At 41.3% G+C, this 57,671-nt stretch carries 57 protein-coding genes, 1 tRNA gene and 1 riboswitch (2 of these 59 running past the window's edge); of the genes, 29 read left to right on the top strand and 29 right to left on the bottom strand.

Features of this window, described 5'->3' with window-relative positions:
- Together carB and BFP97_RS17055 are read left to right on the top strand one after the other, a co-directional pair.
- Nucleotides 1-1,265, top strand: the final stretch of a protein-coding gene (carB, locus tag BFP97_RS17060) for a carbamoyl-phosphate synthase large subunit (RefSeq protein ID WP_069843577.1). It extends 1,546 nt beyond the left edge of the window; 1,265 of the gene's 2,811 nt are visible here — the last part of the coding sequence; its start codon lies beyond the left edge, outside the window; the stop codon is at nt 1,263-1,265.
- Nucleotides 1,266-1,520, top strand: a complete 255-nt coding sequence (locus BFP97_RS17055) for a DUF4834 family protein (protein ID WP_083262636.1) — start codon at nt 1,266-1,268, stop codon at nt 1,518-1,520.
- A gap of 73 nt (nt 1,521-1,593) precedes the next feature.
- On the opposite strand, the gene BFP97_RS17050 is transcribed toward BFP97_RS17055, so the two are convergent.
- Nucleotides 1,594-2,673 (bottom strand): 3-oxoacyl-ACP synthase III family protein, encoded by a 1,080-nt coding sequence (locus BFP97_RS17050; RefSeq protein WP_069843576.1) that lies wholly within the window; start codon nt 2,671-2,673, stop codon nt 1,594-1,596.
- A gap of 2 nt (nt 2,674-2,675) precedes the next feature.
- Complete coding sequence (locus BFP97_RS17045; protein ID WP_069843575.1) at nt 2,676-3,254, bottom strand: TetR/AcrR family transcriptional regulator; 579 nt, start codon at nt 3,252-3,254, stop codon at nt 2,676-2,678.
- 174 nt (nt 3,255-3,428) lie between these two features.
- On the opposite strand from BFP97_RS17045, the gene accD reads away from it, so the two are divergent.
- The 5 genes from accD (at nt 3,429) to BFP97_RS17020 (ending at nt 9,624) form a co-directional block, all read left to right on the top strand.
- Nucleotides 3,429-4,268 (top strand): acetyl-CoA carboxylase, carboxyltransferase subunit beta, encoded by an 840-nt coding sequence (accD, locus tag BFP97_RS17040; protein WP_069843574.1) that lies wholly within the window; start codon nt 3,429-3,431, stop codon nt 4,266-4,268.
- A gap of 98 nt (nt 4,269-4,366) precedes the next feature.
- A riboswitch (SAM riboswitch) is annotated at nt 4,367-4,491 on the top strand.
- 142 nt (nt 4,492-4,633) lie between these two features.
- Nucleotides 4,634-5,704, top strand: a complete 1,071-nt coding sequence (gene metX / locus BFP97_RS17035) for a homoserine O-acetyltransferase family protein (RefSeq protein ID WP_083262634.1) — start codon at nt 4,634-4,636, stop codon at nt 5,702-5,704.
- Nucleotides 5,701-6,978: a homoserine dehydrogenase gene (locus tag BFP97_RS17030; protein ID WP_069843573.1), complete on the top strand. Its 1,278-nt coding sequence runs from the start codon at nt 5,701-5,703 to the stop codon at nt 6,976-6,978. The genes metX and BFP97_RS17030 overlap by 4 nt, the downstream gene beginning before the upstream one ends.
- Before the next feature lie 127 nt (nt 6,979-7,105).
- Nucleotides 7,106-8,410 (top strand): NADH:ubiquinone reductase (Na(+)-transporting) subunit F, encoded by a 1,305-nt coding sequence (nqrF, locus tag BFP97_RS17025; RefSeq protein WP_069843572.1) that lies wholly within the window; start codon nt 7,106-7,108, stop codon nt 8,408-8,410.
- Nucleotides 8,411-8,517: 107 nt separating this feature from the next.
- On the top strand, nt 8,518-9,624 hold the full coding sequence (locus tag BFP97_RS17020; protein WP_069843571.1) for a formimidoylglutamase: 1,107 nt from the start codon (nt 8,518-8,520) through the stop codon (nt 9,622-9,624).
- Between the two features lie 223 nt (nt 9,625-9,847).
- On the opposite strand, the gene BFP97_RS17015 is transcribed toward BFP97_RS17020, so the two are convergent.
- Genes BFP97_RS17015 through BFP97_RS16985 form a run of 7 tightly spaced genes read right to left on the bottom strand, consistent with a single transcriptional unit; the run spans nt 9,848 to nt 16,360 of the window.
- Nucleotides 9,848-10,249, bottom strand: coding sequence for a hypothetical protein (locus tag BFP97_RS17015; RefSeq protein WP_069843570.1), 402 nt, complete (start codon nt 10,247-10,249; stop codon nt 9,848-9,850).
- On the bottom strand, nt 10,246-11,577 hold the full coding sequence (locus BFP97_RS17010; protein ID WP_069843569.1) for a DUF58 domain-containing protein: 1,332 nt from the start codon (nt 11,575-11,577) through the stop codon (nt 10,246-10,248). The genes BFP97_RS17015 and BFP97_RS17010 overlap by 4 nt, the downstream gene beginning before the upstream one ends.
- Nucleotides 11,577-12,554, bottom strand: a complete 978-nt coding sequence (locus BFP97_RS17005) for an AAA family ATPase (protein WP_069843568.1) — start codon at nt 12,552-12,554, stop codon at nt 11,577-11,579. Before BFP97_RS17005 ends, BFP97_RS17010 begins: the two co-directional genes overlap by 1 nt.
- A 1-nt stretch (nt 12,555) precedes the next feature.
- Complete coding sequence (locus tag BFP97_RS17000) at nt 12,556-13,761, bottom strand: DUF4350 domain-containing protein (protein WP_069843567.1); 1,206 nt, start codon at nt 13,759-13,761, stop codon at nt 12,556-12,558.
- Entirely contained in the window at nt 13,758-14,456 is a 699-nt protein-coding gene (locus BFP97_RS16995) for a DUF4129 domain-containing protein (RefSeq protein WP_139135353.1), read from the bottom strand. The genes BFP97_RS17000 and BFP97_RS16995 overlap by 4 nt, the downstream gene beginning before the upstream one ends.
- A complete protein-coding gene (locus tag BFP97_RS16990; protein ID WP_069843565.1) occupies nt 14,443-15,414 on the bottom strand; it encodes a hypothetical protein in 972 nt (323 codons plus the stop codon). Before BFP97_RS16990 ends, BFP97_RS16995 begins: the two co-directional genes overlap by 14 nt.
- Nucleotides 15,398-16,360 (bottom strand): stage II sporulation protein M, encoded by a 963-nt coding sequence (locus BFP97_RS16985; RefSeq protein ID WP_069843564.1) that lies wholly within the window; start codon nt 16,358-16,360, stop codon nt 15,398-15,400. The genes BFP97_RS16990 and BFP97_RS16985 overlap by 17 nt, the downstream gene beginning before the upstream one ends.
- 41 nt (nt 16,361-16,401) lie before the next feature.
- On the opposite strand from BFP97_RS16985, the gene BFP97_RS16980 reads away from it, so the two are divergent.
- From BFP97_RS16980 to BFP97_RS16970, 3 genes are read left to right on the top strand one after another with little or no spacing between them, the layout of a single operon-like run.
- Nucleotides 16,402-17,112 carry an RDD family protein gene (locus BFP97_RS16980; protein WP_069843563.1) on the top strand — a complete coding sequence of 237 codons (711 nt, stop codon included), beginning with the start codon at nt 16,402-16,404 and terminating at the stop codon, nt 17,110-17,112.
- 17 nt (nt 17,113-17,129) lie between these two features.
- Nucleotides 17,130-17,756: a hypothetical protein gene (locus BFP97_RS16975; RefSeq protein ID WP_139135352.1), complete on the top strand. Its 627-nt coding sequence runs from the start codon at nt 17,130-17,132 to the stop codon at nt 17,754-17,756.
- Complete coding sequence (locus tag BFP97_RS16970; RefSeq protein ID WP_069843561.1) at nt 17,743-17,982, top strand: cytochrome b5 domain-containing protein; 240 nt, start codon at nt 17,743-17,745, stop codon at nt 17,980-17,982. Before BFP97_RS16975 ends, BFP97_RS16970 begins: the two co-directional genes overlap by 14 nt.
- 22 nt (nt 17,983-18,004) lie before the next feature.
- Here BFP97_RS16970 and BFP97_RS16965 read toward each other — a convergent pair whose 3' ends face one another.
- Together BFP97_RS16965 and BFP97_RS16960 are read right to left on the bottom strand one after the other, a co-directional pair.
- Complete coding sequence (locus BFP97_RS16965) at nt 18,005-18,319, bottom strand: DUF6984 family protein (RefSeq protein ID WP_083262633.1); 315 nt, start codon at nt 18,317-18,319, stop codon at nt 18,005-18,007.
- A gap of 7 nt (nt 18,320-18,326) precedes the next feature.
- The gene (locus BFP97_RS16960) at nt 18,327-19,568 is read right to left on the bottom strand and encodes a dipeptidase (protein WP_069843560.1); all 1,242 of its coding nucleotides are present in this window, start codon (nt 19,566-19,568) and stop codon (nt 18,327-18,329) included.
- A 174-nt stretch (nt 19,569-19,742) separates the two neighbouring features.
- Between BFP97_RS16960 and BFP97_RS16955 the strand changes: the two genes are divergently transcribed.
- From BFP97_RS16955 to BFP97_RS16925, 6 genes are all read left to right on the top strand, one after another.
- Nucleotides 19,743-20,201 carry a hypothetical protein gene (locus BFP97_RS16955; RefSeq protein ID WP_139135351.1) on the top strand — a complete coding sequence of 153 codons (459 nt, stop codon included), beginning with the start codon at nt 19,743-19,745 and terminating at the stop codon, nt 20,199-20,201.
- 142 nt (nt 20,202-20,343) lie between these two features.
- Complete coding sequence (locus BFP97_RS16950) at nt 20,344-21,177, top strand: N-acetylglucosamine kinase (RefSeq protein WP_069843558.1); 834 nt, start codon at nt 20,344-20,346, stop codon at nt 21,175-21,177.
- Between the two features lie 463 nt (nt 21,178-21,640).
- Nucleotides 21,641-22,453, top strand: coding sequence for an N-acetylmuramic acid 6-phosphate etherase (murQ, locus tag BFP97_RS16940; protein ID WP_069843556.1), 813 nt, complete (start codon nt 21,641-21,643; stop codon nt 22,451-22,453).
- The gene (locus BFP97_RS16935; RefSeq protein WP_069843555.1) at nt 22,450-22,806 is read left to right on the top strand and encodes a hypothetical protein; all 357 of its coding nucleotides are present in this window, start codon (nt 22,450-22,452) and stop codon (nt 22,804-22,806) included. The genes murQ and BFP97_RS16935 overlap by 4 nt, the downstream gene beginning before the upstream one ends.
- A gap of 3 nt (nt 22,807-22,809) precedes the next feature.
- Nucleotides 22,810-23,382 carry a hypothetical protein gene (locus tag BFP97_RS16930; protein WP_069843554.1) on the top strand — a complete coding sequence of 191 codons (573 nt, stop codon included), beginning with the start codon at nt 22,810-22,812 and terminating at the stop codon, nt 23,380-23,382.
- 184 nt (nt 23,383-23,566) lie between these two features.
- Nucleotides 23,567-23,935 carry an endonuclease domain-containing protein gene (locus BFP97_RS16925; RefSeq protein ID WP_069843553.1) on the top strand — a complete coding sequence of 123 codons (369 nt, stop codon included), beginning with the start codon at nt 23,567-23,569 and terminating at the stop codon, nt 23,933-23,935.
- 108 nt (nt 23,936-24,043) lie between these two features.
- Here the strand turns inward: BFP97_RS16925 and BFP97_RS20865 are convergent, their stop codons facing one another.
- The 3 genes from BFP97_RS20865 to era all read right to left on the bottom strand — a co-directional run bounded on the left by BFP97_RS20865 (nt 24,044) and on the right by era (nt 26,921).
- Nucleotides 24,044-24,286 (bottom strand): hypothetical protein, encoded by a 243-nt coding sequence (locus BFP97_RS20865; protein ID WP_255399488.1) that lies wholly within the window; start codon nt 24,284-24,286, stop codon nt 24,044-24,046.
- Between the two features lie 358 nt (nt 24,287-24,644).
- A complete protein-coding gene (der, locus tag BFP97_RS16915; protein WP_069843551.1) occupies nt 24,645-25,952 on the bottom strand; it encodes a ribosome biogenesis GTPase Der in 1,308 nt (435 codons plus the stop codon).
- An 81-nt stretch (nt 25,953-26,033) separates the two neighbouring features.
- Nucleotides 26,034-26,921, bottom strand: coding sequence for a GTPase Era (era, locus tag BFP97_RS16910; RefSeq protein WP_069843550.1), 888 nt, complete (start codon nt 26,919-26,921; stop codon nt 26,034-26,036).
- Between the two features lie 94 nt (nt 26,922-27,015).
- Between era and BFP97_RS16905 the strand changes: the two genes are divergently transcribed.
- Both BFP97_RS16905 and BFP97_RS16900 read left to right on the top strand, forming a co-directional pair.
- Nucleotides 27,016-27,088 (top strand) — tRNA-Met (locus BFP97_RS16905).
- Between the two features lie 244 nt (nt 27,089-27,332).
- A complete protein-coding gene (locus tag BFP97_RS16900) occupies nt 27,333-28,487 on the top strand; it encodes a cysteine desulfurase family protein (protein ID WP_069843549.1) in 1,155 nt (384 codons plus the stop codon).
- On the opposite strand, the gene BFP97_RS16895 is transcribed toward BFP97_RS16900, so the two are convergent.
- Together BFP97_RS16895 and BFP97_RS16890 are read right to left on the bottom strand one after the other, a co-directional pair.
- A complete protein-coding gene (locus BFP97_RS16895) occupies nt 28,484-29,071 on the bottom strand; it encodes a DUF4007 family protein (protein WP_083262632.1) in 588 nt (195 codons plus the stop codon). The two genes, BFP97_RS16900 and BFP97_RS16895, sit on opposite strands and share 4 nt — an antisense overlap.
- A 104-nt stretch (nt 29,072-29,175) precedes the next feature.
- Nucleotides 29,176-30,762 (bottom strand): ATP-binding protein, encoded by a 1,587-nt coding sequence (locus tag BFP97_RS16890; protein WP_069843548.1) that lies wholly within the window; start codon nt 30,760-30,762, stop codon nt 29,176-29,178.
- Between the two features lie 266 nt (nt 30,763-31,028).
- Here BFP97_RS16890 and BFP97_RS16885 point away from each other — a divergent pair, with 266 nt between their 5' ends.
- Complete coding sequence (locus BFP97_RS16885; protein ID WP_069843547.1) at nt 31,029-33,563, top strand: type I restriction enzyme HsdR N-terminal domain-containing protein; 2,535 nt, start codon at nt 31,029-31,031, stop codon at nt 33,561-33,563.
- 39 nt (nt 33,564-33,602) lie between these two features.
- On the opposite strand, the gene BFP97_RS16880 is transcribed toward BFP97_RS16885, so the two are convergent.
- The 7 genes from BFP97_RS16880 to dndC are packed head-to-tail and all read right to left on the bottom strand — an operon-like array spanning nt 33,603 to nt 42,206.
- Complete coding sequence (locus BFP97_RS16880; RefSeq protein WP_069843546.1) at nt 33,603-34,073, bottom strand: hypothetical protein; 471 nt, start codon at nt 34,071-34,073, stop codon at nt 33,603-33,605.
- Nucleotides 34,074-34,075: 2 nt separating this feature from the next.
- The gene (locus tag BFP97_RS16875; protein WP_069843545.1) at nt 34,076-36,046 is read right to left on the bottom strand and encodes a hypothetical protein; all 1,971 of its coding nucleotides are present in this window, start codon (nt 36,044-36,046) and stop codon (nt 34,076-34,078) included.
- The gene (locus BFP97_RS20950) at nt 36,046-36,246 is read right to left on the bottom strand and encodes a CxC ATPase DNA modification system associated small protein (RefSeq protein WP_069843544.1); all 201 of its coding nucleotides are present in this window, start codon (nt 36,244-36,246) and stop codon (nt 36,046-36,048) included. Before BFP97_RS20950 ends, BFP97_RS16875 begins: the two co-directional genes overlap by 1 nt.
- A gap of 4 nt (nt 36,247-36,250) precedes the next feature.
- On the bottom strand, nt 36,251-38,302 hold the full coding sequence (locus BFP97_RS16865; protein WP_069843543.1) for a DEAD/DEAH box helicase family protein: 2,052 nt from the start codon (nt 38,300-38,302) through the stop codon (nt 36,251-36,253).
- Between the two features lie 58 nt (nt 38,303-38,360).
- Nucleotides 38,361-38,753 carry a DndE family protein gene (locus BFP97_RS16860; protein ID WP_069843542.1) on the bottom strand — a complete coding sequence of 131 codons (393 nt, stop codon included), beginning with the start codon at nt 38,751-38,753 and terminating at the stop codon, nt 38,361-38,363.
- Nucleotides 38,743-40,893: an AAA family ATPase gene (locus BFP97_RS16855; protein WP_069843541.1), complete on the bottom strand. Its 2,151-nt coding sequence runs from the start codon at nt 40,891-40,893 to the stop codon at nt 38,743-38,745. Before BFP97_RS16855 ends, BFP97_RS16860 begins: the two co-directional genes overlap by 11 nt.
- Complete coding sequence (gene dndC, locus BFP97_RS16850) at nt 40,890-42,206, bottom strand: DNA phosphorothioation system sulfurtransferase DndC (protein WP_069843540.1); 1,317 nt, start codon at nt 42,204-42,206, stop codon at nt 40,890-40,892. Before dndC ends, BFP97_RS16855 begins: the two co-directional genes overlap by 4 nt.
- Nucleotides 42,207-42,376: 170 nt before the next feature.
- Here dndC and BFP97_RS16845 point away from each other — a divergent pair, with 170 nt between their 5' ends.
- The 4 genes from BFP97_RS16845 to BFP97_RS16830 all read left to right on the top strand — a co-directional run bounded on the left by BFP97_RS16845 (nt 42,377) and on the right by BFP97_RS16830 (nt 45,128).
- A complete protein-coding gene (locus BFP97_RS16845) occupies nt 42,377-43,378 on the top strand; it encodes a toprim domain-containing protein (protein ID WP_069843539.1) in 1,002 nt (333 codons plus the stop codon).
- A gap of 158 nt (nt 43,379-43,536) precedes the next feature.
- Nucleotides 43,537-43,878: a single-stranded DNA-binding protein gene (locus BFP97_RS16840; RefSeq protein ID WP_069843538.1), complete on the top strand. Its 342-nt coding sequence runs from the start codon at nt 43,537-43,539 to the stop codon at nt 43,876-43,878.
- Nucleotides 43,879-44,097: 219 nt separating this feature from the next.
- Entirely contained in the window at nt 44,098-44,307 is a 210-nt protein-coding gene (locus BFP97_RS16835) for a hypothetical protein (RefSeq protein WP_069843537.1), read from the top strand.
- Between the two features lie 134 nt (nt 44,308-44,441).
- A complete protein-coding gene (locus tag BFP97_RS16830; protein ID WP_069843536.1) occupies nt 44,442-45,128 on the top strand; it encodes an N-6 DNA methylase in 687 nt (228 codons plus the stop codon).
- Nucleotides 45,129-45,285: 157 nt separating this feature from the next.
- Here the strand turns inward: BFP97_RS16830 and BFP97_RS16825 are convergent, their stop codons facing one another.
- The gene (locus BFP97_RS16825) at nt 45,286-45,723 is read right to left on the bottom strand and encodes a hypothetical protein (protein ID WP_069843535.1); all 438 of its coding nucleotides are present in this window, start codon (nt 45,721-45,723) and stop codon (nt 45,286-45,288) included.
- Nucleotides 45,665-48,508 carry a MobF family relaxase gene (gene mobF, locus BFP97_RS16820; protein ID WP_069843534.1) on the bottom strand — a complete coding sequence of 948 codons (2,844 nt, stop codon included), beginning with the start codon at nt 48,506-48,508 and terminating at the stop codon, nt 45,665-45,667. Before mobF ends, BFP97_RS16825 begins: the two co-directional genes overlap by 59 nt.
- 188 nt (nt 48,509-48,696) lie before the next feature.
- On the opposite strand from mobF, the gene BFP97_RS16815 reads away from it, so the two are divergent.
- Nucleotides 48,697-50,238, top strand: coding sequence for a hypothetical protein (locus BFP97_RS16815; RefSeq protein ID WP_069843533.1), 1,542 nt, complete (start codon nt 48,697-48,699; stop codon nt 50,236-50,238).
- 48 nt (nt 50,239-50,286) lie between these two features.
- Here the strand turns inward: BFP97_RS16815 and BFP97_RS16810 are convergent, their stop codons facing one another.
- Together BFP97_RS16810 and BFP97_RS16805 are read right to left on the bottom strand one after the other, a co-directional pair.
- Nucleotides 50,287-50,658, bottom strand: a complete 372-nt coding sequence (locus tag BFP97_RS16810) for a hypothetical protein (protein WP_069843532.1) — start codon at nt 50,656-50,658, stop codon at nt 50,287-50,289.
- 79 nt (nt 50,659-50,737) lie between these two features.
- Nucleotides 50,738-52,132, bottom strand: a complete 1,395-nt coding sequence (locus BFP97_RS16805; RefSeq protein ID WP_069843531.1) for a hypothetical protein — start codon at nt 52,130-52,132, stop codon at nt 50,738-50,740.
- A 216-nt stretch (nt 52,133-52,348) separates the two neighbouring features.
- On the opposite strand from BFP97_RS16805, the gene BFP97_RS16800 reads away from it, so the two are divergent.
- The 5 genes from BFP97_RS16800 to BFP97_RS16780 are packed head-to-tail and all read left to right on the top strand — an operon-like array spanning nt 52,349 to nt 56,179.
- A complete protein-coding gene (locus BFP97_RS16800; RefSeq protein WP_069843530.1) occupies nt 52,349-54,202 on the top strand; it encodes a hypothetical protein in 1,854 nt (617 codons plus the stop codon).
- A 9-nt stretch (nt 54,203-54,211) separates the two neighbouring features.
- Entirely contained in the window at nt 54,212-54,934 is a 723-nt protein-coding gene (locus BFP97_RS16795; RefSeq protein ID WP_069843529.1) for a hypothetical protein, read from the top strand.
- 2 nt (nt 54,935-54,936) lie between these two features.
- Nucleotides 54,937-55,446 carry a hypothetical protein gene (locus tag BFP97_RS16790; protein ID WP_069843528.1) on the top strand — a complete coding sequence of 170 codons (510 nt, stop codon included), beginning with the start codon at nt 54,937-54,939 and terminating at the stop codon, nt 55,444-55,446.
- A 9-nt stretch (nt 55,447-55,455) separates the two neighbouring features.
- Nucleotides 55,456-55,764, top strand: coding sequence for a hypothetical protein (locus BFP97_RS20670; protein ID WP_139135350.1), 309 nt, complete (start codon nt 55,456-55,458; stop codon nt 55,762-55,764).
- The gene (locus BFP97_RS16780) at nt 55,754-56,179 is read left to right on the top strand and encodes a hypothetical protein (protein WP_139135349.1); all 426 of its coding nucleotides are present in this window, start codon (nt 55,754-55,756) and stop codon (nt 56,177-56,179) included. Before BFP97_RS20670 ends, BFP97_RS16780 begins: the two co-directional genes overlap by 11 nt.
- A 555-nt stretch (nt 56,180-56,734) precedes the next feature.
- Here BFP97_RS16780 and BFP97_RS16770 read toward each other — a convergent pair.
- Nucleotides 56,735-57,526, bottom strand: a complete 792-nt coding sequence (locus BFP97_RS16770) for a cation transporter (RefSeq protein WP_221406649.1) — start codon at nt 57,524-57,526, stop codon at nt 56,735-56,737.
- Nucleotides 57,526-57,671: the 3' portion of a methyltransferase family protein gene (locus BFP97_RS16765; RefSeq protein ID WP_069843523.1), read on the bottom strand. 454 nt of this gene lie beyond the right edge of the window; 146 of the gene's 600 nt are visible here — the last part of the coding sequence; its start codon lies off the right edge, out of view; it ends in the stop codon at nt 57,526-57,528. Before BFP97_RS16765 ends, BFP97_RS16770 begins: the two co-directional genes overlap by 1 nt.

Here is a 57,671-nt window from a genome sequence, read left to right as displayed (position 1 = left end):
TGGGCATTAAGCGGGTATATAAAATGGTAGATACCTGTGCGGCAGAATTTGAGGCACAGACACCGTACTACTATTCTAGTTTTGATTCAGAGAATGAATCCGTTGTCTCCGACAAGAAAAAGATCATTGTTCTAGGCTCTGGTCCAAATAGGATCGGTCAGGGGATCGAATTTGATTACTGTTGCGTGCACGGCTTATATGCTGCCAAAGAATGTGGGTATGAAACCATCATGATCAACTGTAACCCTGAAACGGTTTCCACAGACTTCGATACAGCCGACAAGCTCTATTTCGAGCCAGTTTTCTGGGAGCATATCTATGATATAATCCTACACGAAAAACCAGAAGGCGTCATCGTTCAGCTTGGTGGACAGACTGCCCTAAAATTAGCTGAGAAACTAGATCGCTACGGCATTAAGATAATCGGAACAAGCTACAAAGCACTGGACCTGGCTGAAGACAGAGGTCGTTTCTCAACATTACTTGCTGAAAATGATATTCCTTATCCTAAGTTCGGGGTAATCGAAGATGCTGATGAGGCACTTGAACTATCCAAGGAAATCGGCTTCCCTCTTTTGGTAAGACCTTCCTACGTACTTGGTGGTCAAGGCATGAAGATCGTGATCAATGAACAAGAGCTGGAAGAGCACTGTGTTAACATTCTAAGGGATATTCCTGGTAACAGAGTACTTCTGGATCATTTCCTAGAAGGAGCCAAAGAAGCTGAAGCAGATGCCATCTGCGATGGTGAAAATGTATACATCATTGGTATAATGGAGCATATAGAACCAGCGGGAATTCACTCTGGAGACTCTTATGCTTTATTACCACCATACAGTTTGGGAGACATTGTAATGCGTCAAATTGAAGAGCATACGAAGAAAATTGCCTTGGCTTTAGAAACTAAGGGACTGATTAATATCCAGTTTGCCATCAAAGATGATCAAGTTTATATCATTGAGGCGAACCCAAGGGCATCTAGAACCGTTCCATTCATAGGAAAAGCTTATCAGGAGCCTTATGTGAACTATGCCACAAAGGTGATGTTGGGTGAGAATAAGGTTACTGATTTTGATTTCAAACCCGTTAAGAACGGTTATGCAATCAAAGAACCGGTCTTCTCATTTCATAAATTCCCGAATGTGAATAAGGAGTTAGGCCCTGAAATGAAATCTACCGGTGAAGCCATCTACTTTATTGATGATTTACTGGACGATTATTTCCTTGAAATTTATTCGAAAAGAAATTTATACTTAAGTCGATAGATGGGTATTCTACTCAAGTTCATATTATTCATTGTAGTCATCGGATGGATCTTTAGAGGTGTATCCAGATTCTTATTAGGTAATCTTTACAAACAGGCGCAGCAACAACAGTTTTCTGGAAATCAACAAAGAAGACAAACAGCACAACCCAAGGATGGAAATGTGAGTGTTGAATATGCACCTAAGAAGACTACCAAAAAATCAGCCGATAACTTCAAAGGTGGTGACTATGTGGACTATGAAGAAGTAGATTAATCAGCAAATACGACTAATAAAAAAGCCGAAACCCTGATTAGAGTTTCGGCTTTTTCTTTGGGTCAAACCACAACTATGGCATTTGATAAACCATCGCGTTGATGTGCATACCCGCCCCGACAGAGGCAAAAATAATGTTATCTCCTGGGTTGAGTTCATGGCCTTCCAACTCTCCCTTAAGAATTAGGTCTAACATTGTCGGTATTGTAGCAACAGAACTATTTCCCAATGTCTGAATGGTCATAGGCATCAATTGCTTCGAGTCCCCCATCACCCCGTATAGTTTAAATAGCTTATGCAAAATTGCCTCATCCATCTTTTCATTCGCCTGATGAATCAGGATCTTACTGATATCATCTAAACCAAGTCCAGCTCGTTCGATGGCACACTTAATTGCGTCAGCTACATTAGTGAGTGCATACTCATAAATCTTACGCCCTTTCATTTTGATGTAGCTACCCCCATGATCATTGAGAGACGCATTATAAGAAGGCCCCATAGCTAAATAGCAGAGCTCCTCACTCGCATCAGTTCTGGAACATTGAGCAATATAACCGCCATTTGAATCTTCGGAAGCTGAGAAGATAGTGGCCCCGGCACCATCGGCAAAAATCATTGAATCTCTATCATGTGGATCGACTGTCTGGCTTAAGGTTTCGCCTCCAATCACCATCACATGCTTGGCATCACCACAACGGATCATTTGAGTTGCCTGAATGGCTCCCTGTACCCAACCTGGGCAACCGAAAATGATATCGTAGCATGAAGTAGCCGGATTATTGATCCCAAGGTGTCCCTTCACACGTGCCGCAAGACTTGGCATCATATCGATGCGGTTATTGTCTTTCTGCATATCACCGAAGTTGTGCGCGAAGATGATATAGTCAAGATCTTCGGCATCCACATTACTATTTGCTAATGCCTTTTTTGCGGCAATCGCACCTAAGTCGGAAGCCTTCTGGCCTGGTTCTGCATAACGTCTTTCGCGAATTCCCGTGATCTTCTCAAATTTTCGAATAATCACGTCATTCGGATCAGCAAAGCGTTCTCCATTTTCTTGATAGAACTCGGTTTCCAAGAAGTGCTCATTCTTAACCACCCTTGATGGAATGCAGCTTCCCACTCCACTAATTACTACACTTGGTTTACTCATTATTAATGATTTCTAACCGCATCCCAGCAAGCTTCTGCTGCCTGCTCGATACGCTCCTCTGTTAAAGATTGGTTATGATCGATATGAAGTTTAGAAAGTGATACAATTGGTCCATAGAGTAATGATACAATTGTATAAAGCGGCAAGTCCTTCATTTCACCAGCCCGCTTTGATTCGACAAAAAATGACATAATGGGAGCCAGTATGATAAAACTCTCTTCTCGAGTAACATTACTCATAAAAGGTGCATACCTATACTGCTCAACAAATTGAAATTCCTTTGGGTGATCGATACAATAATTGATCAGGTTCTTCCAAAGGTGTTTAAACCGTTCCTTGTACGATCCTTCCTCGCGGTAACCATTCAACATGGCCTTAATCACTCGCCTCTTTATTGAAGTGAAAAGCTCGTTAATGAGCTGCTCCTTATTTTCAAAATAACGGTAAATCGTACCCGCACCCACACCTGCATGCTGGGCAATCATGGAAATAGGTGTTCCGTGAAAACCATGCTCACAGAGCAGTTCTAAAGTGGATTCAAGAATCGTTGATTTCTTATCAACTGTCTTATTATCAATCATATTTAGTGCGGAATGAACGTTCATTCCGCCCCAAAGTAAGAGAGTAATTTTTTACCTCCCAAGCAATTTCAACTCTTTTTAAACGAGAGTAGAATCATGTAATCTTTGGCGGGCGAAGACTTTTCGCCTATTTTTGCCTACTCTTTGAAAAAAATTAGACGATAACGCTACTGTATGTCTTGGTTTCAGCGAAAAATTAAGGGTATTACCACTCCAACCGATCAGAAGAAAGATGCCCCTGACGGCTTATGGTTTAAAACACCAGGTGGTACTATCGTTCACACCCGTGAATTGAAAAACAATGCCTATGTAAGTCCAGAAGATGGATTTCATGTTCGTATTGGTTCAAAAGAGTACTTTGAAATTCTCTTTGATGAGAACAAATTCACGGAGTTAGATGCTGAGATGACCTCAGGAGACCCACTTAAGTTTGTAGACAGCAAACCTTACCCAAAAAGAATCAAGGCGACTCAGGCAAAAAGCAACCTGAAGGATGCCGCAAGAACTGCACATGGCAAAATGAATGGCCTGGACCTAGTGGTTTGCTGCATGGACTTTGCCTTCATTGGAGGTTCCATGGGTTCCGTTGTTGGAGAAAAAATCGCCAGAGGCATTGACTATTCCCTCAAACACAAAGTCCCATTTTTGATGATTTCAAAATCAGGTGGTGCTCGTATGATGGAAGCTGGTTATTCCTTAATGCAAATGGCCAAGACCTCAGCTAAACTCGCTTTGCTTTCAGAAGCTGGAATACCTTATGTTTCTTTATTGACGGACCCAACCACTGGAGGTGTTACTGCATCCTATGCCATGTTGGGTGATTTCAATATTGCCGAACCAGGCGCACTGATTGGCTTTGCTGGTCCTCGAGTGATTAGGGATACTGTAGGAAAAGACCTTCCAAAAGGCTTCCAAAGCTCAGAGTTTGTACTTGATCATGGATTCCTTGATTTTATTGTCGACAGACGCGATCTCAAGAAACAACTGACCACTGTATTGAGGATGCTTCAGTAAGGAGGCAATTAAATTTTTCAAATTCTTTTTTGAAACATCATTTTGTGCTGCTACGTTTGCAGCATCAAGTCATTCATTTCCGTTCACGGAAAAGGATCGATTTATAAAGAAGCGTGGAGAGACTGGCTCTTTGAAGCGCTAGCAACCATTCCGAAAACCATTGGAAAAGGTGCTAAGTCCAGATCCCAAAGGGTGTCGAGTGACATTCGGGAGAATATAAATTGGTAAGTATGAAAAATCCATTTATTCCAGACGTATTGCATTCATCGAGTTCAGTTAACCTGATCCGAATTCGTATTACTTTCATTATTCGGGAAATTCTTTCCTGATTACTCAACTCATTCTTTTCACATAAAAGCACAGCTATGTTGAAAAACACTAAAGCAACAACTTTAGGGTTGAGTTCTAATGAGTACTCCCAATCCGAGTATTTGTTTTACGACTCCCCTTTTACACTAGAAAATGGTTCCGAGCTTCCTGAACTTCGGATCGTTTACAACACATTCGGTCAACTCAACCAAGATCAAAGCAATGTGGTCTGGGTATTCCATGCCCTTACCGCCAATTCCAACCCTTTTGAATGGTGGCCAGGTCTCATAGGTGAGAATGATTTTATTAATCCGAAGGAGCATTTTATTGTTTGCGCCAATATTATTGGTTCCTGCTATGGAAGCACAGGGCCTAAGGATTTTGATATCCGCAATGGGGAAAGATATCTACGAGACTTTCCTAATCTCACCATCAGAGATATGGTGAAAGCCCACCAATTACTACAAAAGCACCTAGGGATTCAGCGTGTTTTCCTCGGTATAGGAGGTTCCATGGGTGGCCAGCAAGCTTTAGAATGGGCCATTGATGATCCACAACTTTTTGAAAACTTGGCTTTGATTGCGACCTCTGCCAAAAGCTCCCCATGGGGAATTGCCATTCGGGCAGCACAACGAATGGCGATTGAATCTGATCCTTCCTTCTACTCTTCATCTCCAAAAGGGGGCTGGAAGGGGTTGGAGGCAGCCCGAGCTATGGCAATGATCTCTTATCGTAACCACAAAACTTTCAATAGCACACAACAAGATGCAGAAGGGCAACTGGATGATTTTAGTGCTGAAAGTTATCAGCGCTATCAGGGTGAAAAACTTGGAAGGCGCTTTGATGCTAGAACCTATTACACTTTGAACAAGACCATGGATACCCATGACGTTGGTCGTGGCAGAGGTGGTATTGAAAAAGCCCTGGCCAAGATCAAAGCCAATGTTCAGGTGATCGGGATAGAAGGCGACCTCTTATTCACAACGGAAGAGCAACATCAATTGGAACAGCTTATTCCAAATGCCAAGCTCGATTTTGTGCCTTCGAAATACGGTCATGATGGCTTCTTAGTAGAAGCCCCAAGCATCAGTAAACTACTTCAAGACTTTTTAAGCACGCTTTCATGAAAAATATCAGAATAGGACTTTTTGGTTTTGGCTGCGTAGGCCAAGGCCTTTACGAAACACTCAACAACTCGAAAAACTTCTCAGGCGAGATCAAGAAAATCTGTATTAAGAATCCTGATAAACCGAGAAGCTTGGATAACAACTTGTTTACTACCCAAGCCGATCGAATCCTTAATGACTCAGCCATTGATGTCATAGTGGAATTGATAGATGATGCTGAAGCCGCATTGGACATTGTAACAAGGGCCCTAAAAAACGGTAAGTCAGTAGTAACTGCTAATAAGAAAATGGTTGCCGAAAACCTCTCTTATCTGGTGGATTTACAAGCAAGCACTGGGGCAGCCCTTCTCTATGAAGGAGCCGTGTGTGGCAGTATCCCAATCATCAGAACTTTGGAAGAGTACTTCGGTCATGAGCCGTTGAATGAGATCAAAGGTATTTTTAATGGATCTACAAACTACATACTCACAAAAGTATTTGAAGAAAATCTCGATTATAAAACTGCGCTTTCGCAAGCCCAGTCCCTAGGCTTTGCGGAGTCAGATCCTACACTTGATGTCAAAGGTTTCGATGCAAAATACAAATTGAGCATTCTATTGACTCATGCTTTCGGTATTCATGTTCCGCCAGCACAAATTGTCAATTTGGGTATTGATCACATTAAACCAGCCGATCTGGAATATGCTAGAGAAAAGGGTTTTGGAATTAAACTCATTGCACAAGCCAAGCGCATTCATGACAGAGTATACGCCTTCGTCACGCCCCAATTTATTAAATCAGATCATAGTCTTCATAACGTAAAAAATGAGTTCAATGCAGTCACTTTGAACGGTGAGTTCTGTGATGATCAGCTTTTTATTGGTAAGGGAGCCGGTAGTCTGCCCACTGGGGCAGCAGTTTTATCAGATGTCTCTGCCCTAAGCTATGACTATCGATATGAGTATAAAAAGCACTACAACTTAGGCAAACTACCCTTTAGCAATGATTCATTACTAGAAGTCTATGTGAGCTTTGATAATCCTCATGAAATCGATCTGGAAGATTTTGAGAGTATACATCACAAGTACTTTAGCTTCGATCACAGCTATGTGATTGGTAAAATGTGTATTAACCATCTTTTAGATGGGAAATGGCTAAACAATCCTAAAAACAATATTGTTCTCTGCGCAAACGGTACGGAAAGTTCCTTAGGAAGTCTCTGTGTCAAAGCACTAAATGCTGAAATTGAAGAGTTGAAAAAGGGGCAAGAATTGCTTGAAAAAATCACCGTATAGGCTTGATTTTAAGAGGGCATCTTTTTTCTAAATCACCTACTGATTTAAGCTTTTAGTGAATATATTTGTAGCCCCGACAAGTCGGGGTCTTTTAGATTCAAATTATTGATTTAAAATCGATTAATAGATGTCATCTATCATAATTACGTCAATCGTTGCGTTCTCCGCAGTCATCCTTCTGCTAGTATTGATCTTGCTTTATGCTCAATCAAAATTAGTTCAGTCTGGCGATGTCAAAATCATCATCAACGGTGATGAAGAGAATCCTGTCGTTGCAGCAGCCGGTTCTACTCTGCTGAACACGCTTTCTGGACAGAAAATATTTTTACCATCAGCTTGCGGTGGTGGTGGTACTTGTGCCATGTGTAAGTGTACCATTAACGAAGGTGGAGGAGACGTTCTTCCTACTGAAGTTGGTCACTTAAGCCGCGCAGAGCAAAAAGAAGGTGTGCGTTTGACATGCCAGGTAAAAGTGAAGAATGACATGCGCATTCATATTCCTGAGGAAATCTTCGGTATTAAGAAGTGGGAATGTGAAGTAGTTTCTAACTACAACGTGGCATCATTCATTAAAGAATTTGTGGTGAAACTACCTGAAGGCGAAACACTAGATTTCGAAGCGGGTGGATATATTCAGGTGGATGTTCCTCCTGTTGTTTGTGACTTTAAAGACATGAACATTGAACCACACCCAGACGATCCTGCTGGTCCGGATAAATTCAAAGAGGATTGGGACAAGTTCAACTTGTGGGATCTTCAAATGGTAAACAAGGAAGAAATCTTCCGTGCTTACTCAATGGCTAACCACCCGGCAGAAGGTAACATTGTAATGCTGAATATTCGTATTGCAACTCCACCATGGGACAGAGCCAACAACAAGTGGATGGATGTTAATCCTGGTATTTGCTCTTCTTATGTGTTTACAAGAAAGCCAGGTGATAAAGTAACTATCTCAGGTCCTTACGGTGAATTCTTCATCAAACCAACAGATGCTGAGATGCTCTACATTGGTGGTGGTGCTGGAATGGCACCAATGAGATCTCACCTGTTCCATTTATTCCATACCCTGAAAACGGGTAGAAAAGTAACTTATTGGTATGGTGGACGATCGAAAAGAGAGCTTTTCTATCTAGACGATTTCAAAAAGATTGAAGAAGAATTTCCAAACTTCAGTTTCCATTTAGTACTCTCTGAGCCTGTACCAGAGGATAACTGGGTCGAGAAAAAGAACATGGAAGATAAGGAAGGAGATGGTTTCTTAGGCTTCGTTCACCAAGCGGTGATCGATCAGTACCTGAGCAAACATGATGCTCCTGAAGAAATTGAGTTCTATTTCTGCGGACCTCCGATGATGAACGCAGCAGTAATTAAGATGTGCGAAGATTGGGGTGTACCTGATGAGAATGTCGCGTTTGACGACTTCGGTGGCTAATCCATAGCTTCATAAAAAATTAAAGCCTCGACATGTCGAGGCTTTTTTATTTGGTTCGAAAAATCATCGAGAATATTCTATCTTTATTTTAGCATTTATCGCACTATATGAACCTCAAGCTCTTTTTCACTCCCATCTCATCAGAATACGATTTACCAGCAAATGCCTTTGGCAAAAGTGTTAACCACTTACAAGACGAAGACTTCGATATTTCTAAAATGGATTTGGCCATCATAGGTATCAATTCAAGAGGTGAGGCAGATTTAATTCGTGCGAAGCTCTTTGCGCTTAAGCGTAGTACCGCAGCCTATCGTATTGCTGACCTGGGAAATATCCAACTCGGTGAAGACGAAGAACAAACACAAGCAAGGATAAGAGAGATTTGTGAGTTCTTACTGAGTCAACGCGTATTACCGATCATGATCGGGGGCAACCAAGATTTGGCACTGGGACAATTCAAAGCCTATGAAACCGCTAATAAACTCATCTCAGTCGCCAATGTAGATGCGTTTATAGATATGGAAGAAGAGGCTGAGTCATCAGCTAACTTTCTAAATGCTTTGCTCCTACACCAACCTAACTTCTTACTTAATTATAGCCACCTAGCACATCAGACTTACCTGATAGATGCTGCTATGCTCAAGGCCCTTGACAAACTTTATTTTGAGTCTTTGAGATTGGGAGAAATAAGGTATGATATCAAGCAGGCAGAACCACTCATTAGAATGGCTGATATGCTCACTTTCGATATTTCAGCAATTCGCTCCTCAGATGCACCGGGAAATCCTAAGGCCCAGCCTTTTGGTCTATCAGGAGAAGAGGCTTGTCAACTCAGTTGGTATGCAGGTATAAATGAGAAGATGACTTCCGTGGGCTTTCATGAGTACTACCCTTCCTTAGACGATGACGCTCTGAAAACTGCCTCGGTAATGGCCACCATGATCTGGTACTTTATCGAGGGGTATTACAACAGGCGTGACACCGGCCAGTTTAACTCGGACAACTACACCAAATACACTGTTAGCTTTGAGGGTACCGATGACACTATGACTTTCTACAAGAGCAACCTCTCCGATAAATGGTGGATGCTAGTCAATTACGGTACGAAGATGATGGATCGCGCTTATATCCCTTGTAGCTATGAGGATTACAAAGGCGCTACGCGGGGAGACTTTCCCGAGCGATGGATCAAGGCTCAGGGTAAACTTATTTAAGAAATAAGTAAAACGAAAAACCCTTATTCCATCTGAATAAGGGTTTCTACTGGGTCATTAAAATAAAAATGATCTTTTAAGCACTTTCTCTTTAAATGACTAACAATAAAATATCGACTATGAATGCGATAGTATCTATAGTACGCGCTATTCTATGTTAACCCTACTTGACTGGGTATGAAGTTGGGTAGTGCTTACAAGTCAGATTGCCAATAGAGAACGCCTATTTCTTAAAAGGGAACATGGCAAAAGAAGTAGCACCGAAACTGTTTTTCTGATAGCTCGCCAAGCAATACTGCTCATAGCTCGGATCAAAACTTACTCTTCCACTTTGGGCTTTTTGAGGGTAAGGCTTGTCTTTAAGAAAAAAGTAAACACTGGTTGTGCCCAACTTGCTATAGGGCATTAGACCTGCATAGCGCTCCATTTCATTCCAAATACTATCTGTAGTCGTCACAATGTAAACACGCTCCACAGGGCCTGTGTTATTTTCATTTCGATATAGGTCGACCTCCTCAAAATTGGAGATGAAATCATTGAGACCTGGCTGTGAAAAGGTGTGCCAAAGCATGGCAATGATGAAGATCACAGGAACTGCAACAAACCAACGCTTCTTGTTTTTCATATCAAACCTCTTGATTTGAGTTCAAGGTACTTATTGATTGTATTTACGCTCAATTCTTTAGGTGGTGTTAAAATGGTATGAATACCATGTGCCTGAAGCTCCTTGACAATCAGCTTCTTTTCAAAAGCCAGTTGCTCAGCAATTCCCTTCATATAGACCTCCTCTAAGTCTTCGGCCTTCTTATGAATGACTTTTTCCACCTCTGTATTCTGAAAGAAAATGCAAACCAACAGATGTTGTTGCCTTATTCTTCTCAAGAATGGCAACTGCCTTTTTAAAGCCGAAAGCGACTCAAAATTGGTATACAATAAAACGAGAGAACGTTGGGTAACTTTTCGCTTTAGCGCAATGTAGAGCTTAGAGTAATCGGTCTCTTTGTATCCAGTCTTTTGCTTATACAGGTGCTCGAGAATAAGGTTTAACTGCATATTCCGGGAAGATGCCGGCAATATGGAGTTGACCTTTTGCTGAAACGTGACGATCCCGGCCTTATCACCCTTTTTAAGTGCAATATTTGAAATCACTAGACTCGAATTGATCGCGTAGTCGAGAAGACTTAATCCTTCAAAAGGCATTTGCATCACCCGGCCCTTATCAATAACAGAGTACACTTGCTGTGATCGTTCATCCTGATATTGGTTGACCATCAAATGGCCTTTTCGGGCTGTTGCTTTCCAGTTTACTTTACGGTAGTCATCGCCCGAAACATAGTTTTTGATCTGCTCAAATTCCATGTTATTTCCGATACGCCTGATCTTCTTAACGCCAAACTCCTGAAGTTGATTTGAAATAGCCAGGAGCTCATATTTTCTCATTTGAATAAAGGACGGATACACCGCAACAGTTTGCTCTTCTCCCAACTGATAGCGCCTTCGTACAATACCCAAAAAGGTGGAAACAAAGACATTGGCAAAGCCAAACTGGTACTCTCCCCTTTTAACCGGCCTTACTTTGTAGTTAATCTCTTTGACTTCCCCCGAACCCAAGTCCAAATCGAACTGCTGATCCCTGATTTGAAGTTGTTCAGGCAATTCATCAATCACCCGCAAATGCAAGGAGATCGGATACCTATTCTCGATAATTAGTCTTACAGGGTTATCATCCCCATTGGAAAATTTCTCTGTACACAAACGCTCCAACTCGATACCATCATTAATACGAAACAGCAACAGCGTATCTATCAACAGACAGGCTAAGGAGAGGTAGAAAATAACCTCCGCTACTACAGCAATCCATGGCAAGGCAAAGCCAATGATGAACAGGAAAACCAAGGTACCTGCAGCATAGAAAAACCTATTGGTGATATAGAATGAACGAACCGAGTTCATTAACGCGGCACCTCTGTTTTAGCCACTAACTGCTGAATTACTTCTGTAGCAGACACACCTTCCATTTCCTTCTCCGGGGTCAGCAAAATTCTATGCTTTAACACAGGAGCAGCTAAAAATTGAATGTCTTCTGGTGTCACAAAGTCCCGACCCTGGATGGCTGCAAAAGCCCTTGAACCATTCAAGAGCGCTAACGAAGCTCTTGGAGATGCACCCAAGTAGATAGACTGATCACTTCTTGTTTGATTAACGATTTCAGCGATGTAGCCTAACAGCTTTTCGTCTACAATTATCTCGGACAAAGTCTCACGGTAAGCAGCAATGTCCTGAGCAGAAATCACTGGAGTTATCTCAGCTGTCTGTTCTCCCTTTCTGTTTGCCGCTCGAAGGAGTATCTCCGTTTCGTCCGCAAGACTTGGGTAGTCTATTTCAATTTTAAAAAGAAACCTGTCGAGTTGAGCTTCAGGAAGCCTATAAGTACCCTCCTGCTCCACCGGGTTCTGGGTCGCCAATACCAAATAAGGAGCCTCCATCTGATAGGTCTTACCATCCACAGTAACCTGACGTTCTTCCATTACCTCAAAGAGCGCAGCTTGGGTCTTGGCAGGTGCTCTATTGATCTCATCGATTAGTACAATATTGGAGAAAATCGGACCTTTCTTGAAGTCAAATTCAGAAGTCTTCATATTGAAAACACTGGTTCCAATGACGTCTGACGGCATTAAGTCTGGTGTAAATTGAACTCGAGAGAAGTCGACTGACATGCTCTTTGCCACAAGCTTAGAGGCCAGTGTCTTGGCGACTCCGGGAACACCCTCAAGCAAAATATGTCCATCGGCCAAAACAGCAGTAATGATCAAGTCGACCATTTGTTTTTGACCCACGATCACTTTACCGATCTGTTCCCTTATTTGCTCAACGCCTTCTTTAAGTTTCGACAGGTCTACCCTGCTCTCAAATGATTCCTGATTTTCCATATTATTCTATTCCGTAAAAACCATTAAGGCCCTTTTCCAATTTTATTAACTCATCCTCACTGATAACTGCACCTTCTTCAATGCGCTTCACTAACTCCATCAAAGCCTCGATCGACTTCAATGGCTGACCTGATTTACTCGATAAATCTGTGTTGAATCTATCGCCAAAATGATCGGTCTTTAGGTTAAAATGTACTCTAACGTAGTCTTTCCAATACTGAACGCGTTTTACCGCTAATTTCCGGTGATCCTTTTGCCTGTAGTACAATCTACCAAGTGTTTCCACAAACTCAACTGACATATTCTTAAGCGGTGTTATAAGCGGAATAATGCGTTGCCTACGCTTTGATTCAAAGAACATGAAGATGAATACTGTGAACAATAGAATGAAGAATGCCCATTTCAAAGAAGGGTTACTGAGGATAACACGCAGTGGAGATTGAACTTCCCTTCTTCCTAATTGATAATATTCGTTATGAACAACAAGCTCATCTTCCGGAAACAGACTGAGCATTGCAGCAGCGAATTGTGATGTTTCTTCTCCCAATATGAAATAATTCGTGAAAACCAGAGGAATTGTAGAAACATAGAGACTGCCCTTCATACCCTTGTAAGAGATCAGCACAGGAGAATTAGTAGCATTAACCGCTAACACATCAAAATTCTCTTTTTCAATTTGGGAGAAATAAGAGGTAGTCGCGATAGTAGAGTATGAGAACTCCTTTGTCTCATTATCAGTTAGGTTTAAGGTGATTGTTTCTTCCAATTCACCCGAGAGGGCCTCTTGTATTGCTCGAAAATCATAGGCTAACTCAGCATCTTCCATCCTGACGATAAAGCCAAGAGAATCAGCCAAAGGACCTTGGATATTTCTGGCACTAATTAGTGCGGTTCCTCCTAAGTCAATGTGACGCATTAATGCATTGAAGTCATTATTGTCCATTGCCACTCCATCGGCTATGATTAAAGGATTCCCCATGGTAGAATCCTCCACAGCTAGCTCGTAAAGGGTCTTGTATTCAGATTTGGGAGGCGCCTGATCGAACATGTCCGACATCAAGTCATGCATTGCAAAAGCACCAAAAGGGATTTTGTGCTCTTCGTGATAGGTAGAACTCCAATTGACCTGACCAGATTTCCTCATTTCAGAGACCACATAAAGGGCGATGAGTGCGACTAGGAATATGACGTACTTTTTGTCCTTCATCCTAAACGTTTTGCCTCCTGAATTTTATCGAAATGGTCCTTGGCCTGTCCCAGAATAACATCATTGGCTTCAAAATGACCATACCAGGTATAGTCAAAAATAAAGCTCAGTCGCTCAAAGTCATTTTCAATCCGTTTACCGGAAAGTTCGTAGAGGTAGTCCCTGTTAGTCTTCCCTTTCTTTACGGTTAACCATTCGGCATCGGCAAGTAATTTCAAGGCATGCAAATAAGTAAGTCGAATTGCGAAACGCCACTGCTTCTGCTGGATGGCCTGAGCAATTTCGGTTTCGAAGTCAATCCCCATAAGTTGCTCTTCACTGACCTGATAGGGTAATTTCTTAGCCTTGGATGGCTTAAACACCGTGGTTATTTCAACACCGAAAATCTTGATAATGAAGTATACAAAGGCAACAACAAGGGCTATTCTAAAAAGAATATCAACAATATTGGCTGTAGCGCCATTACCTATAAGGTTCGCATACCACTCTCGAATCCACCGCCAAGCCCGCTCTAAAAGCCCCTCCCTCTCCACTTGTGGAAGATCATATTGGAATTGGCTGTCCTGTTGATAATTGGACAGTTTTTCCTGATCGAATTGTCGGATTTCAATTTGTGTTCTGGAACTATCTTGCTCCTGCACAGAAGTTGAGAAGCATGTAAAAAGACTTATAAGGAGAATACTAATAGTCTTCATCTGATGCTTCCTCGCCCTCAGTATCCATTCCCTCAATTTTTGTCATCAACCCACGTGATTCTCTTCTCTCAACCAAATTGAAGAATTGAAATGCCAGTGCGATATATACCAATGTATACAACATTATAGTACCAAAAGACTCAAAAACGGAAAACAGAATACTCAAGGGATCATTTGTGATTAAGTCATTCAAACCCTGTATATCACCCTCTTCCTGAATCATAGTGAAGGCCTCAAAACCGGTGACTATACCTCTAGGGAGTGCAAAAACGAAATTAATAATGTAGCCTACCAGGCCAACCACCACAACTAGTCCAAAAGTGCTCATCCATTTTCCTTTTGCTAGGGTAAACACTCGTCCAAAAGCATCAATGGGATTGCTTTTCTCGAAGGCAATGATGGGTGTTCCCAGAAAAAGAACTACCATAAATATCAGCACCCCAACCATGGCTATAAAACCAAAAAGTAGTGATAAGGCACCTGCCGCAACCGCTATTAATGAAAAGATGAATCCAACGATAAAGCTGATGAATGTTATAGCCAAAAAGTAAAGAATATTGTAGCCTAAGAAGTTGAAGAATCGACTGGAGAAGCCCTTCATGATACCACTCATAGAGATATCTTTTGGCTCATGCGTCTGATACTGGATCATATACCCATAGGTGACAGCCGGAATAAGTGCCAGTGTAACCAAAATAGATATGATTGACAGCCCATAGGCACCAAGCATATCAATAATATCATTCGCACTGATTGATTCGGGATCCATGGCAAGTGCGATGAGGCCTCCCGACACTTCATTCATCAATATGCTAACAAGTATCAATACAGGCCCTGCAATTAAGAGCTGTGCTTTCAAATATGGCCCTGCATTTTCTCTAAGGAATGAGAATGTAGCATTCAGTTTATCACTGAATTGACGCTTTTTATAAAATTCGAGTTTACTGTTGAATCCCATTTTTGAATAACTTTCTAGGGTATAAGATAATGTAATAAATCATGAAGGCCAGCGAGCCAAGAATGATTGTTGCCTTGATCGCATTGGGCATATCAAACAGCCTAGTGATGTATGATTCTAAGAAGCCAGCCAAAATAAACACGGGGACTAAACCTAGAACCACTTTAGCCCCAGTAAGCGCTCCCCTTCTCAAAGACTCCATTCTGCTGTAGGTGCCTGGGAAAAGCATAGAATTTCCCATAATCAGGCCTGCCCCACCTGCCATGATAATGGATATAATTTCAATGGTTCCATGAATCCAAATGGTCAAAACTGAAGTCAATAATAACCCTTTGGAAAAAAAGAAATACTGAAAAGAACCCAGCATTACACCATTTTGAAAAAGAGCAAATGCCGTTCCCAGAGAAGCGATAATTCCCAGAGCAAATGCAAAAAAGGATACTTTGATATTATTAATGGTGATCAAGACGAACATGTCTGTCTGCGCCATCTTTCCATAAACACCTAGTGGCACTCCATTATCAATATTACTCAAAGTCATGTTGACATATCCATCGCCTAAAATGAGTCGAACAAAGTCATTGTCATATGCCGCAGAAAACGCACCCACTACGCAAGCTCCCAGGAAGACCAATAAAGAGATTCTGAACTCCTTTCGATGCTCCCAAAAAATTAAAGGAAGCTCGTATTTCCAGAATTCAACAAACCGATTTTTGCGTTCCTTCTTATTCCTGTAAATGTACTGATGCACCTTAGTAGAAAGGTTGTTCAGGTAAATCGTGATATCTGATTTTGGGTAGTGGGTCTTGGCGTAGGAGAGGTCATCTGTAAGCTGGATAAACAGGTCAGCTAGCTGATCAGGATCCTTTTTTGCATTGGCAGCAATGAGACTTTCGAACTCTTCCCATTTACTTATATTTGCCTTCACAAAAGCGGACTCCCTCATAGATTCGTATTTCAGCCAAAAATTATGCAATAATACTACATATGCAAGCTGTCAGCATTCAAACGACTCAAAACATTCAACTGGAATACCCACTGGCTGGAATAGGTGAACGACTCTTGGCTTTCTTTATTGATGCTGTCATCATATCCAGTGTTTATGCTTTAATCGCCTATATACTTGATTTGCTGAATATTGGACAAAGCTTAGCCATGGGCGGGCTGCTTGGCTTGATTGTCTATTTGTATCGCCTCTTATCCGAGGTATTCATCAATGGACAGACCGTAGGTAAAATGGCACTGAGTATTAAAGTCGTTAAACTGGACGGTAGTACACCCTCGTTTGCATCCTACTTTCTAAGGTGGCTGATGGAGCCAGTCGACTTCTTTATAGTCGGCTTAGGAGTACTATTCATTATTCTTACAAAAAATGGTCAGCGTGTGGGTGACTTGTTGGCCGGTACCACGGTGGTTAAAATCAAGAAAATCACTGCTACCAATGTCCAGAATAAGGTTCTCATGGATGTGGTGGATGAAGACTACGAGCCACAAATATTTGAAGCAGCAAATATTAGCGATGCTGAAGTTCAACTGATAAAAGATGCCCTTAGGGCATTCAAACATGATGCTGCCAAGAGACCCATAGAATTGGTTGAAAGAAAAATCAAGGAGAAATATAATATCCAAAGTGAGCTCCCTACCGTAAAGTTCCTTTATACTTTATTAAGAGATCACACTTATTACGTTACCAGATGAAACTAAAATCATCAGATTTGAGACTTATTTTCACCATTACCACCTCCCTCTTGCTCAGCTCTTTTTTTGGACATCTGGACGTATCGGCTCAGCAGAACCCTGCTTTTCCAGAATATTATGACGAAGCTACCTGGGCGCCCAAACTCGACTCGCTAAGAGAGGCAATCGGTGGAAAAGTGACTTACAAGAATGGAGACAACTTCGAACTAGCCACCCTACTTGCGCTTTCGCATTACCCTCTACTACGGGATCGAAAGGTGCAGATCATTGTCAAAAAAATGCCTGGGGCACCAGTAGAAGCCAGCTTTTCGATGTGGAACTTTGTGAAATCTCGAAAAGGTAAAATCTACAAGATCAAGATCGAAAATGGTTCGTTCATGGAACGCCTCAGCTTAAACCAGCAAGTCTCTGCACTGGCTCACGAAATGGCCCACTTTATCCAATACGATAATCTTGGCTACTTCAGAACACTTACCACCTTAGTAGGTTGGTCTTTATCGAAAAAGGCACGTTCCAAATTCGAGAAAGGTGCAGATAGAATTGCCATTGATCATCATTTGGGTCCACAATTATTAGACTTTGCCTTCTATACGAGTGACGAAGAAATCAGGCTTTTAATGAAGCAAAAGAGTGAATCCAACTAAATCCTATACTAAAGCACAACTGGCCTTGCGCAATGGCCAGGACAAGGATGATATTTGGGTGGCTTACCAGGGTAAAATCTACGATGTAACTCATTCTAAGCTCTGGAAAAATGGCAAGCACTACGAGCACTGGGCTGGCCAGGACTTGACTGATGAACTGCCCGATGCCCCTCATACTGAATCTGTGTTTGAGAGATTCAAGGTGATTGGAGTATTAGTCAATTAGTTATAAGAAACTCGTCATATACCTAACAAAAGGTAATCTCACTTGGCTCAGGTAATGAGATTAGCGGATTGTAATTTGTCTTAAAGAGATCTAATTCAAACAGCCTTCCATGTACGTCTACTGTCAATTCAAAATCGACAATCACACCATCCTTATCTTTAAAAACACCTGATACAATCTTTCCCTGCCTTCTTTCGGCCCCCTTTGTGTCAAATGACAATGAGCCCATCTCTCCATCTTTAAGTGAAATTACACAGTCAGGAATACTAATGTCTCTACCAGCCTTTTCAAGCAAACAGCATATGAATGCCTTCTCTGAAGCTTTTATCTGTCTCATTTCAATATTAGGAACGAGAAGCGATTTCCTCCACTTCTCTCCAAACCCTAAAGACATTCTTATAGCACATTTTAGCTATATCTTCATCTGAATAACCACGTTTCAACAGCTCGTAGATAAGGTTTGGATAGGTAGAGACATCCTTTAGCCCAGTGGGTAGTGAATCACCTACGCCATCAAAATCCGATCCGAAGCCCACATTATCCGTACCACCTGTGAGCTCCACCACGCGATCGATGTGGTCAGCCACTTTCTGGACATTGCTCCATGGATCGTTATTCTTAGTGTACTCCTCTATATAAGTCTTGGCCTTCGGATCATCTCTGGTCAATTCATTGTCTGCCAACCAATTGATCACATGCTCATCATATGCCGCTCTTCTTGCTCTATACTCCCCATCCAAAAAACTAGAACCGAAATTGATCATGATCACCCCATCGTTCTCTCCTAGTTTTTTGATCATTTCGTCATTCATGTTTCGCTCAAAACCTGGTGTGAAGTGACGGACGGAAGAGTGAGAAGCTATTGCCGGTGCCTTACTCAGTTCCATTACTTGCCAAAACGTATCGTCAGAGACATGGGAAATATCAACCATAATGCCGACACGATTCATTTCGGAAATAACTTGACGGCCATACTCACTCAGACCTCCATGAGTTCTTGTGGTATCATAAGATGAGTCACAAATCTTATTATCCCTTCCATGTGTCAGCGTCACATACCTTATCCCTGCCTTTTGAAAGTATTCTACTAAAGCAATATCTCCTTCAAGTGGCGCACCATTTTCCATACCCATTGGAAGGGAAATTTTCCCTGCTTTGAAATGCTGTTCGACATCGTCAGGTGAATAGGCGATAGCAAATTCATCTGGATAGGTATCCGCCAATTGCTTGGTCATATTAATCAGAGAATCTGCAAACTTTTTGGCGTACCCAGGCACTTGCTGGTATTGGGCAGGAATATAAATAGACATAAAAGGTGCATCAAGGCCACCTTCTTTTGCTCTTGGGAAATCGAAATTTCCATCAGAAGCACCGACAGATACATTCAGCACTTTCTGTTGTACCATAAATCCACCCTGCTCCATTCGATAAGGCAAATCCACATGACCATCCACGATAATATATTGCTGCACCAGCTCCTTCGCTTTTGACATTAACTCGTCATCAGATAACTCCTTGCGGGTAGTTTCACAGGCCATATTAATTAGGCTAAGGCCAAAAATCGCCAATAGTATTCTCGTTTTCATAATCTCTGGTTTGTCGGAAGATAAACAATGTCCTTAAGGATAAGAAGTAAGATTATTTGGATCGCCAATTCATTCATCGAAATGAGTTGCCGGTCATCGAAGAGTCCGGATCAATGATCGAAATTCAAATAATTGAATGGATAGACTGTAGACATTGAAGTCAAATTCAAGTCTATGAAAATATTAAAACTAACGCTGTTCATTCCGCTTTGCCTAATGCTCAACTGCTGCGCTTCCACACAGCCGGAACCATTATATTTCAGGGACGGTATTGCGAATCTAGCTGGGATGTGGGTGGACAATACTGAAAGCCGACAAACTTTAGACGTCTTGTTAGGAATCGATCTGAATGATAAGTCAACTGAAATCCAAGTAATGGGAGAAAGAGTAAAGCACTACAAAGTCAGAACGTATGAAAATCAGTTTCTTATTGTCTACGAAACTATAGAAGGTCGGAAATTCAGCGTGTTGGCTCAGATGAAAAACAAAAACGAGATGAGAATTACCCGGACAGAAGAAGCCGTGAATGGATTTGTACCCCTTGGCCAGTTAGGCGAGAGAGTATTTCATCTAAGACGAATAAGTTCAAAAAAAGAGCTCATTGCTTCTTCAAATACGCCAAGTGGAATCTGATTTGAGAATTTTGAATTCTTGATGGCCCAGAGTTGTGTCAATAGATTAACCAAGACAAACGAAAGTGTTCCTGAATTGGAAAGCTCCTATTACACTTATAAATTGGCTGGGGTAAACTATACCTTATAGACTTCCCTTTCCAATGAAGATACTGATTGCCGATAGTGGTTTTACTAAAACAGACTGGCGTGTTATAAGTGAAGAAGGAGATATTTCTCAGGCAAAGACCGCTGGTATCAACCCTTATTATCAGACGGAAGATGAAATGCTCAAGGAGATTCAGGATCTACATAGTCAAATACCTGAGAAGATTGATCATATCTATTACTACGGTACTGGCTGCTCCTCTGGACACAATCGCGAGAAAATAGCTAGTCTCTTAAAGCGCTATTATCCGCATGCCGAAATTGATGTCAATCACGATTTGCTCGCTGCGGCCCGATCACTCTGTGGAGATCAACCAGGCATTGCCTGTATCATTGGCACTGGCACCAACTCCTGCCTTTATGACGGTAAAAAGATAACTGACAATATCCCTTCCTTAGGCTGGGCCATAGCAGATGAAGGTGGAGGAACATATTTGGGTAAGATAATGGTGACAGACTATTACCGAAAAGATATGCCGAAACACCTGCGCATCCTTTTCAAAGAAGAGTTTGAGCTTACCAAAGATGGTTTTCTTAGCAAAATGTATCAAGAGCCCATGCCCGGAAGGTTTCTAGCCAGTTTCGCCAAGTTCATAGGTAAACACATTTCTGATCCATATATGTATCAACTAGTGGCAACAGGCTTCGAACTTTTTATCACGAAAAACGTGATGAAATACGAGGGACATAAAAAACTACCTATCCACTTCACAGGTTCCGTGGCATATTACTTTGGTAATATCCTCAGAGATGTTGCCATGAACAAAGGCCTTCAAATAAAACACATTACCCAACAGCCGATCGCTGGCCTGACACTATTTCACCAATAAGTACGATCTCTATTAAATTAATCTATTTTTAGGCCTAATCAACCGATACATTAGACCCAATAAGAGATATAGTATCAAGATTATTACCCCAAACCAGATAGTACTCGGGGTTGTCTTAACAATTAACAAATCATATGAATCTTTCAATTCGTAAAGGATGTACCTTAGATAGACAGCATAAAGTAGCATGCAAAGCCACCACCCAAGAAGGCTATTTCTCATAACCTGATGAATAAAAACCAAAGACGCAAATCCGAACAAAACGAAGTAGGTCACTCCAAATGAGCTCGTGAAATGCCACTTTTCATATGAAGAGATGAATAGAATGACAAAGAATAAAGCTGGAAAACCATAGAATAACCACCTACCGCGTTTTTCAATAAAATTTCGTTTGACTTTAAACATTACCTTTCTCTAATATCGTCAAATGACGTAAGTTTAATAAACTCAGAATAACTGAATCATGAACATTACGGAATCAGAATCCAATCACGACCACCTTGAGCAAATGTCTGTTAAGGACCTCCTAACCAACATCAATCAGGAGGACCAGACGGTTGCAAAGACCGTTCAGAAAGTCATTCCTCAAATTGAAGGTTTGGTGCTGGAGATAGTACCTCGTATGCAGAAAGGCGGTCGGATATTCTATATCGGTGCTGGTACCAGTGGAAGATTAGGAGTAGTCGATGCTTCTGAGTGCCCTCCAACTTATGGCGTTGAACATGGTGTTGTTGTCGGCCTTATTGCTGGTGGTGATGGTGCCATCCGTAAGGCAGTAGAATTTGCAGAAGATGATACCAAACAAGCCTGGAAAGACTTGCAAGAGCATATGATTAACCATAAGGATACTGTTATTGGAATTGCAGCTTCTGGCACGACTCCCTATGTCATCGGGGGTATAAAAAAAGCAAAAGAACATGGCATTCTAACAGGTTGTATCACGTGCAATCCCGATAGTCCATTAGCATGGGAGGCGGAATTTCCAATAGAACCAATCGTGGGGCCTGAATTCGTAACCGGTAGTACACGAATGAAAGCTGGTACGGCTCAAAAGCTGGTACTTAATATGATCTCTACTTCGGTTATGATCCAATTGGGCAGAGTCAAAGGAAACCGCATGGTTGACATGCAACTTTCTAACAACAAACTGGTCGATCGGGGAGCAAAAATGGTCATGGAAATGCTCCAAGTAAACTATAAGGTTGCAGAACAACTATTGAAAGAGCATGGATCGGTGAGAAAAGTCATCGACTTTATCAAGCGTGATGAATCATGAAAATAGTCCATCTTACCATTAACTACGAGGTAGCACGTAAAGAGAAGTTCCAGTCATTTCTATACAAGTTCCAGAAAGAAAATGGACTGGTCTTCGACATCCAGAGGCTCGCTAGGTATGAAAAATTCCCAGAACAATTTCAGGCAAATATTTCATTAGAGTTACCAGCAAGGACTAGTCCTGAACTTGTTTTTGAATGCCTTCAATTAGCCAATAAATTTAAGACTAGTCCTGGTGCAACGGTTTCAGTATTAGGCCCAAATGAAAATGATGATGAACTCAGTTTCGAAGTCATTTTGAATCAGGAGTCACCTAACAATCCAGTCAAATGGTTACACATTCAGACTGTTTAGCTGATGCATAACATTGAACCCTATTATAACTGGCTGAAGCATTACAATGTAGCCGAAGACCCCAACTCACCTTATAATGGCAAGGAATACAATTTCAACCTCTACTCAGAGAATATCTATGGCTATTATATAGACCCACACTGGGACTTCATGGGTTCTGAAACCCTCTACATTAAGATTCTCTTCACAGACTACGATCGTGGTTTTATCATCATAGAGTTTATCGGAGAGTGGAATGATGCCATCAACAATGACATTATGTACCTCAAGCGTAATATCATCGATCACTTTACCAGATATGGCATTCAAAAGTATATTCTCATTGGGGAAAACATCCTCAACTTCCACGGATCGGATGATAGCTACTACGAAGAGTGGTTCGAGGATATGGAAGACGGCTGGATTACTGGCGTCAATTTTCGTGACTTCGTGCAGGAAGAAATGAAAAACTATAACATCGATAGTTACCTGAATTTTGGTGGAGAACTGGACATCGTGAACTGGAGGACCTTAAAGCCTCTGCTATTCTTTGAGAAGATTGATGATATCATAAGTAAGAGAATTGACCTACTTTAACCACCACCCCTGGCCCCATATTGAATCTGTTCACTGCAAAATATCTAGAACCAATAACTGGGTTACCCTCTAGCAACATAGTAATTATGCCAGAACTGGCTTAAAAGACAAGTTCCGCTCCCCTCCTTTATAAGGAGGGGTTGGGGGTGGTTAATACATTCATTAAATTGAATCGAACGCACCAATGAAAACAATCCATAACAAACTCGCACTAAAAGAAAAGAGGAAACACCTAAGGAACAATGGTACTTCTGCAGAAGCTACCCTATGGACTTTACTTTCTAAAAGGCAGTTAGCCGGACGAAAATTTCGAAGGCAGCACAGTATTAACAACTACATAGTCGATTTCTATTGCCCCTCTGAAAAACTTATAGTGGAACTAGATGGAGACGTGCACTTCACAGCAGCAGGGCTTGATTATGATCAGAAAAGAGACACGGAGCTACGAGAACTGGGTTTTAAAATTGTTAGAATCGAAAATGAGGATGTCTTTCAAGCAACTATGGCAGTGCTCGACAAGATTAAAAGTGGTTTTACCACCCCTGACACCTAATCGGACGAGCGGAGTTAGGTATATTTTCTGATGGAATATTTTAACCTGAATTAAAAGTGGAAAACAACCACCCTTGACCCCTCCTTTCCAAGGAGGGGTTGGGGGTGGTTAGCCAATAACTTCAACTTCAGCAACCATAGGGATTAAATATCTCCTTTGGCTCCTAAGCTCAAGACAAACAGCTCGTGTACGTTTTTCCTGAAGTTTTCGGAAAGTTCTTTTCCTGAAAAGAAACTCAGTGTCAATTTCCAACTCCTTCAAGGTAGGTCCATTGGATTCTGTTTCATCATACTTTGAAAGTACAGCCATCAACCTCGGATCCGCGGAACTACTTGCCTTCGGATTTTTCATATGGTTCGCCAATACCCTCAATATATCATCGGGGAAAACCTCAGGCCTAAGTAAGGGTAGCATGAGTTTTTGAAAACATACTTTCCATTCTTGCCCATGAGGCTTCTGCCTTCCTCGTGGCTTATGTACGACCCGATGGGCTACCTCATGAACGTATGTTATTAAAAATTGGTAAGGGTTAAGGTCCAAATTTACAGTGACTGTATGGGATCTTTCCCTAGGATCATATCGGTAATCGCCAAGCTTCGAGCTTCTTGATTTCTTTAATTTGAAATCAAACGGGAAATCCGACCAGAGTTGTTGGCAATAGTCAAGTGCGCTAGGCGGCACCCTATCTATTAGTGCTTCTCTCAATTGACTACTTCTTTCTGAAAACGAGTTTTATCGGCACGCCATCAAACTCGAATTTCTCTCTGATATTATTCTCCAAATAACGCTCATATGGCGCTTTAATATATTGGGGAAGGTTGCAGAAGAAAGCAATCGTAGGTGAATGCGTTGGCAACTGAGTCACATATTTGATTTTGATATGTTTACCCTTAAGTGCTGGTGGAGGATAGTGCTCAATGGCTGGTAAAAGCGCATCATTCAATTGAGAAGTTGAAATCTTTCGAATCCTGTTTTCATACACTTGAACTGCCATTTCAATGGCCTGAAATATTCTCTGCTTCTCAGTCACCGAGGTGAAAATCTTAGGAATCCAGTTCAAATGACCCAACTTCTCTTCTAACTCCGCTTTGAACTTGTTCATCGTATTCGAGTCCTTCTCGATCAAGTCCCACTTATTCAACATAAGCATTATGCCTTTCTTATACTTCAAAGCCAAGCTGATCAAGTTCATGTCCTGAGCTTCCAGACCTCTGGTACAGTCTACCATAATCACACAGACATCAGAATCCTGCAAGGCTTGAAGTGCGCGCATGACGGAGTAAAACTCTATGTCTTCATGCACTCTGGATTTCTTTCGAACACCGGCTGTATCTGTCAAAATAAAGTCCTTGCCAAAAAGAGTGTAATGTGTATTAATTGAGTCACGTGTAGTACCCGCTACATCGGTGACAATGGTTCTTTCCTTTCCGAGAATCGCATTCATGAAGGACGATTTTCCAGCGTTTGGACGACCAAGAATCGCAATTCTTGGTATGCCGTCTTCGGGATTTTCATTGCCATCATCTTCAAAATGTTTTACGACCTCATCAAGCAACTCCCCTGTTCCGCTACCGCTGGAAGAAGATATTGGAAAAACCTCTCCTAAGCCCAAGCCATAAAACTCACTTGATTGATAAGTCCAGTCTGCCGTATCGGCTTTGTTAGCCGCTATCACTACAGGCTTCTTAAGACCCCTGACGATTTTGGCAAAATCTTGATCCAAACCCGTAAGGCCATCGTGACAATCCGCCATGAAAATAATGACGGACGCCTCATTCATAGCTTCTTCAACTTGCTCACGAATGGCACCTTCAAATACATCTTCTGAACCCGTAACGTAGCCTCCAGTGTCTATTACTGTAAAGTGCTTTCCTGTCCATTCCCCATAACCATAATGACGGTCACGGGTAACCCCACTTTCATTATCCATGATGGCCTGTCTTCTTTCAACTAATCGATTAAAAAAAGTCGATTTACCAACATTTGGTCTTCCTACTATCGCTACAATATTTGCCATCTCTATATTAGATTTTTGATCCTTGATTTACGAATGACACTTATCAAAACGAGGCAATCGTATATCTAAAGTTGTAATTCTTCAATTTGAGTATCCGAAGCCTTTCAGTTTCATCTCTTTCTTTCTCCAGTCCTGCTCTACTTTCACAAAGGTCTCTAAATGCACTTGCTTTCCGAAAAAAGTCTCCAGGTCTTTTCTCGCCTCTATTCCTACCTTTTTAATAGCATCTCCTTTATGGCCGATAATTATGCCTTTTTGACTTTTGCGCTCAACATAAATTTCAGCACGGATTCGAATGATTTTCTCGTCTTCCTTGAACTCACTCGTCACTACCTGACAGCTATAAGGGACTTCCTTTTTATAGTTAAGAAAGATTTTTTCTCTGATGATTTCATCCACAAAGAAGCGTTCGGGCTTATCGGTCAGCGTGTCTTTTGGAAAGTATTCCGGATGCTCCGGAAGGTGCTCTATGATGGTCTGAAATAGATCTTCAATATTTTCCTTTTCTAGAGCGGATACCAGAATAACATCATCAAAGTCGAACAACTCCTGCCAATAAGCCGCTTTATCTTCGGCTTGACTCCCCTTGGATAGGTCAATCTTATTCATCACTAGGATCACTGGCACCTTTTTCTCTTTTAAGAAGTTGATCTGCTTTTCATCCTCAAATTTTTCATACAAATCAGCGACAAAGAGGATTACATCAGCATCTTCAAATGAGCTATTGACAAAGCTCATCATAGAATCATGAAGCTTGTACTCAGGCTTCAAAATACCAGGAGTATCAGAATAAATGATTTGGAAGTCATCCCCGCTCAAAACACCCATAATTCGATGCCTTGTGGTCTGGGCTTTTGAGGTGATGATCGATAGTCTTTCCCCCACCAGGGCATTCATCAAGGTAGACTTACCGACATTAGGCTTACCTATGATACTCACAAAACCAGCCTTATGGGGTTGATCGCTCATTTACTCAAAAATTAAGTCGCAAAGGTACTTGTTTCGAATGGATTTGTCACCTACATTTGTAGCCCACTTCAGAATTCGTCTGAGGTTGATATATCGCGGGATGGAGCAGTTGGTAGCTCGTCGGGCTCATAACCCGAAGGTCGCAGGTTCGAGTCCTGCTCCCGCTACACTGAAAACCAAGGAGTTAGAGAAATCTAACTCCTTTTTCTATTCAATGGGTACAACATAGGTACAACAAACTTCATTCTCATCCTCTCAGACATACTTCGGTAAAAGTGTCCTCTCACTAAGGTCAAACACGATTTACCACCGAATAAACTTGAGCAATGAAGGGACTGATAGCCGCTTTACATGTTAAATATGATCTCCTATTTTAGTGCGCCCGTGATTTAAGGTACATTTGAACATTAAATGAAAGAGCTAATCTATCTAGACTATAACTCCACTACCCCAATTGACCCGAGGGTACTAGATACAATGATGCCTTTTCTGAAAGATCAATATGCCAATGCAGCTAGTAACCACGCATTTGGAGTAGCAATCAACCAAGAGATAAAGAATGCACGCGCTAGTGTTGCTCAACTTATAGGAAGCGAGGATAACGAAATAGTATTCACTTCAGGAGCAACTGAAGCCATCAACATGGCTATCAAAGGAGTAGCTGAAAACTATTGTGACAGGGGGAAGCATATAATAACCGCAACCACGGAACACCCAGCTGTTCTTGACACTTGTGAGCATCTTCAAAAGAAGGGTTTCGAGTTATCTTATTTGGAAGTAGATAGCAACGGATTGATCAGTATTGATGATCTCAAAAATCAACTTAGGTCCGATACTATACTGGTCTGCACAATGATGGTCAATAATGAAACAGGGGTTATGCAACCCATCAGAGAGATCGCCCAATTCACCCATGAAAACGGTTCTTTTTTTATGACTGATGCTACACAAGCTGTAGGTAAAGCACCCATTGATGTAAGAGAAATAGACATTGATTTAATGGCTTTTTCTGCTCACAAATTTTACGGTCCTAAAGGAGTAGGGGCTTTGTTTGTGAGAAACAAAAGACCGTATAAGGTCAAACCTGAAGCGCTCCTCCACGGAGGGGGGCATGAAAGAGCTTTGAGAAGCGGAACACTGAATGTACCAGGTATTGTTGGGTTAGGAGCTGCATCGGCCCTCTCTTTAAGTGAGATGCAGTCAGACATGAAGCGCATTTCCCAACTACGTGATTACCTGGAAGAGCTACTATTGGCGATACCGGGGAGCAAGATCAATGGAAGCCAGAGCAACAGACTCTATAATATCACCAACATTCGTTTTGCAAACACGGATGCCGATGCGATTATGGCTGGCCTCGACCAAATAGCACTATCAAACGGTTCCGCCTGTAGCTCAACCAAAGTAGAGCCCTCTCATGTCCTGGTAGCTATGGGCTTAAGTACTCAAGAGGCATATTCAAGCTTGCGGATAAGCTTAGGACGATTCACATCAAAGGAGGACATAAATAAAGCCAGCAAACAAATACAAAACGTAGTCGAAAGCCTCAGGGCCATGCATGTTTAATATTCCGTTAACAGAGATTGGGGGGAATTCCAAGGACCTAAAGAATTCTTAGGATTTTGGCGGACAAACTCATTGTCCTTTGACTGTTTAAGCAAGCCAAGCCCACCTAATCCTTCCTCCAGTAAATAGCAGTCAATGAGTTTCTTAGAAATTACCCGGTTCATAGGGCGCCCTTTAGAGAAATGTTCTACGCTATGGCTCATTAATTTCATTTCTAAAGCAGTCTCTAACTGAGTTCTTGAAAAGGAATCATGTTGAGGGAGAAACTCCATGATAAAAAAATACCATGCCTCTGCATCTATCGGGTTCTTAATCAATTGATGATGCATGAACCACTGCGTAATGGCTGATTCTAATTTTGGGTCAATTTTAAAGACAACTTCACCATAAGGTGTTAGCACCTTCCCTTTTATCAACCCGGTTTTCTGAAGCCAGGTCTTGTATTTATTTGTAAAAGGTGCCCCAAAACCAAATGGAGATGCTACCTCAGCAGCACTTGCCCCAGAATTGGTAACTAAGGCTTTAAGCACACCTGACATATAGACCCTATTTAGTCCAAAACTACCGTGAAAATATACTGACATGCTTCAAACTACGAAATTGCCAAGTCAAAAAGAAAAGGCTATGACCCAACCGATTTTCCAATTTGCTTCGTTTCCTATCGAAAATTCGCCTGTGACAGTGAAACCTACTGTTTAGCAAAGTTAATACGCATGAGCTCAGTTAATATGTACTCTACAGTTTCTCTAAAAATTTGAAGGTCATCATCTCTAATATCTGCAGAGGATTTTTTATGAATAAGGTCACAGCGTAACTGATAATAATACTCGATCCTCTCCCAGGTACCCTTCTTAAGATTAACCATCTTCTTAACCCTTGCATGAACACTTGGCCGATTCCTCATGAGTTTTTGCAAATCATTATCAGACATTTGAATCTGTTTCTCATGGATCAAATAGTCTTTGAATGCGATTTCTAAAGTATGGTCCAAAATAATCAGGCTAAGGCGATTATTCTGATCCAGCTTCAACCTAGGAAGTTCTTGAACTGCAATAATACCCTCATAGGCTCCTTTGGTCCAAGGCTTATCTCTACCCAACTGCTTATTGTTGAACTTGATTTGATCTGAATACTTTCTGATTCTATTTCTAGGAATAACTGGAGTGCGAATGCGCGTGGTTGAATTGAGCTTGTCTATTGATTCAGTTTTGATTTCACCAGTTGAATATTTAAACACATGCTCATCCCAGCCACCTCCGGTGCTCCACCTCTTAGACATTGTGGCATAGGTAACTAGTACCTTTTCAACATGGGTAATGATTTCTTTAAAAGTAGGGTGCTTTGTATCAATTTGTGACTTACTACTATTCCATGGCATCATATCTGGAGAACCATGGAGCTTGATTATCGTTCTTGCCAATGATGCCGCATTATGAGGACGTCCTATTCTTGCGATTTTAAAGCCCACTTCCTCACCTTTATAAGCTCGTGAGATAAGCCTATTGTTACAGTAAAAATAAGCCCCATACTCTCCTCCAGAAGGCTCTTTTGATTGAGTCAAACCTCCGATGATTTCAAACTTTACAGTTTCACCTGTTTTAAATTCAACATCTCCTACGTATCTGCGAGGCTCAAAGCCTGGTGGGTAGGACCACTTTTCAAAGTTTTTTGGCTCAATTTTTTTCTCATTCAGAAGGAGGTTAAAGTTTCCATCTTCTAAAAAAAGTGCGTAAGTACAACTCAGGTGGTGCCGAAGCTCATCCTCATCCTCTTCTTCAAGTCGTTCCCTCAGCCTCGACAATTCTATTAGGGTTGTACCTGGGTCAATACTATCAACTCTGTAGAGTTCCAATGCCCAATTATCCAGGTCTTTGATCCACTCTTCTCCATACTGTACTTGGAATGTTTCATCCGCACCGTGCCTGGAAGATATTCTAATATCTTCGGCTAATGCCACAGCTGCCCTTTTTGAGCCAACACCAAAAATTCCTATTAGTTCATCGTGATTAGAACTTCTGGAATAACCTGGACTGACAACCAGAGCCATGTCTTCTTTTCTTATCCCTCCACTATTGTCTTTCACATAGATAACACCTTGATCATAATCAAGATCAATGAGCACTTCTAGGGCTTGCTGCTTGCCTTCAAAAATCCAATTATCGATGGCATTATCTATCAATTCACAAAGACCAAGCTCGAAATGATAGTCGGGTATAATTGATTTGTATATCCGCTTGGACGGACTTACGTTCATATCATCTACTTTCTCCTTCATCCACCTAATTGATTATTTATTAAATCATCCCATTCTACACTGATCATTGGTAAACCATTACTCAACATTTCACTTTTATTGTGTAATATTTTGGTTTTTCAGAGTTAAATTCCTGAATCCTGCCTTTATCAATGCTCACAATTTAGTATTTCTCAATTAATTATTCAGAATGGACTCATTTACCTCTCTCATCATGGTATTCCATTTATTTATCATTTTATTCAAGACTTTTTAAATTCGAAAAATACAGCAATTAGTAGCAGCGGATGCATTTATCGGAAGATGACATAAGGACCAAGGTAGTTTATGAATGGTTAAAGGATATTGGAGTATCCAAGGATGAAATCTTCGTAGAGAAAACCATTACTCTTGTTTTAGGGAGGGGAACGCACAAAATTAATTCTCGTGCGGATGTATTGGTCAAAAATGCAGCGAACAAAAACCTGTTGTTAGTAGAGGTTAAAAAAGATGACCACTCACTGAAAACCGGTGATGAACTGCAAGCTCTCTCTTATGCCAGGTCACTTCATGATGGTATTGCTCCTTTCACTATACTTACTAATGGCTCTGAATCAAAAATCTTCGATTCAGTTTCGGGGGAAGCTCTCAGTTTTTCAACAATACCTAAAGACCATCATTATGTGAAATCAGGGTTTCAACCCACAGGAGATGCCATCGCTTACAGGCGAGAAGCTCTTGAGTACCTGATATCTCTCTCCAAAGAAAATCTCAATGCATTTTGTAAGGGACAGCAGGAATTCAGGATGAGCCTATTGAAGGGTAGTTTCGCTGAAAGCGGGAAAAAATACATCCCCAGCCTCTTTGTAGAACGCAAAAAACAATATGACGAGTTACACGAGAAGCTTATTGGCTCAGAAAAAAGAAGAAACCTGATTTTGTTGGTCGGACCTCCACAACACGGTAAAACCTGTTTTATGTGCAATAGCGCAGAACGCCTATTATCTGAAGGGCACCCTGTGCTCTTTTATCCGGCAATTGGACTGAATAGCGGACTTTTTCAGTCTATCAATGAAGATTTTGACTGGTGCTTCGGGGAACATATGCGGACGCACCAATGGATTAACAGGGTTAACAATATCGGTCAAACGCTGAACAAAAGGGTTTTCCTTTTTGTGGATGGTTGGAATGAGATGACTTACCAAAAAGCTTTGGAAATCAACTATGAGTGCCAGCGGCTAAAACTGGACCATATTGCAATTGTAATTAGCACTACATCATCGTCATTGGAAAACCTCTTAATAGATGAAGCAGGCAACCTAACCTACGTAGCCGAATCTGCAAAGCTGAATCATCCCAGCATTAAAAGATTAACCACCGAACCACTGAAAGATTCTTCAAACCTCGGTATTGTTCAGATTGGTAGATATGATCAGGATGAGATTTCCAAGGCAAAAGAGTTATACGCCCGTGCTTTCAATGTAAAATTCAATGAGATCAGCCCCTTACTATTTGACCCATTTTATCTTCGCATTGCGGCAGAGCAATATTCAGGCAGGGAAACTCCAAAAGACATAACACAATCTGGTTTGGCCAAGGCAAGCCTTATTGCCAAAGCCAGGAGAAGGGGGATAAAAGAAGTAGATCTTTATGCTGGTTTGAGCCAATTGGCACCCATATTTTTTGAGTTGGGAAGATCGATACCCATTATCAAGATGCCAATGAAATTCCAATCAGACATGGAATTGAACCGTTGGCAGGAAAGTGCGATTTTGACGGCCTATGACTCAGAGCAGGGACCCCTTATCGACTTTTATTATACCCATGATTTGAATTATGCAATAGGAGTTGTTTTCAGGGACTGGAGCAGGATTTTTAACTGTGGAGACGAAAATGGCATAGTTCAGGAATTACACGAAGCCATTAATACTGATGCTGGCCAAAGTGCTCTAAGTTGGTTTTTAGGCTTGCCTGAAAATGTCAATGTATTGAAAAGGCTCTTCCAGTCTGTAAAATTTGAAGATTGCTTCAATTTACCGGCTGGCAAGCTTCTTTCAGATGCCATCATTAAGCAAGTTACCGTAAATGAAATCCTTGAGTTTGAATGGCTGGATATTCATCTTGATAAGCTCATTGCGATGGACATGAATGAGAATGCACATGTATCCGAGATCCCAGAGCTGCTGTTCTCGCTATTAAAAAGTTTTGATTGGAAGGAAAAACCCGAAGCCTATGAATTCTGGATGCGTCAACTGGTCAAATATGACAATAGTGCAAAAGAAATTGGAGTCAAGGAGTCTTTCATCCATATGTTATACGGGGGGGGTGAGGAGGAAATTAGGAGCTATTCTGGTTATGACGATGGTGATAGTTCGCTTGACACTGACCTGTTTTTAGAGCTAATGCTTGACCCAGATTGTGAAGTAGCCTCAAAAGCTGCTTTTTACTACGCATATGCCTGTGGTCAATCACTTTTAGAAGACTTTAAGCTATTGGCTCACCGAATTCATAAATTGGGTGGTGACCCCAAAGAGGTACTTTATGATGCTTGTGACCAATTAACTTATGACTTAGGCGATCAATATTACGGGTATTCAATGTGCGCTGGTTGGCTTATTCACGCCCAAGATGAAATTCCTGATGAGTCTGCGGCTAATGAATACCATCGAATGAAAGAACTATTACCTCCCATTATTAATGCATTTCCAAATACCGGTTTTCCTGAGCGTTTAAACAACATGTTATTAGACTTAAAACGAATTGGAGGAATCAAAGATGATGATGAGTCAGGCTTCGATAGAATGGACTTTGAGGATCCAGATCAACTCAAGTTTGGGTTTTGACTTCATCATCTTGCAAAGCCAATCACCTATTGGCGTTAATTAGGGTTCACTTTTGGTAAAAAGCTTGTTAAAAGTAATCAAGAAGTTCTCCAAAGTTCTCGGTGGCTCCAAGAAGTGCTCTTGAAGTACCCTGAAACCCCCATTGGCATATTTGTTCAATTCCCTCATTCCTTGATCGCTTAATCGCGTTGCAGACGTAGTACTTATTAAAATTTTCAATTGATTGTTTAAAAGCTTTCGTTCTTTCAACGAAACTCCTAACTGTTCCAGCTCTTTCTTTAAAAAGAGGGCAATAATAAGGTGCCTATCCTTCTTATAGTCACTTGGAAAATATTGGACTATCTCCGTTGTTTCACTCGCTGTCAAATCTTCCTTGCGTTGAGTGTGTAACCCGGCCATCAAACAGAAGTAGTGTATGTCAAAATCAAGCTCAAACCCAGTATTGCTTCCCTGTTTTGATTTAATATGTTTAAACCATGTTTTGGCCGTATTTGGTATTCTAAATGCCATACTTAGTCGAGATCGTCTGTGTGAAACTGATCAAAATATTCCTTCCCAACTACGCACATACCATCTACGGATTCATATAATAATGCCTGTTTTTGAGCCTCGCCATCTATTTCAGTGTTACCCTTCCTGAACATTGTCAAAAAGTACGGGCCTTCAGTACTCCTCCTAACTAAGTGCTTTACGAAACCATTACGTTCACTTGAAATAATAAAGCAGATAAACTGGTCTCCTAGCTTAGGAATTAACCCTCCTATTTCTTTTCTAATTGCAAGATCAATCGCACCAGTAGGGCTATCTACAACGGAGGGTAATCGATGCTCAGTATTAGTCAAAAGAGTTGAAAGATAGGCATAACCAATGGTTAGGTTTTCTCCCGCACTGCCTCCTGATTTATTTATCAGTTTTAAGGAATTTTCGATTTCGTTGACTCTAATGTTATTATGTGGCATTAATTCAGAAATACGGTCATTAACTTGATCGCAAACATTCTCCGATAGCAATTCTTTTGCCCGAGCATGTGCGTCTACCAAAATGCCCTGGAGTACATCTTTTTTAATCTTCTGATCAATTGTACCGGTAGTCTCTGCCAATTTTTCTTTGGCATCCTCAAGTCTCTCTGCTAGTACTTCCAAATTCCATGACTTGTCCGTTTTTGTTTTTTTATCCAAATACTTTTCGTACTTAACTTCCAAAGTCGTCAAGCTTGATGTAAGCGTCTTAATCTGATCCTGAATTTTTTGAATTCTTGGATCTTTCGCTCCGACAGAATTCTTAATCGCGTCTACCTTCAACTTGGCGGAGTTCTGAGCATTTTGGGAGTCAATAACTTCGCTTAAACGCGTGTGCAATAGACCAGATGATAGGGAGGCATTTTCGGACGTTCTGTCTTTAATTTCAGACTTCATTGTGTTGAGTGTTGAAACTTCTTCAGAGCCTAAATATTTATTCGCTCTAGATTTGATCGCACTCCTAACATTATCTGTAATTTCTCGACCACAAATACACTCATCCTCGTCTGCTATCTCTTCAAAAAACTCTTTGGCAGCCAAACCAGGCAATTTCACTCTATCAAAGCTTTCCTTTAAGTCTAAGATACTCTCATCAAATTCTTGCGAAAGCTCAGCCGGGTTCTTCAATGTTATAGCAAGCAATCTTGTTTTATTAGCCAGCAGCGTAGATGCCTCTTTGTACTCATCATTTGCTTTATTCAGTTGTTCATGATCATTCTCATATTTCTTTATTTCCTCTGAAAACTGAGAATCAAGCTCCTCCAATTGACTGTTCACTCTTCTTATTTCAGAATCGTCTTTTTCCTTTTGTTTTTTAACTTCCTTCAGTCTCTCCGTGAGCGCCTTTACCCTATTATCCCTTTGGGTTTTTTCCTTTTCTCCACCACTGGAACCTGCAGCATCAGCAAGTGCCTTCCAATAATCTTCAATTCGGTCGCTCATTTGCTCAAGCAAAGGCAGCCTATACAAATTGTCAATGGCCTGTTGAGCGTTGGACTTTTTTGAATCGAGTAGGTCGTTGGCATACTCCCCATCAAAGACCAAAAGTCGTACAAATTCTGGCTTCAAAAAGGGGATCAATTCTGATGGTAATTTAAACCCATCCTCAACTCCTTTATTTAATATGGTTTTGTATTCAGGAATGGAATCGGGCTGATGGAAGTCAAAGAGCAGTTTGATAGTTAGGAATCTGTCATTGTGAAGAAGTCTTAATTCAAACTCTCCCTCACTTATAGCCTCTGACTTTCGGAAGTCAACTGATCGATCAAAATGTTCATCCCAAAATTGAGGCCCAGCCAATGCCGCCCTCAACAACTTAAGTGTAGTGGTTTTTCCAGTACCATTTGGCATCTGGATCAGGGAAATCTTATGAACTTGTCCATTTTCAGCTTCAAAAGAAATACTATGATCAGGACAACGAAGACCTTCAGATTTCCAACCCAATATTTTTAAGCTAGTAGCCACTAATTGGATAAATTTTTTGATAATTTGACGGTTTCAAAGCAGAGATCACATCGCTGTGAATAGCGATTGATATCGCTCAATTCAGTAGAATTGGCTGCTGCTCCTTGTAGCCAAGCAACAATTTTTTCGGATAGCTCTTCAGGTTGTTTAGCGTCTCTTACTGCTTCCTGTATGGACTTAATTATTATCTCGTCTATCATAAACTCATTTCACTTTATCAGGCCTAATTTTTGATAGCCCCGTGAGGAACTGAGCCCTTTCATCATCGGAGTTAAGAGTTGCAGTCGCCTTGTCTTTTGTCCTTATAAAATCAACCACATTGGCCACTTTACCTGGGTTTTTCTTATCCGTTCTTAAACAGCGTCCAATTCGCTGAATTGTCTCAAGTCTTGCTCTATCGGATGATAATAGAATCACATTATTGAGTGAGGGTATATCAATACCTTCAGACAGACGGTGACATGTCAAAACACATTCAATTTCTCCAGATGAAAATTTACTCAATACAGAGGAGTGATCATCGTCAAAGTAGCTATGAAATTCAGTTGTAAACCCATGCACTATATTCAATATTTCCTCTCCATAGGCTTTGTTTTCAACAAATATTATACACTTATCAAGAATATAAGGATTTTTCCTAAGGAATTCATGAAACACGGGTATCTTACCTTCAGCTGTCTTATAAACTCTAGCCAAACTCATCCAGTAATCTTTATCACTCATGGGTGTACCGGCCTTATCCAGTGCTGCTTTCCGTGCAAATACGCCCTGTAGGCTACTCTTGTCCTCTTGGGTCAATGAGTAGGACAAAGGGTGATAGTTGAAAGGTACTAGAATCCCTTTCTTTATAGCCATATCTAAATCGAACTGTTTGATTATTGGTCCAATATGACTTATGATAAATTCTGTTCCTTCTTGATCGTATTCCCTCTCAGTAGTGGCACTCAGTCCTAACCTATATGGAATATTATCTGAAAGTCCTGCCAATTCACGCCTGTTTCCCGGACTACCAAGCTTATGGACCTCATCGTGAATCAGCAACGTTCTGGATGCTTCCATAGCGTTTAGGCCTTTCATAGAGAGGTGTAATTTAGGCCTTGAAACGAGTAAAATCTTTCGAATCGGATTAGCTCTAAAACCTTCAGCCTCATGTAAACCTTTGTACTGCCTTACTACCCACCAGGCCAATTCTTTTGAGAAGATAAGGTTCAGTATTTCACCGTACCACTGGTCGAGTAAGTCAATTCCATCACATGATATGATAATGGAATCTACACTGTCTTCTCTGATTAAGTGATCCGCAATTCGAAGGGCAGTCCTAGTCTTACCTGTTCCCGTAGCCATGTTTAAAACGCCCCTTTTTTTCTTGAGAAACACAGCTACAGCTTCATCCTGGTGTTTCCATTTATTTACGTCTTCCGCTTCACTTTTAATTCTCTTTGACTTGGACCTTGGCTTAGCGGTAAGATCTCTTAGAATATCCTCAATCTTATGGGGGTCTGAACCACGCAGCTCATATTCTTTGATAATTTCCTCAGCAAGTTGGCATTCTTGTTCAACCAGCTCTTTCAAAGTCTTCTTGGGGAACTTATTGTAGACAGCAGTCTTTACCTCCTCTATCGGAATCTTTCTCACCACATCAGAATCTCCATTCCATGTCTCCTCAAATAACCGAATCATTTCTTCAATACGTTCCTTGGAAATTCCTTCAGACCGCCAAGAGTATTCTGTCCATAATGTTTCGACATTGTGCTTCAGAGCATATTGTGAAAAATTGACTGAGCCATTGAATGCTACTTGGTTACCACTACTATCCGAAAAGATTCCGAACTTGTGATGAACTATCCCAACCTTATTTTTTTTGGGTTTTACAGCAATGATTTGCAAACGATCCGAAGCTATTAACCAAGAGAGACAGTCGAAAAAGTGCCTATCTCGTTTGGACAGCGTAGTGGCTAAAAGCTCAAAATCGCCAAGTAACTCTTGCTCATATTGTTCATTCGTCAGATTTAGCTGACCTTCAATAATTGCACCCTTATCTTTTAGTGTGAGGCTGTCGTTTATGATAAAACGCATTTTGCCTCCATTGAGCAAAAACCTAGCAAACCCCACTGAAAGGACTTTGAAACCTGTGGACCTGAAATATCCAAGTCCAAGGTCAAAATTGATACTGTTCTTTAACCCATCTATAAAGAAATCACTTGGCTCGTTATGGCCAGTGGCATAAATAGACTTGAATTGAACATCTTTTAACATAATCTAAAAAAGAGCACGGGGTGGTAACTGGTATGAGTAAGAATCTAAGTACTCATGACTATAAGGAGTTTAATCCCCCATCTATCTTCTGAATCAGAAACTCAAGCCCACTTCCGGTACCTTTTTGATTGAACTCATCATTCAACAGCGTCAAACCATGGTCTATGTGAAGCTTTATGTAGCGCGCAATGTCCTTATCTGTCTTATATAAGTCATAATGCACACAGAGCATAGCTATGTAGACTTCATCATATTCACCCAACAGTACTTTACGACTGTACTCTTTGCCTTGGGAGTCTTGAATACCTGAAAGTTCTAAACGCTCATCTTTAGACAAAGAATAGGCCAATGCTAAGCGGGCCACAACATTTTCCGCACCCAGATTCATTTTTCTGGTTAACTCGGTTACTAGCGCTTTATTCTCTCTTGATGTCTTAATACTAGTGAACATTGGCGTGCATTTGGTTGTATTTGGTAAATAGATCGTTGGGCAGAATCTCTAAAAATCTGGACTGGTCTAAATTGACATTGTCAATAAGATAAGCATGGCTTGTATTAGGTTTGAGCCAATCATATTCTTTCTCACTCAACTCACCTTCTAATAGGGGAAATAATACCACTTGGTCTGATACTTCCGGGTAAAACTCTCTTATGACATTTTCCGCATGGCCACGATCAAACTTTTGCAAAGGGCTGTCAATGAACAAAGGAAACTTAACATTGGATTCGTCTACCAGAGCTTTCAATAAGGCCGTAGCATATAATTGCCTTTCACCCATAGACAAGCTATCTTTAGGTATAAGCTTATCACTTGGGCTGTACAATTCTATTTCGATCAGGTCACCATCGATAATCACTTCCACCCTTTTTACGAAATCAGCCTTGTGCATCAAGCGATTGAGTTCTGATTGAAGTCTTTCTTCCAGTGAATCTTTTTTCTTTGCTTTGAGTGTAGCGATAAAATCTTCTAACTCTTTAACCAACCTCTCTGCTACCAAGTCTTTCTCACGATCCAACTCCTCCACCTGAATATTCTTCTCTAGTTCTGCAAGGACCTTAGCATGGTTACTCAATTCATTGTGTAGAGAGATCCTTTTCGCCTTTTCAGTAATCAGTTCATTTTCTTCCTTATGAATTGTTCTGTCCAGGCGAGTCTTATTTCTTCGATATGCAACGATAACAGGGTCTTTTTCTTTAGACTCTGCATTGCTGAGCTTGTTAACGATCATGCTAAAAGCACTCTGCTGCTTTTTCAGATCACGGCTCAATTTTCTGAAGGCTTTGCTGTACGCATTGGACAGATTATCGAAAACAGCATAAAAACGGTTCTGACCATTTCGATCGAAATCCAGCAAGGGCTTTTCACCGCTTGTTTGAGATATCTCAAATTGATCTCTCATTAGTTCGGTGACCAATTGCTCTCCTTTTTCAGAAAGTCCCAACTCACTTCTTTGAGCACCCAGTGCGGCCTCGAAGGCAGACAGTTTAGTCTCAATAAAGGATTTAGAAAGCCCCTGTTGGCGCTGGAGGTCTTCTTGTTCTGCCTGTATCTTGACCTGTTTTAATTTTTTGGCAGCAATCGCGAAGGGAGCCAGATCAATTAACTCCTTTAGTTGTTGCTTGATCCGTCTACCTTCTTCAGACAAGTGGTCTTTCATAGACCTAAGGTCTTTCAGGTCCTCCACCGTCATAGCACTACCCTCACGAATCAGCTTCTCCTGGTAGCGTTCCGAATGGCTCTTGTTCTGAGTAATGCTTTCTTCTAATTCAAATATCCTGGTATCGCATATCTCTATGAGCTTTCTATTCTTTTCGACATCTTTTGAAAGCGCCCTGAGTTTTGCTTTGTCCTCGGGGCTGGCAACTTTCTTGCGAAGTCGTGCTCTAACATTCTCAAGGTTACTTTTTAAATCAACGTATTTCTTGATACCCAAGACTTCAGCATATGCCTTGCTCAAATTCCTTTTGTCTTCTATGGAATGTATGTCTGCAAGCGAAACGATCTTTTCTGCATCGAAAAAGAAAAACTTGGCGATCTCTTTGGGCAAGACAAAATCATTGATGAAAATATCTGAACCCACTTGTCTGGTCAGCTCATTCTCTCTTCCATCAATTAAAATCTCCATTTTTTCTTGGTGTGTAGAAACATCATAAGATCTGGTGATTTCTACGTGCTGACAGAGGATAGATGGTATGAATATATCCGAGATCACTATGGAAACACTGAATTCTGTTAGTCCTTTCAGTCGCTCACCTATCTCTATTTTCTCATGCCCTTCTGCTTGCTTAAAATCGAGCATCAACTGCTCATGGTGTTTGTCCTTCTCAGACCAAGCCTTTCTGTTGAGCGTTTTCTGACAATATTTTTTATAGCCGCCTGCTTCGTAAATTTCTCTTCTATACCGATCATCTACGTCAATCATTAACTTCCCATATAGACACCATACCAGACTGGTCAATAGGGAAGTTTTACCATAGCCGTTATTACCCGATACAATGGAGATATTCTTGTTGCTGTGAGTTCTTAGTTTTAATTTGTTATCTCCATAATAGATGCGATAATTCCGCAGTTTGATTTCATCAATAATCATTTTTCTTCCTCCTTCTTCACAAACTGCTCAAGCCTTCTCTCCAAATCATTGTGCAACCCTTTATTATTCATCAGGATGGTCTTTGAACTTTGAAGCTCAAGCAACTCGTTAATCAGCCCAAAATGTTCAGGGTTATTTGCACAGGACTCCTTCAAAACTTCTTTCTCAAATATCAGGTGATCATTGAAGTCTCCACTTTGAAAATCAGTGCCGAAAATTTCATTGTAAATGTCAGAAACGCTGTATTTAAAAATACTGTCCCTGTACCATGTCACTTGTATGGCCACTAATTCCTGATAGTTAATCAATTGATAGTCGTGCCCACCTGCATTGATTTCCTTTTGGGCTTCTAACAGTAATTTCAAAATATAAGCTCTTTTAGCAGGCGTATAAGGGCCAAGGATACCTTCTCCTGTTGATCCATTACGCCTTCTCGACTCTCTCCAGTCCGGCTCATTTCTATAGGTAACCAGGATATCCCTTATATCCATGAGTGGCTCCATCCAATCTTCACCATTCTCGATAAGGGCTTCCATCGATTTATCTTTCTTAACCACAGTGCAAACCCAACACCCAAAACGGCTATTACCACAAGAGGGAGTGGTATCATCAATAACAATAGGACAGTCTCCGCTATTGGCATTTCTATATAATGCTTGTAGCTGTTTATTGTCAGAACCCCATGGAGAGGGTACTTGGTTGAGGTATGCCCATACTTCATTAGTAAGCACATCTTCGATTGGTGCAAATACGAACGCATTGGGTAGAATGTGTTTTCGTAAGCGCTCCCCTTTTACCTGATGTTTTTGTATACTTTTAGCCCTTGAGGAGCTTTCATCTTTTCTAGTACCTAAAAGAATGATCGCCTCTCCTATCTCGCTGATCTTGTCTTTTATGAAAGCTGTAGTAGGGTTGATCTTTAGTCGCTCTGTACACCATCTAAATGCATTGTTCGGGGCGGGGTATCCTTTACCGATCAAGTTGACCCAAAAGCTCTCTTCAAGCTTAGGTATAGTACGAACCACATATATCGGCATACCTTGTGACACTGAAGCCTTTTCAATATCCTGAAGCACCTCTTCTGTATATTTCAGGATTTTCGGGTTCTCCACCAAGGTGTTATTACAAACTACATAGATCTCGCGATTTCTCATTTCAGCCGGCAACCTGCTCACCGTAATCCAAACCAATTGCAGCAACATGGTTGAGTCCTTACCACCACTGAAGCCTACTATCCAGGGTCTTTTGGGTTCGTCTTCATCCTGATATTGTAGTAAGATTTCTTTTGTAATATGGGCTATATCAATAGGCATTTGGACTCACTTTAGAGGTATTATAGTAATTCTTGTAAGATAACTACAATCATAGATAGAGTGAAATCTATATTGACAATTATCGAATGCAATGTACGCTAATTGAAAGTTTAACTGAAGTGATTAACTCACATTAGAATGTTACCAACCTGAAGGGGAGAAATTATTCAATGAACATCAAACAAGTCAAAGAGCGTTTCACCATTGAAAGCCTGCTCAAACAGCTTGGATTTGAGCCAGACCCCAAAAAGTCAAAGGGTCATGATTTGTGGTATTGTTCACCCCTACGCCCACAGGAAAAAGAGCCCTCTTTTCATATCTCCACCAGGTTCGATATCTGGAAAGACTTCGGAGAATTGGAGCAGGGTGGGGACCTGATACGTTTTGGTCAAATGTATCTGAAATCACAGTATAAAGATCACAGTGTGTCTGCCACCTTAAAATGGTTTGAAAGTTTAAGCGGACCTCCAAAGCATCACACTTTCAAGCGAATGATTCAATCCAAAGGGAAAGACGATTCACCTTATAAATTGCTCACTGTTAAACCCATTTACAGCGCAGTCTTATTTCAATATCTGACCAAAAGACAAATACCACATGATCTTGCCCAAAAATATTTAAGGCAAGTTTTCTTCTTACACAAGAAATCCAAGAAACGCATTTTCGGCCTTGGCATACAGACGAGGGCAGGGGGCTATGATGTTCGCAACCCTCACGGTTTTAAAACAATGATTGGAAATAAAGACATCACTTTCGTTGCCGGAACTGGAAACACTAATACAGTAGATGTATTTGAAGGTGTCTTCGATTTTCTTTCAAAACTCACCATTGACAACACCAATACATCCCAAAATGACTGTATTATCACCAATTCCGTGAATTTGTATAGACAGGCCGCAGATTTTATCAAAGAAGGGACTTATACAGAAGCTCTACTTTGGTCTGATAATGACTATGCCGGCAAACAGTTTGAAAAGGTTTTTTCTGATGAGTTTACACATTTCTCAGATCGCTTTTTCCGCATAGCAGTCATGGGCCACCTGTACCCCCATCATAAAGATCTGAATGCCTGGTTGACCAGCCAAAGCATAACCTTTGGTAAGAAGAAGCAACTACTGCGCTCTGAACCCATGTGGCTCAACCCCAGCCCTGACATTCTATTTGAACTCTGACCCAGACACAGACACAGACACAGGTAAGTTCTTTTTCTCTTTTCAACAGCAAGCCGGCCACCGACATACCATGGCAATCTACATTCCATTTTTTGCTTAAAAACTTCATGTATTGTTGGTAGAAGTATTCCTGACCATACAACCATAAGGAGAAAATAATGAGCAGTGAAAATGAAGTGAACCTCATCGGCAATATGGGCTCTGAGGCCAGAATGATTGAAAAAGAGGACAAACTGTTTGCAGCCTTTTCGTTGGCCACACAGGGCTCTTATAAGGATGCAAATGATGTTTGGCAGAAAAAAGAGGTGGTTTGGCATAACATCCTCGTTTTTAGCAAAAAGGGTTTGAGCAAAGTCAAAAGCCTAAAGTCTGGCTCGCGTATCAAGGTTCAAGGCGAACTATCATATCGCCCGTTTGAGATTACAGGCCCGGACGGACAAACATTGGTCAAAAACGAAGCTTCAGTCGTTGCCAATTCAATTGAACAGGCACCACTTTAGTCTGTAGGATTTTGCTCGATTGTGCATGCCGATTTCAAACGGATTTGCTTTTGAAAAATTCTCTGAGCAGCCATGTTTAACCTATCGGCATTCGCATTCAAATGCTCGCTCACTGAAGTTCACCAGCTGCAAGCAGCTTCTCGCTTTATTTGAGTGCTCATTCAATCCGATGGTCAACATTAAAACTGTCAGAAACTTTTAACAAAAGGAGATTATGAAATGACTGACCAAACACAAAGCAAGCAACCAGACTACGTGGCATACAATGTGAAAAATTATGCTGAAGGAAAATCGAGTTGGAGTCGTATTGGCGCAGCTTGGGCCAACCAAGATGGCGAAGGGTTCAACATTGTATTAGACAGTCTTCCCCTTGATGGGAAAATCACTCTTCGTGTTCCCAAACAGGAAGACGACCAAAGTCAGCAATAACCTAAGCTCCCTCACTTAGGCAATGAGGTACGGCCCCACTTTGGTCCGTACCTCTTTTTTCCTGCCACAATCAAAAGGCTAAAATTGACAGCCTCCTCAATATGGAGTGACCATTGACCGAACATTTTGAAGAAATGATCTCAGTATTTGATCGACTCGGAAGAAGGCATAGTATCTCATCCGTTTTTAATGATTTAGTATCAATGGCTATTTGCGGCTTTCACCAGATCAACATACAATCCTGTCTCACTGTAAAAGATGCTGAAAACGAAAACCGGTACCTAGAAATAAGCAACAAATATGGGCATCAAGAACTCGAGGACTTTGCCAAAATTATTGGGTTAATTCAGCTTCAGGTTTATGAAGCGCCTTATGCCGATCCTCTTGGGGAATATTACATGCAAACTATCTCCAATGGCAAAAATGGTGAATACTTCACCCCTGAACCTGTATGTGAAATGATGGCAAAAATGCAAGGAAGTAAGAACAGCATTCACCTTAAAACTGCTTTTGATCCTGCATGTGGTTCTGGCCGTATGTTGCTAGCTTTTGCCAAACTGAATCCTGATAATTTTTTCTATGGGGCAGAGCTTTCCAATACTTGTGCAAAAATGGCTGTGATTAACTTCTTCCTTAATGGCCTTCGTGGCGAAGTGGCCTGGATGAACAGCCTTTCCATGGAATGGTATGGCGGCTGGCAAATCAACCAAAATGGTTTGGGCATCTTGCCAATAGAAAAAGAGCAGTCACGAATTTGGTCTGCACCACCCCAATCTAAACAGAATAACAAGGGCCAAAGAATTCAACTCGACCTCTTTTGACCTTTTTCCCTAAAAGCCCATTTGAAAAGCCCCGCCAAGGCTAGTCTGCAGCCAAGCTTATCAAAAGCGCTTTTGCCTGAAACACACACCTTTCAAAAAAATCTTACCAAACCTACCCAAGCCAGATTTTGTTGAAAAGTGTGTTTTAGCTTTAATGCTAGTCACTTAGCTTGTTGATAATGATTTCTTTTACAAACAGGTCTTCTGAATTATCGTCTGTACCCGTATTACTTTCCTTAACCCACCTTACCTTGAATGTGCCAATCCACTCTGCGAGCCGAATGAGATTCCTTCCTCTTATGCTTATTTCATAGTTCATTGTGGTGATCTGAATCTCTCCCAATTGCTCCCCGGGAGAATAGCTAACAATGGGTTGCAAGGCATAGGGAAGGAAAAACAATTCGCCATTCCTATGTATGAACTTTAATGTGGCAAGGTAAGGAGACTTCAGATCGATTCCATAATACTTACTAGTGGGCACAGCCGGATCGTCTTTACCGGAAGAGGTAAATTCACTAGCCCCAAAATCCGGGACACTACTTTTCGTGGTTGAACCCTGGTCTTTCCATTGGTTCGTCAGGTTTTCTTCTGCCATGATTTGGTTCTATGGTTTTTTGAGAGGGTTGAATTTGCTGATCATAAAACTGTCTTACCAAGCGCTGGTATTGGGAATGACTCTGACTTTCACTTTTCTGACGATCAGCTTCAGAGGCCAATTCCATGGCGCTTGGCCGGTCACCCGGTCTGGCGATTGCTTCTCGCAGCGCTTCCTTATCATCGGTGTAAATCCTACAATCCTCTACCCCGCGACTTATAGAGACATAAAATTGCTTATCGCTACTGGCTCCAAAACTTCTGGAGCTTTGTGCCACAATTACAGTCTTGGCGTCTTTGCCTTGAGCGGCATAAGAAGTCTGATAATAGCCGCTGTTGAAATGTCCAGCATCCTTATGAAGCGTTTGGCCATTGGAAAGCATTATATGGCCATCATCAGAGAAGGATTTTAAATCATATACCTGACCGTTGGACAAATGATGACCCTCGACACTTTTTATGTTTTTGGTAATCCTAATGCGGTCGCCCACAGATAGATTGAGGGGCTCCTCTTTAAAGAGTTGAAATTTCTTATGTTCTTCCATAGGCAAGCTGGCGGGAGTAGCTATATCATTTGGTTTTACCAATACTTGCCCATTCTGGTCTTTGCCCTCAACTACTTGTCTTGTGCCTGCTTTGAAGCCGGGTACATTTTGATGAAACTCCACAACATGTCCGGCCTCGTAATAAGCCTCCAACTGCTTTTCACTTTCTGTCAAATGAAGACTTTGGAGGCGTTTGAATGTTCTTTCCTCCCCAGAAAGACGACCGGTTTCTTTGAGCTTTTGCCTGATAACTTCCGTGATGTCTTTGCCTTCACCATGTGTAGGGGCTACCAAAATTGCGTCTTGAGTAGAATTTTCGGTAGCTAAAACATAATCATTCGCGATTTGTTCATGTCTCTCCTCCAGGTTTTCTACTTCGTTTATACTCCCTGTTTGATCAAGTTGGTCAAAAGCACATTGCACTTCGTTCACTCTCCTGTCAGGGTCATCTTTGATGGCAATTCCCTGTGCGATGGCCTCTATGGCTTTTTTGTACGCTTCTTGCTCTCGCTGCCTCACAATTTCCTTTACTCGGGCCACTGGCAGGTCGGCATGATTCTCCATAATTCGTGTCGCATCGCCTCTTTCTACAGAAGAATGCTGTTTATAATCACCGGAGAGTATTACTCTGCAGTTTTGAGCTTCAGCCACATCAAGTATCCGGTTCATTTGGGGTACGCTAACCAAGCCAGATTCATCCACAAGCATATATTGATTAATCATTTGGTTTTGAAGCTCTTGATCGGCAAGCAGTTTGGCAATGGTTTCTGCTCCTTCGAAGCCTTTGTGCTGTAGTTGTCCCCTGGAAGCATCAGAAGTAGGCGCAAAAGCAAAAAGCTTACTACCAGCCTCTTCAATACCAGTTTTGACCTCTTTTAAAAGAGTGGTCTTACCAGTACCTGCATCGCCTGAGATCATGATGATTTGATCACCACTTTCCAAAACATGTCGAATTGCCTCCTTTTGCCCATCATTGAGCACCTTACTTTTGAATTGATAGTCAGGATTAATACTAACCTTAGTTGACTTACCAAAAGCACTTCTCTCGATTAGCTTTTCCTCTTCTTGAAGAATCTCTCTGGTGGTAATGAACTTTACTGTACGTCTGTCTGTACCAATAATATTCTGCCGCCCATCCAGTTCAGCCTGAACCTCATGGGGCAAAAAATCACCGGAAGTCAGGTCATTGGCAAATGAAAGTACTTTTTTCTCAGCAGCAGCTGACTGTCGCTCAAGTCTATGAGCAAGCGCCAAATCTACAGCCTTCTCAAGAGTAAGGTGAGGGTTCTGTAGATTAACATTTTCTCCTTGTCTGCCTGAAGCATTCTTAGCATTCACAATGCTGTAATATTCACTAAGTGAAAGCCTATCTTTCCAGATACCCGGGAGCTCACTATCCAGTACAGACTTGTTCTTATCATTACGAGTTCTGCGCCCTAAAAGTGCCTTTGTACGGGCCGTTTTGACTCCCAATCTTTCAGCCTCTTTTTCAATCTCAAGAGTGCGCCCGGAATACTTGTTTCTGACCTCTTTGGGAACACACGCAAGCTCCCATCTTTTCCCTTCCTTTTGAAGGGCATACCCCGCATCCTTCAAGTGCTTTCCCAGATAACTATGATAAAGGGATTCATAGTAATCGCCATGAGCCTTAACGTTGCCTAGCTCCACCGCCCTCCATCGATTTTGGCCTTCGAAAAACGTAGCATTGACCACGGTCATATGAGAATGTAACTGAGGGTCTGGAATGTAAAGTTTTCCTTCTTCCTTCTCGTGTTCTAAAGGCCTGGAGGTTTCATGAATAAATTCAGCGAACATGATATTCCCGGTACCTACATAATGCTTTCCCTTCCCAGTACCCACTTGAGTTTGAACATCTTTTTCCACTGCCTTCATGGCTTTGAGTGTAGCCAACCGATGTGCCTCAAGAATCTCTCCATCTTTTGTCATAGCATAGGCGACACTGACACTCTTGGGACAGCTAAAAGTGAAGTCGTACATGGGTCTTCGATTCACCGAATTTCGAGCGGTCAACCTATCCCCAGTCTTGGGATTGACATTATAGAGCAAAGCTTCAAAATCTCGCTTTCTTACATCTCCACCAATAGCTAGTCTTTCGGACCCCTTACCATGCCAGCGCCCAGTGATCTCTGCCTTTTCAGAGTAATAGTCCTCCACCGAGAGTGACTCTCGAAAGTACCGGACAGCGGATTCGGCATTCTTGCTAGACTCTATGGATAGCATTCGATTATTAGTTATCTTTAAGTACCCTCTGGAATTGACAAAAGTTACGTAGACATCTCGTCTTACGAGGCTAAGACCTTTTGATAAAGGTAATGATTCTACCCAATTAGCTTCAACTTATAGTTGCAAATTCATTTTCTTTTACACATAATTTTTCATCCTTTGGACTCAGTAAAAAACTCAAAATCATGTTTGGATCCAGGAAACGTAATCAGAGAGCTGTAGACGAAGTGTTGAATGATCGCTTGTTTCATTGGCCAGGCCATCCCGCTTATGAATTTTACGTGCGCGATGCATGCGAAGGCATTCAGATTTTTGGCGCTACCGGCTCTGGTAAATCGAGTGGTTCGGGCAGGCACATTGCCGAGGCTTATTTGGACTATGGTTATGGCGGATTAGTCCTCTGCGCAAAACCTGATGAAAAGAATGCCTGGCAAGCTTATGCAAAAGCAACAGGCAGGTTAGATGACCTGGTAATCTTTGAGATGGATGGTGACTTTGAGTTCAACCCTTTGGCCTATGAAATGATACGTGATGGAGAAGGAGCGGGACAAACCATTAACATGGTAAACATGGTTATGGCTATGCATCAGATTGGCAAAAACTTTATGGCAGGTGGTGATGGGAGTGCTAACGATGAGCGGTTCTGGGATGACTCGGTCAGAAGGCTGTTATCACGTACCATAGATCTTTTGAAATTTGCCGAAAAAGAAATCACAATCCCGAATATGAGAAGGGTAGTTGCAGAAGCTTTGACAGAGGGGCAGGTAACTCAATACAGAGACCGGATACGAGTCATCAACGATTCAGAAAGTTCTAAGGATGAGGTAAGTCAGGCCGTGGCTCAAATCAATAGATGGAGAGCTGATAATTATTGTCTTGATTGCCTCTCGCTGGCCTTTGAAAGAATGGATGAATATGACGCTCTGGAGCTGGATGTTTATCGTATGGTTGAGGGGTATTTTTTCAGGGAATTTGCCAGGCTTTCTGAACGTACAAAAAGCATCATTCAGGAGTCCTTCCTTGGCTTAGTAGAACCATTCGGAACTGGCCTGCTTCAAAAGCATTTCACACAGGGAGTTAGTGAAGAGATTTACCCGGAAATGACCTATCAAGAGGGTAAGATCATCATCCTGAATTTCCCAACAAAACAGCATTTATTATCAGGTATACTAGCACAGGCAATCTTCAAATACGTCTGGCAGCAAGCCATGGAAAGGAGGACTTTTGAGGACAAGAATTTTCGGCCTACATTCTTATGGATTGACGAGAGCCAGTTCTTTGTATTGCCCGAATACGATACATTATTTGCTACTACAGCTCGGTCCTCTTTGGTAAGCACCGTGTACCTAACCCAGAACATTAATAACTATTATTTCTCAATGGGGACTAATGCACAGGCTCGCACCAAATCATTAATGGGCAACATGTCTACTAAGATATTTCATGCTAATACTGACATTGACACCAATGAGTTTGCCGCTAAAACCATAGCTGAGGACCTAATTCAAATGCAAGCCTTGCAAATAAACCCTGGCAATGTCGGAGCTGGCGCCTCATTTTCGGAACAATTTATGTATCAGGTAAAGCCAAAAGACTTTACCACGTTGGCCACCGGAGGTAAATCGAAGTATGGGTTCAAACCAGAGGCTTATATTGTTCAAACAGGTGAGACATTTGAGGAAGGACTCAACTATCTAAAAGTGGGATTTCCACAAAAGAGGGGTTAGTGATTTGACACTAACTCTAAGGTTTAAAGATCTGAAAGATGACCACATTTACAGCATCACATCATTTAAGCTGAGGTTTTCAACTATTGCCTTCATTTGGTTGTAATCATAAGCCACTAGAGGTGAATTGGCCATTGCTATAACCCGCTCCATTTTTTCATTGTCGGTAAGGTTTGGGTCTGGCCTACCAGCCATAACTTCCTTGAATAAATCTTCTACCCGATTGCGATCAGTTGGTTCAATACAATAATGATGCTCCAATTTCAAAAAGAGTGATAAATCGTCTACATCCCATTTATATGATTCTAATAGTTGAATAATGGCGATTAACTCTTGTTCGTCATTATTATGATCAGCAAGCGAGAAGGCTTGAACCAATTGATTCAATTGACTTGCTGGTCTATTGGATTTCCCCTCCATACATCCCTCCTAACTACTAAAGCAAAGTTTCAACATGCTTTAATCAAAATCAGGAGTATATGTTCATTTGAAACTTATGTCAAGAATTAACCTCCAAAAAGCGTTCAATTTCATCGTATATTCTTGTTTGCTCTAACTCAAGATGGTCATATCCTATTTTCTTAATTGAGAATATTGCGTTTTCTCCACTCTTGTTTTTTTGGTCACTAAACTGCTCCAAACGTTTAGAGATATTACCATTTTTGTAGACTACAATTATGTGCTTGGTTGAAGAAAGGGCCCAACCAATTTGGACTGTTGAGAATGATATCTCTTTTTTGGCCGGAAAGTAGAAAATACAGAAGCGACAATTCCTTATAAATTTCAGATTTTCCAATGACACTGCAGCCTGAGCTTTGTAAATCCCATATTTCTTGGCCATTTCTTTGTCCACTTTATAAGAGCTTCTGAACTCATATTTAGACCCTAACTTTTCTTCCAGGTCTGAGGTAATTCTTTTCAATCTCTCCCCATCCACTTGTACCTCAATACCATCGGTCCGCTTCGAAATTGTTTGTGAAGCTATGAACACCCTAGGCTTCAGACCTTCCAGAAACCTTTCCTCTATTCTTTTAAATGGAGAATAACCATCCATGAAAACTTGCAGCGAATCTAATGTCCTGTGAGCTTGAGGTAATAGGCTGTAATTGTATCTTTTGATTGAAAGAAATTCCAAGATTGTACTATTTACCTCATCAAAGTCTTCTCTATTCCGGATATGCGACATAAGCTTTGCTGTTAATTCGGTGTCTATATCATCTTCTTGCTTTGATGAAAAATCTGCACTATCGTGGCGAATTTGTTCTAAAATTACAGTGCCGGAATAAAGACGTTCCCCATCAAAAACATTATAGCTACCAACTTGAATATCATCATCATTGGTTTTGTAGGGAGTTTTAATATGTAGATTCCTTTCACCATTGCTATTAAGGTCAAACACCAGGACTTTATTGTCCTTGAGTTTTTTGTAATCACCTATGTAGTCGTCACTGTTAGGATCATCTGCCAGACCAACATTTTTAAAGGTACACTTTCCAAACTTCTGAGTACATAATATCGCCCGACCCAGTTTGGGGTGTTCCCCGGTCACTCTGCCAGACAAATAGAAAAAATAGAAGTACCAGGTCTTATCTGAAAATTCATCTTTCCCTTGCTTATCTAAATAGCATTTTGCTTCGAAAACAAATTTCCGCGCCTTAACAACACAATCGAGCGAATCCACCTCGATGGCAAGCTTACCCTTGGCAGCCTTACCGATCCAAGTCCTAAAACTCGATCTTAAATTAGAAAGGTTACCTCCGCTAAACCCCTTAACTCCTCGATCTTCCTGGAGCCAGGTGAGAAACCCTACGTATTTAAACTTGGTTTGGTCGATTCTAGATTTATAATCTTCAAAATCAGCCAAGGCATATTCAAGTTGTTCCTTATCAGTCAATGTTTTTGAATTAAATATTGAATTATTGAATTTAATTAAATTCAATTGAGTTCAAAATATTTAATAATGAATTCATTGGATTCAAAAGACATGATTTGAATTCAAAATATCTCTTTAACTATCTGTATTTCAGATATTTAACTTTGCTTTTCAAACCAAAAATGTTGTCGTTTGAAGTTCCTATTTGACAATGTCAATGGGACTTAAACTACGACTATGAAGATTATTAAATGGATTTCTTCAATCTTCTCAAGGAGAAAGATTGAAGATGATGACTTGAAAGTCATCAGCGACCCGAACTACCATGTTGATGGCTTACAGACATGGAGGAAAAGGGCTTTTGAAGCTGCCCGAAACAAACTGTCACTGAAAAATATTAATACGCAGTTGAGAACGCGCTTCGCCCAAGGCCTTAACATCGTATTGGAAAAGTATGATAAACTCATACTGAACTTAAAACCGAGGTTAGATGAGGCCATCAAAAAACTGACCATTATCCAAGACGGTAAGGAGTCATTCATTGAGAATGAGAAGGAGCAACTTTACACAGACAGAGCACATGACATCAACGCCATTGATAGTAAAGTTGAGAACGTTGATCGTGAGGTTGAAGAAACTGACGATAGAATCAATGATGTTGAAGCTGAGATTGATTCAAGAGGCATAGCAAAAATACGCAGATCATTTTTTGAGAAGGTGGTTCCTTCTGTTATTATCAGCATCGGCATTATTGGTACTGATTCTCCCTTCACCTGGGAGCCCATAGAGACACTCTATGACATTCCACCAATCTTTGCCATGCTTATGGGGCTCGCTCTGTCCTGTTTCATTGCCATGATGGGACACCTGGCTGGTAAATTTCTGACGCAAAAAAAGAAGACTAGGCTGGCCAAAGTATGTATTGGTATTGGTATCATACTGTGTACGGTCATACTGGTACTCAGAGCTACGCTTGATGATAACCTGGCACTGACCGGAACGCTCTTGTACCTCTTATTTGCCATTAGTGTTATCGTTTCTTATGTATACAATCTCAACAAGTTCAGTCATGACCTCATTGTCCTTGCCAAAGAGCTTCGAGCTCATCGAAGTCGATTGTTGAACGCAAAGTCCAAGCTTGAGAAACAACGCGCAAAAATCGTTCAGGAGATCACTGCCAAGGCTAAGAAAAACTACAAAACGACTCTTCGCGCCCAGGAAAACGATGTGAAGAGCCTCCGAGAGCAGCTCAACAATGCCGAAACTGACAGGGCCAATGTAGTTAAGGACTTTGCAGAGAAGGAAAAGCAAGCATTAGCCCAAATTCAGGACAGCTACGAGAGAGGCTTAAGGCGCGGTAGAAAGGGTATGGAAGGAGCTACCACAATTGTTACTTTACTAATGGTCTTTACTTTCCATACATCATTCGCACAGGATTATCTGTTTTTGCCAGACAAATCGATGTCTGGGGCCAAGGATCAAAAGATCAGTAGCCAGGAAGTATTTGATTTCCTGGCTGAGACCATAGGCATCGATTCAGTCAATTACTACGGGGAAGAAATTAACGTCTTTGTCTCGGTGATTGGTCAACAATCCATACCTGAGGTAACTAATCACAGCCTCGAGCCTAGTGGACATTGGCTCATCTCAAACAGGAAAAAGCGCATAGAAGAACAGAGAGAGTTTCTTAGGGAATTGAGATTCAGCCTGATCAACTTTATAGACTCTGATGATAATCATCAGCAAACACACTTCTACAGACCGTTTATGCACAGCCTGGGATACTTGGATACTACCAGGATCACCAGGGTTTATTGTTTGAGTGATCTGATATCGGAAAGTGAAGTGCTCGACATGGCTGAGGACAAGTATTTGAAAAATCCCTCATTACTCTACGGTGAAGACTATGAATTGCTCAAGGCCAAACTTCTTGAGGATGTGCCATTGCCAGATGACCTAAGTCACCTTGAGATCACACTTGTTTTTAGTGTCGACATGCAAAAGGACGAATTGTCCCTAGCTGCCTCCAGGTTTTGGTCCAGGTTTTTTGGCGAGAGAAAAGCTGTTGTCAAAACAAAGGCTACTCTTTAATCCAGGAATATGGATACTCATAGCGTTCATATCATTCGCAGGTACTCCAATGCCAAAATGTTGGAGTACCTGCGCACATGGAGAGGATGGCGCCTACTTGGGGAAGCCATTAAAATACAGAGCTTCAATTTCTCCGGCTTTTTCTGGGCACTCATAGCGGATTTATTTAGCTACCTAATTGAGGTGCTCGCCACCTCTGGTCGACTGATCTTACGAAGAAAACCTGGTAAACATGCGTTTGGGTCTTATTTATACCTGCATACACTGATCTTCTTCATTGCCATTAACAATCAGTCATTCAGCACCTTCATTGACACATTCAAAGGATTGTCTTTTCTGTTCTGGAAATTATTCTCTGGTATGGACATGACCTGGCAGACCATTTTTAGCCTGATCTGGCAGCCTTCCGGCAGTGCATTGGGTTACTATATTTTACTATTCGGTCTGGCCGGTTTATCAACAATACTATTGCGCCTTTTTGCAGACTGGGTTGATGATGAATCTCCTAACCGAAAGGGGAGATCTGTATTAATCTGGGCAATCCAATTGCGTACAAACAGAATATCTGCAGGGTTTATTGAAACATATATGGAACCAAGTATCTTCTGTCTGTCTGGTTGGGCCATCTTAGAATTTGGTAATGACACTCGGTTGGGTATCGTCTTGATTGCTGTTGGTATCTCAATATTTTACCAGGAATTTCGCGACTCGAGTTACCGAAACACATTTTAGTCATGCCTAACCTAGTGATTCTGATGTTACTTGTCCTGAGTTTTCCACTTGTTATCATGCTCATTGGTGACAAGTGGATCAACCGATTTAACACTTCTCTTACAATACAGTTTAAGCTTATAGGCACGATACCTAAGCGACTGATGAACTCCATTTCGGATATGTTCAAAACCACGGAGCCCGCTTATCACAACAAGAGGTCACGGTTTCGCCAGGAAGCTCATAAAAACTCGAATAAAGCATCAGCCAAAGACCGTTTCATCGATGCCTTTGAACTTCACTTTTCGCCCATAAACGGCAAGTTCAAAGCTTTCGATGTTCATAGAATAGGGGGGAGATTTTACAGCGACTTCTCAAATTCCATACATACATTAAATGGGAACAGTTTTAGGAGTTATCGCAATAAACTATACCAACAAATTCATCCGGATAAGGCGGCAAACAGTCATTTCACTGTAGACGAAGCCACTTCTATCTTTCAGTATTTTAACGAACATTTCCCGAAACAATGAACGTCTCTAATGAACACTCCTAGTGGATTTTACGGTCTTGAGCAATTCTTCTGTCTGGAGACCGATCAGCAAGCGACAATATTCAAGGGCTGCTTTTTCAGGGCATCCTTCTCCGAGGTTTATAATTCTTTGATAAACCACCACCCTAGAGGCAATCTGATCATCGCTCCAATCAACATTTTCGCACTGAGAAAAGGGTATCAATTCGTTGACTCTCTTCAAAAACAGTCGAACCACATTGATTTGCAAAGGATTCAATGGGGCGCTGATATCAAACATGATTTTATTCTATCAAAGCGACTTACATATGGCAAGTAGTAAAGAAAACCAACAACAAAGCCTGGACTATCTGAAGCAGGAAATAGACAAGGAGGTAGAAACAAAAAGACAAGAACTTATGCAGGATGTTCAACGCCAAATGGCCGAAAAGCAGTTCGTTGGACCAGAATTTATGCAGAAGGAGGCTTATCAGAATGAGCTCAATCGGCTGAACAATGAAGCTCAAAAAGAACTCATGGTATTCGAAACTCAGTTAGAAACGGAATACTACAAAGACTTTGGTGGCAGCCGGGAGGCCGCAGAGAAGCTGCTTTCTCTCGATCACCTGGATTCAAACTTCAATGAGAAGAGCAATACCGACCAAACCAAAGAGGCACCGGAACTTGATCAGGATTTTGAGAGGTCAAGTTCAAATTTGATAAACCCGGTTGATCCCGGAATGGATAAAGAGTGAGCTCACTGGCGGCATTCCTGCTGTTATCTATATATTCTTACGATATTTTGCAGTCTCACTGATAAGCCGAGCACTTGGCTTCGAACCTTTAGACTCTACTTCCGCCATTCCTATAAATTCAAGGATAAGACTCTGCTGATGGCGTATAACCCTCACATCTTGCTTGAGTCTTCTCAAAATATCTATTATATAGTACACTAAATCAGTCTGTTTCATGTTCGCCCCACAGCATTTATAATCAAGGCAAGAAACTAAACACATTCCACTTATGAACACAACCCTTAATTGAATCAAATTGAACTCTTCTAAGTGTGATAATTTATCTTATGGAAAATAAAATACTTTAAACGATCTTCTCTTAGCTTAACTACAATTAAGAAAGCAAAGGCCGTTAGCAGTCTTCCAACTCACAAAGCTTTCATCCTGTACTTTAATGTGGTTAGCAAAGTGACCTTTCGGTTTTGACCTGACCCCTTCCTACAGGTTGACCTACTCAAACAGTTTGTAACCTACCTTAGTTTCATTGCATGTAAATGGTTGTGAGTAAGCTCCCTACTATTTTGAAAGATTCAAAATTCTTACGGCACCTCTCAATACAAAAGCAAATACGATCCCACCTATTATCAAATCCGGCCATTTGCTTTCCAGAAAATAAACCATTATGCCGGCAAGTATCACCCCTCCGTTGACGATGATATCATTGGAGGTAAATATGGCACTAGCCTGCATATGAGCTTCCTTACTCTTGGCTTTATTAATGAGCCAAAGTGAAATCATATTGCCAGCTAAAGCCAGAAGTGAAACGATAATCATCCACTGAAACAAAGGCGTTGCACTGTCACTAAAAAACCTTCGTAATACTTCAGAAAAACCTATCAAGGCCAAACCCATCTGAAAGTAGCCGCTAATCTTCGCTACTCTTTTCTTGCGCGATAAAGCCGCCCCAACTGCTACGAGGCTCAGCCCATAAACAATAGAATCTGCCAGCATATCCAAGGAGTCAGCTATCAGTCCCATAGACCTTGAAATCCATCCGGTAGTCATCTCAATAACAAAAAACCCAAAGTTGATACCTAATACCCACCATAGGATTGTCCGTTGTTGGTCTTCATTTGCAGCTGTCGGCAATTCTGTTTCTACAGTATCTTCTAATTGGTCATTAAGCTTTAGTTCACCAATCGCTTGATGTATCGGATAGACATCACCCATATGGAACACTTCGAGCTTGCGTGCAGGAATATCGAATTCCAGATGCTTTACCTGGCTGAGAGGCTCTAACTTCATGCGGATCATTTGCTCCTCCGAGGGGCAGTCCATTTGACTTATGATGAAAGTGCTCTTGAATATCAAAGCCATCTTCGAGTGTTCTTTTTGTATTCTACATAATCGCCTTTTTGTACGGTTTCTAAATATTCCTCTTCCAATCGAACCTGAGTTTGTATGGTCACATAAGTCGTTAGCATAATTGAAAAACTCAAAATATTCGGAATGA

The organism is Roseivirga sp. 4D4, from assembly GCF_001747095.1.
Taxonomy (GTDB): Bacteria; Bacteroidota; Bacteroidia; order Cytophagales; family Cyclobacteriaceae; genus Roseivirga.
Note: the sequence above shows the minus strand (reverse complement) of the source record. Positions and strands in the feature narration are given on the sequence as shown.

Bases quoted from the DNA above. Each gene is read 5' to 3' on its own strand.
- BFP97_RS16795 (WP_069843529.1), top strand. From the start codon at position 54,212: ATGGATACTCATAGCGTTCATATCATTCGCAGGTACTCCAATGCCAAA.
- BFP97_RS16980 (WP_069843563.1), top strand. From the start codon at position 16,402: ATGCAAGCTGTCAGCATTCAAACGACTCAAAACATTCAACTGGAATAC.
- BFP97_RS16880 (WP_069843546.1), bottom strand. From the start codon at position 34,073: ATGGCATTTAGAATACCAAATACGGCCAAAACATGGTTTAAACATATT.
- BFP97_RS16965 (WP_083262633.1), bottom strand. From the start codon at position 18,319: ATGAGACAGATAAAAGCTTCAGAGAAGGCATTCATATGCTGTTTGCTT.
- murQ (WP_069843556.1), top strand. From the start codon at position 21,641: ATGAACATTACGGAATCAGAATCCAATCACGACCACCTTGAGCAAATG.
- BFP97_RS17010 (WP_069843569.1), bottom strand. From the start codon at position 11,577: ATGAACTCGGTTCGTTCATTCTATATCACCAATAGGTTTTTCTATGCT.
- BFP97_RS16890 (WP_069843548.1), bottom strand. From the start codon at position 30,762: ATGAAGGAGAAAGTAGATGATATGAACGTAAGTCCGTCCAAGCGGATA.
- BFP97_RS16985 (WP_069843564.1), bottom strand. From the start codon at position 16,360: ATGAGGGAGTCCGCTTTTGTGAAGGCAAATATAAGTAAATGGGAAGAG.
- accD (WP_069843574.1), top strand. From the start codon at position 3,429: ATGTCTTGGTTTCAGCGAAAAATTAAGGGTATTACCACTCCAACCGAT.
- BFP97_RS17030 (WP_069843573.1), top strand. From the start codon at position 5,701: ATGAAAAATATCAGAATAGGACTTTTTGGTTTTGGCTGCGTAGGCCAA.
- BFP97_RS17015 (WP_069843570.1), bottom strand. From the start codon at position 10,249: ATGAAAAACAAGAAGCGTTGGTTTGTTGCAGTTCCTGTGATCTTCATC.
- BFP97_RS16930 (WP_069843554.1), top strand. From the start codon at position 22,810: ATGCATAACATTGAACCCTATTATAACTGGCTGAAGCATTACAATGTA.
- BFP97_RS16815 (WP_069843533.1), top strand. From the start codon at position 48,697: ATGTTTGGATCCAGGAAACGTAATCAGAGAGCTGTAGACGAAGTGTTG.
- BFP97_RS16950 (WP_069843558.1), top strand. From the start codon at position 20,344: ATGAAGATACTGATTGCCGATAGTGGTTTTACTAAAACAGACTGGCGT.
- BFP97_RS17000 (WP_069843567.1), bottom strand. From the start codon at position 13,761: ATGAAGGACAAAAAGTACGTCATATTCCTAGTCGCACTCATCGCCCTT.
- era (WP_069843550.1), bottom strand. From the start codon at position 26,921: ATGAGCGATCAACCCCATAAGGCTGGTTTTGTGAGTATCATAGGTAAG.
- BFP97_RS17045 (WP_069843575.1), bottom strand. From the start codon at position 3,254: ATGATTGATAATAAGACAGTTGATAAGAAATCAACGATTCTTGAATCC.
- BFP97_RS16830 (WP_069843536.1), top strand. From the start codon at position 44,442: ATGATCTCAGTATTTGATCGACTCGGAAGAAGGCATAGTATCTCATCC.
- BFP97_RS16860 (WP_069843542.1), bottom strand. From the start codon at position 38,753: ATGTTCACTAGTATTAAGACATCAAGAGAGAATAAAGCGCTAGTAACC.
- BFP97_RS16855 (WP_069843541.1), bottom strand. From the start codon at position 40,893: ATGATTATTGATGAAATCAAACTGCGGAATTATCGCATCTATTATGGA.
- BFP97_RS20950 (WP_069843544.1), bottom strand. From the start codon at position 36,246: ATGATAGACGAGATAATAATTAAGTCCATACAGGAAGCAGTAAGAGAC.
- BFP97_RS20865 (WP_255399488.1), bottom strand. From the start codon at position 24,286: ATGAAAAATCCGAAGGCAAGTAGTTCCGCGGATCCGAGGTTGATGGCT.
- BFP97_RS16995 (WP_139135353.1), bottom strand. From the start codon at position 14,456: ATGAAGACTATTAGTATTCTCCTTATAAGTCTTTTTACATGCTTCTCA.
- BFP97_RS16900 (WP_069843549.1), top strand. From the start codon at position 27,333: ATGAAAGAGCTAATCTATCTAGACTATAACTCCACTACCCCAATTGAC.
- BFP97_RS16845 (WP_069843539.1), top strand. From the start codon at position 42,377: ATGAACATCAAACAAGTCAAAGAGCGTTTCACCATTGAAAGCCTGCTC.
- BFP97_RS16955 (WP_139135351.1), top strand. From the start codon at position 19,743: ATGAAAATATTAAAACTAACGCTGTTCATTCCGCTTTGCCTAATGCTC.
- BFP97_RS16800 (WP_069843530.1), top strand. From the start codon at position 52,349: ATGAAGATTATTAAATGGATTTCTTCAATCTTCTCAAGGAGAAAGATT.
- BFP97_RS16825 (WP_069843535.1), bottom strand. From the start codon at position 45,723: ATGGCAGAAGAAAACCTGACGAACCAATGGAAAGACCAGGGTTCAACC.
- der (WP_069843551.1), bottom strand. From the start codon at position 25,952: ATGGCAAATATTGTAGCGATAGTAGGAAGACCAAATGTTGGTAAATCG.
- BFP97_RS17050 (WP_069843576.1), bottom strand. From the start codon at position 2,673: ATGAGTAAACCAAGTGTAGTAATTAGTGGAGTGGGAAGCTGCATTCCA.
- BFP97_RS16960 (WP_069843560.1), bottom strand. From the start codon at position 19,568: ATGAAAACGAGAATACTATTGGCGATTTTTGGCCTTAGCCTAATTAAT.
- BFP97_RS16835 (WP_069843537.1), top strand. From the start codon at position 44,098: ATGACTGACCAAACACAAAGCAAGCAACCAGACTACGTGGCATACAAT.
- BFP97_RS20670 (WP_139135350.1), top strand. From the start codon at position 55,456: ATGAACACTCCTAGTGGATTTTACGGTCTTGAGCAATTCTTCTGTCTG.
- BFP97_RS16885 (WP_069843547.1), top strand. From the start codon at position 31,029: ATGCATTTATCGGAAGATGACATAAGGACCAAGGTAGTTTATGAATGG.
- BFP97_RS17020 (WP_069843571.1), top strand. From the start codon at position 8,518: ATGAACCTCAAGCTCTTTTTCACTCCCATCTCATCAGAATACGATTTA.
- mobF (WP_069843534.1), bottom strand. From the start codon at position 48,508: ATGCTATCCATAGAGTCTAGCAAGAATGCCGAATCCGCTGTCCGGTAC.
- BFP97_RS16865 (WP_069843543.1), bottom strand. From the start codon at position 38,302: ATGTTAAAAGATGTTCAATTCAAGTCTATTTATGCCACTGGCCATAAC.
- BFP97_RS17055 (WP_083262636.1), top strand. From the start codon at position 1,266: ATGGGTATTCTACTCAAGTTCATATTATTCATTGTAGTCATCGGATGG.
- BFP97_RS16895 (WP_083262632.1), bottom strand. From the start codon at position 29,071: ATGTCAGTATATTTTCACGGTAGTTTTGGACTAAATAGGGTCTATATG.
- BFP97_RS16790 (WP_069843528.1), top strand. From the start codon at position 54,937: ATGCCTAACCTAGTGATTCTGATGTTACTTGTCCTGAGTTTTCCACTT.
- metX (WP_083262634.1), top strand. From the start codon at position 4,634: ATGTTGAAAAACACTAAAGCAACAACTTTAGGGTTGAGTTCTAATGAG.
- BFP97_RS16780 (WP_139135349.1), top strand. From the start codon at position 55,754: ATGGCAAGTAGTAAAGAAAACCAACAACAAAGCCTGGACTATCTGAAG.
- BFP97_RS16935 (WP_069843555.1), top strand. From the start codon at position 22,450: ATGAAAATAGTCCATCTTACCATTAACTACGAGGTAGCACGTAAAGAG.
- BFP97_RS17005 (WP_069843568.1), bottom strand. From the start codon at position 12,554: ATGGAAAATCAGGAATCATTTGAGAGCAGGGTAGACCTGTCGAAACTT.
- BFP97_RS16810 (WP_069843532.1), bottom strand. From the start codon at position 50,658: ATGGAGGGGAAATCCAATAGACCAGCAAGTCAATTGAATCAATTGGTT.
- BFP97_RS16840 (WP_069843538.1), top strand. From the start codon at position 43,537: ATGAGCAGTGAAAATGAAGTGAACCTCATCGGCAATATGGGCTCTGAG.
- BFP97_RS16990 (WP_069843565.1), bottom strand. From the start codon at position 15,414: ATGGGATTCAACAGTAAACTCGAATTTTATAAAAAGCGTCAATTCAGT.
- BFP97_RS16925 (WP_069843553.1), top strand. From the start codon at position 23,567: ATGAAAACAATCCATAACAAACTCGCACTAAAAGAAAAGAGGAAACAC.
- nqrF (WP_069843572.1), top strand. From the start codon at position 7,106: ATGTCATCTATCATAATTACGTCAATCGTTGCGTTCTCCGCAGTCATC.
- dndC (WP_069843540.1), bottom strand. From the start codon at position 42,206: ATGCCTATTGATATAGCCCATATTACAAAAGAAATCTTACTACAATAT.